This is a genomic window from Pseudomonas sp. ABa2, assembly GCF_056676075.1.
This window is the reverse complement of the sequence record NZ_CM155239.1, coordinates 1,003,321-1,057,500: the sequence shown is the minus strand read 5'-3', so window position 1 is coordinate 1,057,500 and position 54,180 is coordinate 1,003,321. Positions and strand designations below refer to the sequence as shown.

The 54,180-nt window shown below is 66.0% G+C and carries 47 protein-coding genes, 1 tRNA gene, 1 rRNA gene and 1 pseudogene (2 of these 50 cut by a window edge); 25 read left to right on the top strand and 25 right to left on the bottom strand.

The annotated features are described in order from the left end of the window. From AC1G9C_RS05065 to ilvC, 5 genes are all read right to left on the bottom strand, one after another. A 16S ribosomal RNA gene (locus AC1G9C_RS05065) occupies positions 1–745 on the bottom strand; it reaches 792 nt to the left of the window's first position. 537 nt (positions 746–1,282) lie between these two features. Beyond that, entirely contained in the window at positions 1,283–1,915 is a 633-nt protein-coding gene (msrQ, locus tag AC1G9C_RS05060) for a protein-methionine-sulfoxide reductase heme-binding subunit MsrQ (protein WP_457787875.1), read from the bottom strand. Further along, positions 1,915–2,922: a protein-methionine-sulfoxide reductase catalytic subunit MsrP gene (gene msrP, locus AC1G9C_RS05055; RefSeq protein WP_397497997.1), complete on the bottom strand. Its 1,008-nt coding sequence runs from the start codon at positions 2,920–2,922 to the stop codon at positions 1,915–1,917. The genes msrQ and msrP overlap by 1 nt, the downstream gene beginning before the upstream one ends. Positions 2,923–2,984: 62 nt before the next feature. After that, positions 2,985–3,803 carry a CDP-diacylglycerol--serine O-phosphatidyltransferase gene (gene pssA / locus AC1G9C_RS05050; protein WP_021445767.1) on the bottom strand — a complete coding sequence of 273 codons (819 nt, stop codon included), beginning with the start codon at positions 3,801–3,803 and terminating at the stop codon, positions 2,985–2,987. Positions 3,804–3,947: 144 nt separating this feature from the next. Then, positions 3,948–4,964 (bottom strand): ketol-acid reductoisomerase, encoded by a 1,017-nt coding sequence (gene ilvC / locus AC1G9C_RS05045; RefSeq protein ID WP_021445768.1) that lies wholly within the window; start codon positions 4,962–4,964, stop codon positions 3,948–3,950. Between the two features lie 125 nt (positions 4,965–5,089). Here ilvC and ilvY point away from each other — a divergent pair, with 125 nt between their 5' ends. Next, entirely contained in the window at positions 5,090–5,971 is an 882-nt protein-coding gene (gene ilvY, locus AC1G9C_RS05040; RefSeq protein ID WP_122110187.1) for an HTH-type transcriptional activator IlvY, read from the top strand. Between the two features lie 52 nt (positions 5,972–6,023). Here ilvY and ilvN read toward each other — a convergent pair whose 3' ends face one another. Beyond that, positions 6,024–6,515, bottom strand: a complete 492-nt coding sequence (ilvN, locus tag AC1G9C_RS05035; RefSeq protein WP_021445770.1) for an acetolactate synthase small subunit — start codon at positions 6,513–6,515, stop codon at positions 6,024–6,026. 1 nt (position 6,516) lies between these two features. Continuing rightward, entirely contained in the window at positions 6,517–8,241 is a 1,725-nt protein-coding gene (locus AC1G9C_RS05030) for an acetolactate synthase 3 large subunit (protein WP_480409601.1), read from the bottom strand. Between the two features lie 400 nt (positions 8,242–8,641). Between AC1G9C_RS05030 and AC1G9C_RS05025 the strand changes: the two genes are divergently transcribed. Continuing rightward, the gene (locus AC1G9C_RS05025; protein WP_480409600.1) at positions 8,642–9,076 is read left to right on the top strand and encodes a DUF4124 domain-containing protein; all 435 of its coding nucleotides are present in this window, start codon (positions 8,642–8,644) and stop codon (positions 9,074–9,076) included. 19 nt (positions 9,077–9,095) lie between these two features. On the opposite strand, the gene AC1G9C_RS05020 is transcribed toward AC1G9C_RS05025, so the two are convergent. The 3 genes from AC1G9C_RS05020 to mrcB form a co-directional block, all read right to left on the bottom strand. Further along, positions 9,096–9,425: a YqcC family protein gene (locus AC1G9C_RS05020; protein WP_021445773.1), complete on the bottom strand. Its 330-nt coding sequence runs from the start codon at positions 9,423–9,425 to the stop codon at positions 9,096–9,098. After that, positions 9,425–10,102, bottom strand: coding sequence for a tetratricopeptide repeat protein (locus tag AC1G9C_RS05015; protein WP_480410387.1), 678 nt, complete (start codon positions 10,100–10,102; stop codon positions 9,425–9,427). Before AC1G9C_RS05015 ends, AC1G9C_RS05020 begins: the two co-directional genes overlap by 1 nt. A 63-nt stretch (positions 10,103–10,165) precedes the next feature. Further along, positions 10,166–12,484, bottom strand: a complete 2,319-nt coding sequence (mrcB, locus tag AC1G9C_RS05010; protein WP_480409599.1) for a penicillin-binding protein 1B — start codon at positions 12,482–12,484, stop codon at positions 10,166–10,168. Positions 12,485–12,599: 115 nt separating this feature from the next. Between mrcB and AC1G9C_RS05005 the strand changes: the two genes are divergently transcribed. The 5 genes from AC1G9C_RS05005 to AC1G9C_RS04985 all read left to right on the top strand — a co-directional run bounded on the left by AC1G9C_RS05005 (position 12,600) and on the right by AC1G9C_RS04985 (position 16,553). Further along, complete coding sequence (locus AC1G9C_RS05005) at positions 12,600–14,162, top strand: bifunctional aminoglycoside phosphotransferase/ATP-binding protein (protein ID WP_480409598.1); 1,563 nt, start codon at positions 12,600–12,602, stop codon at positions 14,160–14,162. 88 nt (positions 14,163–14,250) lie between these two features. Then, positions 14,251–14,595 (top strand): pentapeptide repeat-containing protein, encoded by a 345-nt coding sequence (locus AC1G9C_RS05000; RefSeq protein ID WP_122110183.1) that lies wholly within the window; start codon positions 14,251–14,253, stop codon positions 14,593–14,595. 1 nt (position 14,596) lies between these two features. Next, positions 14,597–15,346, top strand: a complete 750-nt coding sequence (locus tag AC1G9C_RS04995; RefSeq protein ID WP_021445778.1) for a class I SAM-dependent methyltransferase — start codon at positions 14,597–14,599, stop codon at positions 15,344–15,346. Positions 15,347–15,377: 31 nt separating this feature from the next. After that, the gene (locus AC1G9C_RS04990; RefSeq protein WP_021445779.1) at positions 15,378–15,650 is read left to right on the top strand and encodes a TfoX/Sxy family protein; all 273 of its coding nucleotides are present in this window, start codon (positions 15,378–15,380) and stop codon (positions 15,648–15,650) included. 105 nt (positions 15,651–15,755) lie between these two features. Further along, complete coding sequence (locus AC1G9C_RS04985; protein ID WP_021445780.1) at positions 15,756–16,553, top strand: cyclic nucleotide-binding domain-containing protein; 798 nt, start codon at positions 15,756–15,758, stop codon at positions 16,551–16,553. A gap of 363 nt (positions 16,554–16,916) precedes the next feature. Here AC1G9C_RS04985 and AC1G9C_RS04980 read toward each other — a convergent pair whose 3' ends face one another. From AC1G9C_RS04980 to AC1G9C_RS04970, 3 genes are read right to left on the bottom strand one after another with little or no spacing between them, the layout of a single operon-like run. Next, a complete protein-coding gene (locus AC1G9C_RS04980; protein ID WP_480409597.1) occupies positions 16,917–17,801 on the bottom strand; it encodes a ChaN family lipoprotein in 885 nt (294 codons plus the stop codon). A gap of 16 nt (positions 17,802–17,817) precedes the next feature. Next, complete coding sequence (locus AC1G9C_RS04975) at positions 17,818–18,585, bottom strand: heme ABC transporter ATP-binding protein (protein ID WP_480409596.1); 768 nt, start codon at positions 18,583–18,585, stop codon at positions 17,818–17,820. Beyond that, positions 18,585–19,625 carry a FecCD family ABC transporter permease gene (locus AC1G9C_RS04970; protein ID WP_480409595.1) on the bottom strand — a complete coding sequence of 347 codons (1,041 nt, stop codon included), beginning with the start codon at positions 19,623–19,625 and terminating at the stop codon, positions 18,585–18,587. Before AC1G9C_RS04970 ends, AC1G9C_RS04975 begins: the two co-directional genes overlap by 1 nt. Positions 19,626–20,140: 515 nt before the next feature. Between AC1G9C_RS04970 and AC1G9C_RS04965 the strand changes: the two genes are divergently transcribed. After that, on the top strand, positions 20,141–20,458 hold the full coding sequence (locus tag AC1G9C_RS04965) for a Rieske (2Fe-2S) protein (protein ID WP_021445512.1): 318 nt from the start codon (positions 20,141–20,143) through the stop codon (positions 20,456–20,458). 70 nt (positions 20,459–20,528) lie between these two features. Here the strand turns inward: AC1G9C_RS04965 and sfsA are convergent, their stop codons facing one another. Continuing rightward, on the bottom strand, positions 20,529–21,236 hold the full coding sequence (gene sfsA, locus AC1G9C_RS04960; protein ID WP_122110178.1) for a DNA/RNA nuclease SfsA: 708 nt from the start codon (positions 21,234–21,236) through the stop codon (positions 20,529–20,531). Continuing rightward, positions 21,226–22,407: a pyridoxal phosphate-dependent aminotransferase gene (locus tag AC1G9C_RS04955; RefSeq protein WP_122110177.1), complete on the bottom strand. Its 1,182-nt coding sequence runs from the start codon at positions 22,405–22,407 to the stop codon at positions 21,226–21,228. The genes sfsA and AC1G9C_RS04955 overlap by 11 nt, the downstream gene beginning before the upstream one ends. A 226-nt stretch (positions 22,408–22,633) precedes the next feature. On the opposite strand from AC1G9C_RS04955, the gene dksA reads away from it, so the two are divergent. The 17 genes and pseudogenes from dksA (at position 22,634) to AC1G9C_RS04870 (ending at position 44,246) form a co-directional block, all read left to right on the top strand. Continuing rightward, on the top strand, positions 22,634–23,080 hold the full coding sequence (dksA, locus tag AC1G9C_RS04950; protein ID WP_021441858.1) for an RNA polymerase-binding protein DksA: 447 nt from the start codon (positions 22,634–22,636) through the stop codon (positions 23,078–23,080). 59 nt (positions 23,081–23,139) lie between these two features. Next, complete coding sequence (gene gluQRS, locus AC1G9C_RS04945; protein ID WP_480409594.1) at positions 23,140–24,024, top strand: tRNA glutamyl-Q(34) synthetase GluQRS; 885 nt, start codon at positions 23,140–23,142, stop codon at positions 24,022–24,024. Positions 24,025–24,173: 149 nt separating this feature from the next. Next, on the top strand, positions 24,174–24,350 hold the full coding sequence (locus tag AC1G9C_RS04940; RefSeq protein ID WP_003244646.1) for a hypothetical protein: 177 nt from the start codon (positions 24,174–24,176) through the stop codon (positions 24,348–24,350). 56 nt (positions 24,351–24,406) lie between these two features. Further along, positions 24,407–27,361, top strand: coding sequence for a sensor histidine kinase (locus tag AC1G9C_RS04935; protein WP_021441860.1), 2,955 nt, complete (start codon positions 24,407–24,409; stop codon positions 27,359–27,361). A 33-nt stretch (positions 27,362–27,394) separates the two neighbouring features. Further along, positions 27,395–28,825: a sigma-54-dependent transcriptional regulator gene (locus tag AC1G9C_RS04930; protein ID WP_480409593.1), complete on the top strand. Its 1,431-nt coding sequence runs from the start codon at positions 27,395–27,397 to the stop codon at positions 28,823–28,825. A 692-nt stretch (positions 28,826–29,517) separates the two neighbouring features. Next, on the top strand, positions 29,518–30,915 hold the full coding sequence (locus AC1G9C_RS04925; protein ID WP_457787884.1) for a polynucleotide adenylyltransferase PcnB: 1,398 nt from the start codon (positions 29,518–29,520) through the stop codon (positions 30,913–30,915). Beyond that, positions 30,912–31,400: a 2-amino-4-hydroxy-6-hydroxymethyldihydropteridine diphosphokinase gene (gene folK, locus AC1G9C_RS04920; protein WP_031302545.1), complete on the top strand. Its 489-nt coding sequence runs from the start codon at positions 30,912–30,914 to the stop codon at positions 31,398–31,400. Before AC1G9C_RS04925 ends, folK begins: the two co-directional genes overlap by 4 nt. A 306-nt stretch (positions 31,401–31,706) precedes the next feature. Beyond that, on the top strand, positions 31,707–32,507 hold the full coding sequence (gene panB, locus AC1G9C_RS04915; RefSeq protein ID WP_021441864.1) for a 3-methyl-2-oxobutanoate hydroxymethyltransferase: 801 nt from the start codon (positions 31,707–31,709) through the stop codon (positions 32,505–32,507). Beyond that, complete coding sequence (gene panC / locus AC1G9C_RS04910) at positions 32,504–33,361, top strand: pantoate--beta-alanine ligase (protein WP_480409592.1); 858 nt, start codon at positions 32,504–32,506, stop codon at positions 33,359–33,361. The genes panB and panC overlap by 4 nt, the downstream gene beginning before the upstream one ends. Positions 33,362–33,440: 79 nt before the next feature. Continuing rightward, positions 33,441–35,105 (top strand): glucose-6-phosphate isomerase, encoded by a 1,665-nt coding sequence (gene pgi, locus AC1G9C_RS04905; RefSeq protein ID WP_397497981.1) that lies wholly within the window; start codon positions 33,441–33,443, stop codon positions 35,103–35,105. Positions 35,106–35,268: 163 nt separating this feature from the next. Then, positions 35,269–37,206: an acetate--CoA ligase gene (gene acs / locus AC1G9C_RS04900; RefSeq protein ID WP_480409591.1), complete on the top strand. Its 1,938-nt coding sequence runs from the start codon at positions 35,269–35,271 to the stop codon at positions 37,204–37,206. Positions 37,207–37,284: 78 nt separating this feature from the next. After that, complete coding sequence (locus AC1G9C_RS04895) at positions 37,285–38,151, top strand: oxygenase MpaB family protein (protein ID WP_480409590.1); 867 nt, start codon at positions 37,285–37,287, stop codon at positions 38,149–38,151. 84 nt (positions 38,152–38,235) lie between these two features. After that, complete coding sequence (locus AC1G9C_RS04890; RefSeq protein ID WP_480409589.1) at positions 38,236–39,414, top strand: acetyl-CoA C-acetyltransferase; 1,179 nt, start codon at positions 38,236–38,238, stop codon at positions 39,412–39,414. A gap of 198 nt (positions 39,415–39,612) precedes the next feature. Then, positions 39,613–40,629: a class I SAM-dependent rRNA methyltransferase gene (locus AC1G9C_RS04885; protein ID WP_480409588.1), complete on the top strand. Its 1,017-nt coding sequence runs from the start codon at positions 39,613–39,615 to the stop codon at positions 40,627–40,629. A gap of 104 nt (positions 40,630–40,733) precedes the next feature. Then, positions 40,734–43,613, top strand: a pseudogene (locus AC1G9C_RS04880) (DUF748 domain-containing protein). A 4-nt stretch (positions 43,614–43,617) separates the two neighbouring features. Beyond that, complete coding sequence (locus AC1G9C_RS04875; protein ID WP_480409587.1) at positions 43,618–43,920, top strand: DUF2845 domain-containing protein; 303 nt, start codon at positions 43,618–43,620, stop codon at positions 43,918–43,920. Positions 43,921–43,943: 23 nt separating this feature from the next. Further along, entirely contained in the window at positions 43,944–44,246 is a 303-nt protein-coding gene (locus AC1G9C_RS04870; protein ID WP_031303269.1) for a DUF2845 domain-containing protein, read from the top strand. A 63-nt stretch (positions 44,247–44,309) separates the two neighbouring features. On the opposite strand, the gene AC1G9C_RS04865 is transcribed toward AC1G9C_RS04870, so the two are convergent. The 10 genes from AC1G9C_RS04865 to AC1G9C_RS04820 form a co-directional block, all read right to left on the bottom strand. Further along, complete coding sequence (locus tag AC1G9C_RS04865) at positions 44,310–44,507, bottom strand: CsbD family protein (protein WP_122109094.1); 198 nt, start codon at positions 44,505–44,507, stop codon at positions 44,310–44,312. Between the two features lie 57 nt (positions 44,508–44,564). Next, positions 44,565–44,933 carry a BON domain-containing protein gene (locus tag AC1G9C_RS04860; protein WP_021444597.1) on the bottom strand — a complete coding sequence of 123 codons (369 nt, stop codon included), beginning with the start codon at positions 44,931–44,933 and terminating at the stop codon, positions 44,565–44,567. 281 nt (positions 44,934–45,214) lie between these two features. Then, a complete protein-coding gene (pnp, locus tag AC1G9C_RS04855; RefSeq protein WP_122109093.1) occupies positions 45,215–47,320 on the bottom strand; it encodes a polyribonucleotide nucleotidyltransferase in 2,106 nt (701 codons plus the stop codon). 171 nt (positions 47,321–47,491) lie between these two features. Beyond that, positions 47,492–47,761 carry a 30S ribosomal protein S15 gene (rpsO, locus tag AC1G9C_RS04850; protein ID WP_004424394.1) on the bottom strand — a complete coding sequence of 90 codons (270 nt, stop codon included), beginning with the start codon at positions 47,759–47,761 and terminating at the stop codon, positions 47,492–47,494. 255 nt (positions 47,762–48,016) lie between these two features. Next, positions 48,017–48,937: a tRNA pseudouridine(55) synthase TruB gene (truB, locus tag AC1G9C_RS04845; protein WP_031303270.1), complete on the bottom strand. Its 921-nt coding sequence runs from the start codon at positions 48,935–48,937 to the stop codon at positions 48,017–48,019. Between the two features lie 2 nt (positions 48,938–48,939). Further along, positions 48,940–49,329, bottom strand: a complete 390-nt coding sequence (rbfA, locus tag AC1G9C_RS04840) for a 30S ribosome-binding factor RbfA (protein WP_021444600.1) — start codon at positions 49,327–49,329, stop codon at positions 48,940–48,942. A 110-nt stretch (positions 49,330–49,439) separates the two neighbouring features. Then, positions 49,440–51,926 carry a translation initiation factor IF-2 gene (gene infB / locus AC1G9C_RS04835; protein WP_021444601.1) on the bottom strand — a complete coding sequence of 829 codons (2,487 nt, stop codon included), beginning with the start codon at positions 51,924–51,926 and terminating at the stop codon, positions 49,440–49,442. 27 nt (positions 51,927–51,953) lie between these two features. Continuing rightward, a complete protein-coding gene (gene nusA / locus AC1G9C_RS04830; protein WP_031303271.1) occupies positions 51,954–53,435 on the bottom strand; it encodes a transcription termination factor NusA in 1,482 nt (493 codons plus the stop codon). Between the two features lie 112 nt (positions 53,436–53,547). Beyond that, positions 53,548–54,006, bottom strand: a complete 459-nt coding sequence (gene rimP, locus AC1G9C_RS04825) for a ribosome maturation factor RimP (RefSeq protein WP_122109091.1) — start codon at positions 54,004–54,006, stop codon at positions 53,548–53,550. Positions 54,007–54,135: 129 nt separating this feature from the next. Beyond that, a tRNA-Met gene (locus AC1G9C_RS04820) sits at positions 54,136–54,180 on the bottom strand (it continues 32 nt past the right edge of the window).

The window sequence follows — 54,180 nt, the reverse complement described above, 5'->3', positions numbered from 1 at the left end:
AGTATCAGTCCAGGTGGTCGCCTTCGCCACTGGTGTTCCTTCCTATATCTACGCATTTCACCGCTACACAGGAAATTCCACCACCCTCTACCGTACTCTAGCTCGCCAGTTTTGGATGCAGTTCCCAGGTTGAGCCCGGGGCTTTCACATCCAACTTAACGAACCACCTACGCGCGCTTTACGCCCAGTAATTCCGATTAACGCTTGCACCCTTCGTATTACCGCGGCTGCTGGCACGAAGTTAGCCGGTGCTTATTCTGTCGGTAACGTCAAAATACTCACGTATTAGGTGAATACCCTTCCTCCCAACTTAAAGTGCTTTACAATCCGAAGACCTTCTTCACACACGCGGCATGGCTGGATCAGGCTTTCGCCCATTGTCCAATATTCCCCACTGCTGCCTCCCGTAGGAGTCTGGACCGTGTCTCAGTTCCAGTGTGACTGATCATCCTCTCAGACCAGTTACGGATCGTCGCCTTGGTGAGCCGTTACCTCACCAACTAGCTAATCCGACCTAGGCTCATCTAATGGCGCGAGGTCCGAAGATCCCCCGCTTTCTCCCGTAGGACGTATGCGGTATTAGCGTTCCTTTCGGAACGTTATCCCCCACCACTAGGCAGATTCCTAGGCATTACTCACCCGTCCGCCGCTAAATCAAGGAGCAAGCTCCTCTCATCCGCTCGACTTGCATGTGTTAGGCCTGCCGCCAGCGTTCAATCTGAGCCATGATCAAACTCTTCAGTTCAATACTGCTTGGGTTTTGAGAAAACCCTAAACTTGGCTCAGCAATCGCAAAAAACTCTCGAATTCACGAGTGTTACTTGTGATGCTGATAATCAGTCGACTACCAGTCTTACCCCACAAGCACCCACACGAATTGCTTGATTCAGTTGTTAAAGAACAGTTGGTCAAGTCTTTCGTCTCAACCGAGGCGCGCATTCTACAGCACCCCATCTTTCCGTCAAGCTGTTTTTCGAATTTGTTTCCAGAGAAACTCTTTTCTACTCAACCGCTTGCGCCTTCGATCCGAACATCTTCTCGTCAGCGGGAGGCGCATTCTACAGCGTTCAAAACCGCTGTCAACCACCTCTTTTACCGCCTTCGATCCACTCGACCGAAGCACCGACAGGATCCAACCACCACCCCGTCGACCGGCGCACATTCTACACACCAGATCCAGCCTTGCAACTCCTCTTTTAAACTTAACTCATTGATTAACAAGAGGTTTTAGAAGAGCTTCAGCGCTGAAGTGGCGCGCATTCTACCGCCTGAGGAAAACGCGTCAAGCTTTTATTGGACTTCTGCGCAAAGTGCTACGCAGCCACTGCCCAAAGCCCTGCCAAGCCGCAGATACCGGCGGGAAACGCAGCAGCAAGAGGAAGGCGCCGATCACGGCATATAGCAGCCACTCGCCCAGATCGGCGCGCACGACCCAGAGCATATGCAGCAGCGCCAGCAACAGAATGGGATAAACCAGCCGGTGCAGCGCCTTCCAGCGCTTGCCGAGCCGGCGAATGCTGAACCTATTGGAGGTCAGAGCCAGCATCAGCAAACCGATAAAGGTCAGCATGCCGACAATGATATAGGGCCGTTTGCGCAGATCGACCAGCAACTGCTCGACATCCAGCCCCACCAGGAACACCGCATAGGCCGACAGATGCAGCACGGCATAGGTAAAGCACCAGAGGCCAAGCTGCCGGCGCACGGCGATCCAACCACCCCATCCGCTGAGACGCTGCAGCGGTGTCATCGACAGGGTGAGCAACAGCAGGACCAGGGCGCCCAGCCCCAGATAATCGACCAGCGTCTTGCCTGGGTCGGCGCCCAGGGCAAAGATCCAGGCCTGGTAAAGCCAGTAGAGCGGCACCGCCAAGGCCGCAATGAATACCGCGCTCCGCCACCCGACATAACGCATCAGTAGTACTTCCTAAGATCGAGGTCGCTATAGAGTCCGGCGACTTCGTCGTAGCCGTTGAACAGCCGGGTCTTCATCACATTGGGGCTGAACAGGCTGCTCGGCAGACGCCGCTCCTGCGCCTGCGACCAGCGCGGATGGTCCACCTGCGGGTTGACGTTGGCGTAGAAGCCATACTCATTGGGTGCCAGCGCCTGCCAGGTATTGACCGGCTCGTCCCGCACCAGGCTGATGCGCACGATGGACTTGATGCTCTTGAAACCGTATTTCCAGGGCACCACCAGGCGCAACGGCGCGCCGTTCTGCGCCGGCAGCGTGCGCCCATACATGCCCACCGCCATGAAGGCCAGCGGATGCATGGCCTCGTCCAGACGCAGGCCTTCGACGTAGGGCCAATCGATCAGGGAAAATCCGGAGCGTTGGCCGACCATGCGCTCGGCGTCGACCAGGGTCTCGAAACGCACGTACTTGGCCTGGCTGGTGGGTTCGGCCTGGCTGAGCAGATCCGCCAGGGGAAAACCCAGCCAGGGAATGACCATCGACCAAGCCTCGACGCAGCGCAGCCGATAGATGCGCTCCTCCAACTGCTGCGGTTCGGCCAGCGCCGCCATGTCGTAGCGCCCGGGCTTGCCGACCTCGCCATCGATGAGCACCGTCCAGGGCTCGACCTTGAACTGCGCGGCATGCCGCACCGGGTCGCCCTTATTGGGGCCGAACTCGTAGAAGTTGTTGTAGCGCGAAGCATCCTTGTACGGCGTGATGGCTTCGTCGCCGGCGGTAACCGCCTGCCAGCGCACGCTCTCAAGCTTGGCCTTGAACCAGGCCGGCTCGTCGACCGCCTCCACATCGGCGTAACGACCGCCGTCGGCGAAGGATAGCGCGGGCAAGGCGGCGAGCGAGGCCAGGCCGAGACTGCCGCCCATGAACCGGCGCCGGGAGAGGTAAACGGCTTCTGGGGTGACCTCGGACTCGGAAGCGGCAGAAGCGGGAGGAATTCGAATCAGCATGATGGCTCCGCGGCAAAGGCAGGTGACGGGCCAATAGACCGCGGAGCCGAGGTTTTATTACATCAGTCCACAGTCTTGCGGCGGCGCAGTTGCAACAAATATTGAATGGGGCCGGAGGCCGCATAGGCGAGGAAGATGATCAGCAGGATACGCGGCGGGTCGCTGAACACCACGGCGAACACCAGCACCACCGCGAGGATGGCGACGAAGGGAACGCGCCCCTTCAGATCGAGATCCTTGAAACTGTAGTACTTGATGTTGCTGACCATCAGCATGCCGGCCGCCGCCACCAGCACCGCCACGGCGAAGGCCATGTTCGAGCCCTTGATGCCGAAGTCGCTGAAGGCCCACACCGTACCGGCCACCACGCCGGCTGCGGCCGGGCTGGCCAGGCCGATGAAGTAGCGCTTGTCGACGCTGCCGATCTGCGTGTTGAAGCGCGCCAGGCGCAGCGCCGCGCCGGCGACATAGATGAAGGCGACCATCCAGCCGACCTTGCCCATGCTGCCCAGCGCCCACTCGAAGGCCAGCAGGGCCGGGGCGACGCCGAAGGCGACCATGTCGGACAGCGAATCGTACTCGGCGCCGAAGGCACTCTGCGTGTTGGTCAGGCGAGCGACGCGACCATCCAGGCTGTCGAGCACCATGGCGACGAACACCGCCGCCGCGGCGACGTAGAAGTTGCCGTTCATCGCATTGATGATGGCGTAGAAACCGGCGAACAGGTTGGCCGTGGTGAACAGGTTGGGCAGCAAGTAGATGCCGCGATGACGCACCTTGCGCCCCTCGGCATCCTGACCCTCCTCCACATGCTCATCGATCGGCAGCAGGCTTTCGACTTCGTCGGCGCCCCGCTTCGGCTCTTCGTGACCTTCACTCATGAACAACACCTTGCAACTGATTTGAATAATGGCGCACCGCGCGCCCTCACGGGCACCGCTCAACGCCCAGGCTTTATACCAGAAGCCTTGCCGCAGAATGAAAAAACGCGGCATCGAGCCGCGTTCTTTCGCACATCGCAGACCTTAGTTCTTGGTCTTGTCGACGATCTTGTTGGCGGAGATCCACGGCATCATCGCGCGCAGCTTCTCGCCGACCACTTCGATGCCGTGCGCGGCATTGTTGCGGCGGTAGGCGGTCATCGACGGGTAGTTGGTAGCGCCTTCGCTGATGAACATCTTGGCGTACTCGCCGTTCTGGATGCGCTTGAGCGCGTTGCGCATGGCTTCGCGCGACTGCTCGTTGATCACTTCCGGACCGGTGACGTACTCGCCGTACTCGGCGTTGTTGGAGATCGAGTAGTTCATGTTGGCGATGCCGCCTTCGAACATCAGGTCGACGATCAGCTTCAGCTCGTGCAGGCACTCGAAGTAGGCCATTTCCGGCGCGTAACCGGCTTCGACCAGGGTATCGAAACCGGCCTTGACCAGCTCGACGCAACCGCCACAGAGCACGGCCTGCTCGCCGAACAGATCGGTTTCGGTCTCGTCCTTGAAAGTGGTTTCGATGATGCCGGTGCGGCCGCCGCCGACGCCGCAGGCGTAGGACAGGGCGACGTTCTTGGCGTTGCCGGAGGCGTCCTGGTAGATGGCGATCAGGTCAGGAATACCGCCGCCCTTGACGAACTCGGAGCGCACGGTGTGGCCCGGGGCCTTCGGCGCGATCATGATCACGTCGAGGTCGGCACGCGGTACGACCTGGTTGTAGTGGATCGAGAAACCGTGGGAGAAGGCCAGGGTGGCGCCCTTCTTGATGTTCGGCTCGATCTCTTCCTTGTACAGGCGGCCCTGGAACTCGTCCGGGGTGAGGATCATCACCAGGTCGGCATTGGCAACGGCGGTGGCCACGTCGGTGACCTTCAGGCCATGGGCTTCGGCCTTGGCAACGGTAGCGGAGCCTTTGCGCAGACCGATGGTGACGTCGACACCGGAGTCCTTCAGGTTGCACGCCTGGGCGTGGCCCTGGGAACCGTAGCCGATAACGGCGACTTTCTTGCCCTGGATGATCGAGAGGTCGCAATCTTTGTCGTAATAAACTTTCATGGTCTTGGCTCTTTGAATCGAAAGGAATGGGGGTGCAAGCACCGCGACAGAGGCACCTTAAGTGATCCGCCCCATTGCGTAAAATGATATATTTGCAATACAACATGCCGATATATGAAACAGTTATGGATAGTCACGCACTCAGGCTCTTTCTTTCCCTGGCCGACAACCTGCACTTCGGCAAAACCAGCCGCGAGCAGCACGTCAGCCCTTCCGCGCTCAGTCGCAGCATCAAGCAACTCGAAGACGAACTCGGCGCAACGCTGTTCCTGCGCGACAACCGCTCGGTCCGCCTGACCCGCGAGGGGCAACAGTTTCGCGAGTATGCCAGCGAGGTCATCAACGGCTGGCAGGCCATACGCCAGAGGTTCAAGCAGGATCAGCTGATCCTGCACGGCGAACTGTCCCTGTACTGCTCGGTCACGGCCAGCTACAGCTTCCTCTACGACATCCTCAGCAGCTTCCGTCTGGACTACCCGCGCATCGAAATGAAGCTGCACACCGGCGACCCGGCAACCGCCGTCGAACGCGTGCAGCAGGGGCTGGAGGATCTCGCCATCGGCGCCCGCCCCGACCACCTGCCGGCCGGCATCGAGTTCCAGCCGATCACTCGCTCCGCGCTGCGCTTTATCGGCCCGCAGTCGCCCCAGCTATTGAACGAGGAACAGCTTAGGCAGCCTACCGCGGAGAGCTGGAAGGACGTGCCGATGATTCTCTCGGAGGAGGGCCTGGCCCGCACCCGCACCGACCGCTGGCTGAAAAGCCACAACATCAAACCGCGGATCTATGCCCAGGTGAGCGGCAACGAAGCCATCGTCAGCATGGTCAGCCTGGGCTTCGGTATCGGCGTGGTGCCGCAGATCGTGCTCGACAACAGCCCCCTGACCGCGCGCATCCGCATCTACGATATCCAGCCGCCGTTGACCGCCTACGACATTGGCCTGTTCGCCCTGGAAAAACGCCTCAAGGACCCGCTGATCGCGGCCTTCTGGAACCGCCAGCAATAAATCCAGGTAATAAAAAGCCCCGCACCAGGCGGGGCTTTTCTCAACGCAGCGGTCAGATACTCAGTACCTTGTCGCCGCGGGCGATACCGGTGACGCCACTGCGCACAGTCTCCAGGATCGACGCGGTGCCGATGGCCTGGATGAAGCTGTCGAGCTTGTCACTGGTGCCGGCCAGCTGCACGGTGTAGACGCTGCTGGTCACGTCGACGATCTGCCCACGGAAGATGTCGGTGGTGCGCTTGACCTCGGCGCGCTGGGCGCCGGTGGCCTTGATCTTGACCAGCATCAGCTCGCGCTCGATATGGGCGCTCTCCGACAGGTTGACCAGCTTGACCACCTCGACCAGCTTGTTGAGGTTCTTGGTGATCTGCTCGATCACCTCGTCATGACCGATGGTGGTCAGCGTCAGACGCGACAGGGTCGGGTCCTCGGTCGGCGCCACGGTCAGGCTTTCGATGTTGTAGTTGCGCTGGGAGAACAGACCGACCACGCGGGACAGTGCGCCCGGCTCGTTTTCCATCAGCAGGGAGATGATGTGTCGCATCTTAGGTCCGCTCCGTCTTGCTCAGCCACATGTCGCGCATGGCACCGTCTCTGATCTGCATCGGATAGACGTGCTCGCTGTCGTCCACCGCGATGTCGAGGAACACCAGGCGGTTCTTCAGGGCGAAGGCTTCTTCCAGCTTGGGCTTGAGGTCCTTGAGCTGGGTGATGCGCATGCCCACGTGGCCATAGGCCTCGGCCAGCTTGACGAAGTCCGGCAGCGACTCCATGTAGGAGTGCGAGTAGCGGCTGTTGTACTGCATGTCCTGCCACTGGCGGACCATGCCCAACGCACCGTTGTTGAGGTTGACGATCTTCACCGGCAGGTCGTACTGCAGGCAGGTCGACAGCTCCTGAATGTTCATCTGGATGCTGCCCTCGCCGGTGACGCAGGCCACGTCGGCGTCCGGGAAGTTCAGCTTGACGCCCATGGCGGCCGGGAAGCCGAAGCCCATGGTGCCCAGGCCGCCGGAGTTGATCCAGCGATTGGGCTTGTTGAAGCGGTAGTACTGCGCCGCGAACATCTGGTGCTGACCGACATCGGAGGTGACGAAGGCGTCGCCGCGGGTCACTTCGCACAGGGCTTCGATCACGGTCTGCGGCTTGATGATCGAGCCGTCGCCCTCGTTGTAGGGGAACAGGCGACCGCTGCCGCGCCACTCGTCGATCTGCTTCCACCAGCTGGCGACGGTGTCCTTGTTCGGGGTTTCGCCGATTTCCTTGAGGATGGCGACCATCTCGGTCAGCACGCTATCCACCGGACCGACGATCGGGATGTCGGCCTTGATGGTCTTGGAGATCGAGGCCGGATCGATGTCGATGTGGATGATCTTGGCGTTCGGGCAGAACTTGGCCGGACCGTTGATCACCCGGTCGTCGAAGCGCGCGCCGACGGCGAGAATCACGTCGGCATGGTGCATCGCCAGGTTGGCGGTGTAGCTGCCGTGCATGCCGAGCATGCCGAGGAACTGGCGGTCGGTGCCCGGATAGCCGCCCAGGCCCATCAGGGTGTTGGTCACCGGCAGGTTGAGCATCTGCGCCAGCTCGGTCAGCGGCGCCGCGGCGCCGCCCATGATCACCCCGCCACCGGAGTACATCACCGGACGCTTGGCGGCCAGGAGCATCTCGGCGGCCTTGCGGATCTGCCCGGAATGACCGCGCACCGCGGGGCTGTAGGAGCGCAGCTTGACCTTCTTCGGATAGACGTACTCGAACTTCTCGGCCGGGTTGGTCATGTCCTTGGGAATGTCCACCACCACCGGGCCGGGACGGCCGGATTCGGCGAGATAGAAGGCCTTCTTCATCACTTCGGGAATTTCCGAAGGGTGCTTGATCATGAAGCTGTGTTTCACGATGGGCCGGGAGATACCGATCATGTCGGTTTCCTGGAAGGCATCGGTGCCGACCATGGCGCTCGGCACCTGGCCGGAGATCACCACCATCGGGATGGAGTCCATGTAGGCGGTGGCGATGCCGGTGATGGCATTGGTCGCACCGGGACCGGAGGTCACCAGCACCACACCGGCCTTGCCGGTGGCGCGGGCATAGCCGTCGGCCATATGGGTCGCTGCCTGTTCGTGACGAACCAGGATGTGGGTCACATCCGGTTCTTTGAACAGGGCATCGTAGATATGCAGGAGAGCACCACCAGGGTACCCGTAGATGTGCTTAACGCCTTCGTCACGCAGGAAGCGGACGACCATTTCAGCGCCGGATAAAAGCTCCACGTTGTTCACCTCTTGAACGCCAGTATGCCACCCGACAACGGGTAGCCCTAAGTAGGTCTTACTGTCAGCGGACATGCACGACGGTGATCGTGGATTCGGAACATCAGCTTGACGAGTAACGGAGCAGCCCATGGTCTTGCGGGGCTGACCCTCCCAGCGCGAGGTAACGCGTTGCGGGTGTCACGGTTCGGCGCGGGTAGCGCCTCTTTGCCCCGAGCTGAAGGACGCTTGCGGCGGACTCCACTGCGGGGAAGGCTGGATTGTTCGGGTTCGGCGGGGGCAAGTCAAGCGATGTGTAACCGATTATTCGAGCCACCGCTGTGACGCAGCGCAGGATGAAGATTGTCGGCTTTTGGTTATAGTAACCGGCAGCACCGCAGCTTTTGAGAAAGGAAACCGCATGCGCCACATGATTCTAACTGGCAGTTTGATGCTTGCTCTGAGCGCAACCGCCATGGCCAGCCAGGTCTACAAGTGGGTGGATGCGCAGGGCGTGACCCACTTCAGCGCGCAGCCGCCGCAGGGCCAGCCCGCCACCGCGATCAACACCTCCGCTCCACCGCCGCGCCAGGCACCGGCCGAGCCCGCGACCAGCGTCGAGGAACTGCTCGACCCGGAACAGGCGGCTATCGACAAGAAGGTCAAGGAACAGGTGGCCGCCCAGGAGGCCGAGCGCAAGCAATACTGCGCAAGCGCCCGCACCAACCTGGCGCAACTGGAGAACAATCCGCGCCTGCGCATCGAGGACGAAGGCGAAGTGCGCCGCATCGACGAGAACGAGCGTCAGGAACGTATCACCGAGCTGAAGAAGTCCATCGCGGAAAACTGCAACTGACCCTTCCTGCGTGCGCCCGTCAGGGCGCAGCTGTCAGCAGGCGATCGAACTCGCCCAACAATTCCAGCAGCCGGCGCGCAACGCCCGGCTGTTCGCGATAGACCATCTCGGCCATGACCTGAATCCCCGACACCGACGGCAGCGCGGCGTCGGCCTCGAGCAGCTGCTTCATGCGCGGCAGGAAGATCCACTGCAGCCACTGCTCGAAAGTCAGGCTGTCGACGCAGAACGGCTCCTGGCTGGCCAGGGCTTCGGCGCTGGGCGCCTGCTCATCCCACCAGCCGAGCAGACGCAACTCGCGCTCGATCAGCAACAATTGCTCGGCCAACAACGCGACGCGGGCCTCCATCAGAGACTCACCCGCGCCCGTTCGCGCGCCTGCGCGGCGCCGGCCGGGTCGCCCTGACGCTCCCGCGCCTGGGCGATCAGGTTCCACAGGCTGGCCTGCAAGGCCGGACGACCACTGGCGTAGGTCAGGCCGCGGCGGGCGAACTGCTCGGCCTGCGCCGCATCGCCCTGGGCCAGACGCACCTCGGCCAGGCGATAGAGCACCTGTGGCTCGCGCGGGGCGATGCGCTGGGCACGCTCCAGACTGGAGGACGCGCCGTTGAGGTCGCCACTGCCCTGCTGCTGCTGGGCCGTGGTCAACAGCGCCAGCACCGGGCCGTCGAGCTGTTCGTCTGCAGCCAAGCCGCCGCCGCTGGGAATACCGCTGGGCATGCTCGGTGCGGGCGCGCTGAAACCGCCCTGGGCCGGCACCGCCGGCTGGCTGACCGGCGGCGGGTCGAAGGTCAGCCCGCCACTGGAGGTAATGGGCTGCGGGCTGGTCTGCAGCGGGGCCGAGACGACGCCCTGCGGGACCATGACCACCACCCCGGAATCCTCTTCGATACGCTGCGGCGCGGCCGCCGGGCCAGGGGATGCGCCGCCGACACTGCCGGACGACAGCGGAGCACCGGCGTCAATGACCGGAATCGAGCCCTGCGGCACCGTACTGCAACCGCCCAGCACCGTCGTTGCCAGCATCGCGGCAAGCCACTTGTTGTTCACATGCAATCCTCTTCAGAAAACGCCGGATCTGTCCGACCCTCAGTTCAGCCAGCCGCGCACCCAGTCCATCACCGACTCGACCGGCGCCTGGATGCCGCAGGCAGGCCCGGGGGGCGGCTCGCTGCCGCGAATATAAGGCATCTGCACCGCATTCGGGCAGCCCGAAGCCGAACCCTGGCCGCTGTAGCCGTCGACCCAGGCCTGGGTGACGTTGTCCGGCATCGGCATGTCCAGCGGCAGCGGGTCGGCCTTGCGCATGAAGCCGGCCCACACCTGCAGGGCGCCGGTGGCGCCGGTCAGCGGAGTCGGGCCGTTGTCGTCACGCCCCAGCCAGACCACCGCCAGCAGGTCCTGGCTGAAGCCGGCGAACCAGCTGTCGCGCGAATCGTTGCTGGTGCCGGTCTTGCCGGCCAGGGTCAGCGAGCGGGGCAGCTGGCTGTATACCGAACGCCCGGTGCCTTCGCTCATGGTGCGCTGCATGGCGTTCTGCACCAGGTAGATGGCGCCCGGATCGAAACGCTGCTGGATCTGGAAGGGGTAGCGGCCGAGCGGCTCGCCGTCGGCGGTGAGCACGCTGCGAATGCCGCGCAACGGCGTGTTGAAGCCGCCGTTGGCCAGGGTCTGGTACATGTTCGCCACTTCCATCGGGGTCAGCGCGCCGGCGCCCAACAGCATCGACGGATAGGCCGGCCACTGGCGCTCGACGCCCAGTCGCTCGAGGGTCTTGAGCACGTTGGGCACGCCGATTTCCAGGCCGAGCTTGGCCGTGGACAGGTTGTACGACTGCGCCAGCCCCTGGTACAGGTAGATGGTGCCGTGGGCCTTGCGGTCATAGTTCTGCGGCTTCCACACCTGGCCGTCCTGGCCCTTGATGGAGAACGGCTCGTCCCGCAGCCAGCTGGTCAGGGTGTACTGGCTGGGTCGCTCCAGCGCCGACAGATAGATCGCCGGCTTGATCAGCGAGCCGATCGGCCGCAGCGCATCGAGGGCGCGGTTGAAGCCGGCGAAGCGCGGCTGGCGGCTGCCGATCAGGGCCTGTACCTCGCCGGTTTCCGGGTTGGTCACCACCATGCCGGCCTGCACCTCGTCCACCCCCTTGCGCCCGGCCAGGCGCTTGAGGGTCTCGGCCAGCGCCTCCTCGGCCTTGAGCTGGAGGATGGGGTCGAAACTGGTGAAGATGCGCAGACCCTCTTCGGTCAGATCCTGCTCGCGGTAGTCCTCGCGCAGCTGGCGCTTGACCAGGTCGAGGAAGGCCGGGAAGGTGCTGTCGGCCATGCTGCCGCGCGCGGTCACGCCCAGGGGTTTCTGCTTGGCGGCGGCGGCTTCCTCGACGGTGATCGACCCTTGCTCGGCGAGCAGGTCGAGCACCAGGTTGCGTCGTTCCAGCGCGCGTTCGGGGTTGCGCCGCGGGTTGTAGAAGGTCGGTCCCTTGACCATGCCGACCAGCAGCGCGACCTGCTCCAGCTTCAGCTCGGCGACCGGCTGGCTGAAGAAGTACTGACTGGCCAGGCCGAAGCCGTGCACCGCGCGCTGGCCGTCCTGACCGAGGAACACCTCGTTCATGTAGGCTTCGAGGATCTCGCGCTTGTCGTAGTGCAGCTCCAGCAGCACCGCCATCATCGCTTCGGTGGCCTTGCGCACCAGGGTGCGTTCGTTGGTCAGGTAGAAGTTCTTCACCAACTGCTGGGTCAGGGTACTGCCGCCCTGCACCAGGCGCCCCGAGGTGGCGTTGATCCACATGGCGCGGGCGATGCCCTTGGGCGAGACACCGAAGTGATCGAAATAGTCGCGGTCCTCGACCGCCACCAGCGCATCGATCAGGTAGGCCGGCACCTGGTCCAGCTTGATCAGGATGCGGTCTTCCTGATGCGCCGGGTAAAGCCCGCCGATCAGCAGCGGCTCCAGCCGCGCCACCGCCAGGTTGCTGCCATCGGCCTGGGTCAGGCCCGCCACGTAGTCGCCGGAGAAGCGCACGCGCACCCGTTGCGAGGGTTCGACGCCCTCGTAGAACTGGAAGCCGCGGCTGTGCAGCTCGATGCTGTTGCCGGCCACCGACACCGCGCCCGGGCCGTTGGCCAAGCTCTCGCGGCGGTAACCCAGGGCGTCGAGCTCGCGCAGGAAGTCGTCCTTGCCCAGCTTCTGGCCGACGAACAGCTCCAGCGGCCGCGCGTAGACCTTGGCCGGCACCGTCCAACGCTTGCCGGAGAATTTCTCCTGCACCACGGCATCGAGGTAAACGGCGAAACCGGCGAGGATCACCAGGCCGACCAGACCGAGCTTGAGCCCCCAGGCGAGCCAGGGACGCAGACCGGTGGAACGGGATTTCTTGCTTGAGCGGGGGGAGCGTTTTCGAGTCATGGCGGGATTATACGCACTTTACATAGGGGCCAGCAGCGCCGCCCGGACGGTTTGCAGAGCAGCTCACAGCGGCCATAATGCCGACCTCGAACAGCGTCTATAACAAGGATCGAACGTGAGCCAAGCCCTGATTGCCGCATTGCAGAACCCGGCCCTGTATCCGCATCCTGTGGAGGGGTTTCAACTGATTGAGACCCACATTTCCTGGGTTTTGCTCACTGGTCCTTATGCCTACAAGATCAAAAAACCGGTCAACTTCGGTTTCCTCGATTTCACCGATCTCGCCGCGCGCAAGCACTTCTGCGAGGAGGAACTGCGCCTGAACCAACGCCTGACCGACGACCTGTACCTGGAGGTACTGGCCATCGGCGGCAGCGCCGAGGCGCCGGTGCTGGGCGGCGACACGCCGGCCATCGAATACGCGCTGAAGATGCGCCAGTTTCCCCAGGAGCAGCTGCTCAGCGCCGTGCAGGCGCGCGGCGAGCTGGGTGATGCGCATATCGACGCGCTCGCCGAGCAGATCGCCGCCTTCCACCTGAGCGCGCCGCGGGTGCCGCAGGACCACCCGCTGGGCACGGCCGAGGCGGTGATGGCCCCGGTGCAGCAGAACTTCGAGCAGATCCGTCCGCTGCTCGCCGACAAGGCCGATCTGCAGCAGCTCGATGCCCTCGAAGCCTGGGCGCAGTCCAGCTACGCGCGGCTGCAGCCGCTTCTGACCGAGCGCAAGGCGCAGGGTTTCATTCGCGAGTGTCACGGCGACATCCACCTGGGCAACGTCGCGCAGATCGACGGCCGCGTGGTGCTGTTCGACTGCATCGAGTTCAACGAGCCGTTCCGCCTGATCGACGTCACCGCAGACGCCGCCTTCCTCGCCATGGACCTGGAAGACCGCGGCCTCAAGTGCCTGTCGCGGCGCTTCGTCAGCGCCTGGCTGGAGCGCACCGGCGACTATGCCGCGCTGCAGTTGCTGAATTTCTACAAGGCCTACCGCGCCATGGTGCGCGGCAAGGTCGCGCTGTTCCGCCTCGGCCAGGAGCAGGACCCGGTGCAGCGCGCGGTGATCCTGCGCCAATACCGCGCCTACGCCGCCCTGGCGGAAAGCTACAGCGCCATTCCCTCGCCCTTTCTGGCCATCACCCACGGCGTCTCGGCCGTCGGCAAGAGTCACGTGGCGCTGCGCCTGGTCGAGGCCCTGGGCACCATCCGCCTGCGCTCCGACGTCGAGCGCAAGCGCCTGTTCGGCGAGCAGGACGCCGCCCACCAGGGCCAGCTGGCAGACGGCATCTACAACGCCGATGCCAGCGCCGCCACCTATGCGCGCCTGCACCAGCTGGCGCGCCAGGCGCTGCAGGCCGGCTTCCCGGTGGTGATCGACGCCACCTACCTCAAGGCCGAGCAGCGCCGGGCCGCCAGCGAGGTCGCCGAGCAGACCGGCGCGCCCTTCCTGATCCTCGACTGCCAGGCGCCCGAGGCGGTGATCGCCGGCTGGCTGGCGCAGCGCCAGAGCGAGGGCCGCGACCCCTCCGACGCCACCCTCGAGGTGATCCAGGCGCAGCAGGCCACGCGCGAGGCGCTCGACGACGACGAGCTGGCCCACAGCAAGCGCGTCGACACCCACGACAGCGCCAGCCTGGACAGCCTGGTGGAACGTATTCGCCAGCGTCTGCCGGGGCTCTGAGTCCCGCCCACCACAAGTTGGCACGCCGCGCCGGGCAAAGCGCGGCGCGGCTTCTATACTGCCGGTGAACTCGCCACCGGTAACCCCCATGAGCCAGCCACGCCAGCTCGACCACCCGCTCTATCGCCTGCTGCGCAACGACGACATCGCCGCCTTCAACGCCCAGAAACCCACAGACGTCGCCGTCGACCTGTCCGGCGGCGACTTTCGCGGGCTCGACCTGCGCAGCCTGGACGCCGCCGGGGTGATCTTCACCGACGCCTACTTCCGCGGCGCCGACCTGCGCGGCCTGGATTTGCGCCACGCCCAGCTGGAGGGCGCCAGCCTGGCCCACGCGCAGATTTCCGGCGCCTACTTTCCGGTCGAACTGAGCGCGGACGAAATTCTCATGTCGGTGAATTTCGGCACCCGCCTGCGCTATCGCAGCAAGTGACATGAGCGACGTCGCCCAACTGTTCGGCGCGCGCGCCGACGCCTACGCCAGCTTCCGCCCAGCCTACCCGGACGCCCTGTTCGACTGGCTGGCCGCACACAGCCCGGGCCGGCGCCTAGCGCTGGATATCGCCTGCGGCAACGGCCAGGCCAGCCTTCCCCTGCTGCGCCACTTCGAACGGGTGCTGGCCTGCGACGCCAGCGCCGCCCAGCTGGCGCAAACGCCCCCGGCCGCCGGCCTGCACCTGCTGGCAGCCGATGCGCGCAGGCAGCCGCTGGCCGACGCCAGTGTCGACCTGATCGTCGTCGCCCAGGCCCTGCACTGGTTCGCCGACGCCGCGTTCTTCGCCGAAGTCGCCCGTCTGCTGCGCCCTGGCGGGCTGTTCTGCGCCTGGTGTTACAGCCTGATGAGCATCGATGCGCGGCTCGATCCGCTGATCGAGCACTTCTACGCCAGCACCCTGGCCGGCTGCTGGCCGACGGGCCGCGGCAGCGTCGATGCCGGCTACCGCGATATCCAGGCGCCGCTGCAGCCCCTGCCAGTGCCGCCCTTCGCCCTCTCGGCGCACTGGGACCTAGCACAACTGCTCGGCTACCTGCGCACCTGGTCGGCGGTGCAACGCTGGGAACAGCGTCACGGCCGCGACCCGGTGGCCGAACTGACGCCGGCGCTGCGCGCCGCCTGGGGCGACGAAGGCGAGCGGCGCACTGTCAATTGGCCGCTACACTTCTTGGCAGGCACGCCTACGTGAACCTCTTCCTCACGCCATGCATGGAGGCCCGATGAACGACGAGCTGCAACACCTGAAAAACCTGGGCAAGACCTCGGCGCAATGGCTGCACGCCGTCGGCATCCACAGCGCCAACGACCTGCGTCGCTACGGCGCGGTCGGCGCCTATCGTGCGGTGCGCGCCCGCGGTTTTCGCGCCTCCAAGGTGCTGCTCTACGCCATCGAGGGCGCCCTGCTCGACGTGCACTGGAACGAGCTGCCGCCGGCGCACAAGGCCGAACTCAACGGCCGCCTCGACGAAGCCCAGAGCTACAACAAGAGCTAGCTCACAACCCCAGCGCGAGAGGATTTACGCGCAAGGCGCCGCAGCCTATTGTTTCAGGGACCTTCGTGTGGTCAGCCAGCCCAGCCAGTTCAAGGAATTACGGTTATGTATTTACTCGGGGAGCAACCGGCCTACGCCGATCAGCTGATCAACCGCCTGCAGAGCATCCCCACGCAGCTGCTGGAAGGGCTACAGGCCGTCGGTGCGCCGCTGCGTCTGGAACGGGTCGAGGACCTGGCCCAGGTGCTGCCGGGCAACCAGTTGTTCATCATCGAGAATGGCCTGCTCCACGCGGTAGTCGACGAACGGCCGCTGTTCTACCTGCAGGAAGGCGACCTGGTCGGCCTGCGCCAGGGCATCGACCTGCCGAGCTGCCGCTACAGCAGCGAGGAGCCGATCAGCCTGATTCCCTACTCGCGCAGCGAAGTGTTCCAGCACATCTACGCCAGCGAGCAGCGCCAGGAACAGTTCATCCACTACCTGATCGGCCACACCGCCCTGCTCTCCGACGCCCTGGCGCGCCTGAAGCAGCCGGAGATTCGCCCGGCCACCGGTTTCCAGCACTTCGCCGCCGGCGAGGAGCTGATCCACCAGGGCGACGAAGCCGATCACGTGTTCATCATCATCGAGGGCCACGCCGAGGCCTACGTCGACGGGCAGAAGGTCGGCGACGTGCAGAAGGACGAGATCTTCGGCGCCATGGCCGTGTTCACCCGCGAGAAGCGCAGCGCCACGGTGGTGGCCAGCGAGCCCTGCACGGTGATGGTGATTCCCAAGGAGCAATTCCTCAGCCTGATGCAGAGCAACCCGCGCATCGCCCACAGCCTGATCGAGAGCATGGCGCGGCGCATCGACCTGCTCAACAAGGAAGTCACCCAGCTGCGCCAGCCGGCTGCGTCCTGAGTCCTGAGTCCGCGCGCGGCACACCAACCCCGGCCAGGCGCCGGGGTTTTGCCTCTCTGGGCACAGGAAAAGGCGCTGAGAGAAATTCTCAAAAAGCCGTTGACTATGAAATGAGAATTGTTATTATTACCTCAACTGGTCGCGAGATCAGCCGATAAGCTAAAGAGACCATTCAGTCGGACTCTTCAGACTATCTCCTCATCAGGCTAATCACGGTTATTGACCCGGCTCTTGCCGGGTCTTTTTTTGCCTGCGCGAAAGCCTGTAGGGCGGGCTCGGGAACGCCGGCGAACAGTCCGTCATTGGCCGTCGGCGTACTGCCTGCGGCGAGTGCGTGCTGGCCAGGTGACTCGGCGACAGGTCCTAGGGTCGCAGCTTGGCGCAGTGATCCTGCTGCGGCTGCGCCGCGGTGAACCAGGCGTAGTCGGCCTGCGCGGCGCTGACCGGCTTGCCGACCTCGGCGAGGATCAGCACCGCCTGCCCCGCGCCGGCGCCGAGGTCGGCCAGGTGCAGCGGTACGCCCAGATCCTTGCGCACATGGAAGGCGCCGGCCAGCAGCAGGCTGGGCTGCGGCGCCGCCAGCAGCGCCTCGGCCATGCGTCGGTCGCGCTGCTGCTGCACGGCGAGCATGGCCGGCAGCTGACTGTCCGGCAGCAGTTGGCAATGCGACTCGCGGATATCCTCCAGCAGCCTGGCCTGCACCTGCGCCGCCGCGGAGCGCTCGCCCTGCAGGGCCGGCCGCTGCCGGTAGATCTGCAGAATCTCGGCGCGCTGCAGATTGGCCGCCAGCAACGGATAGGGCTGGCGCAGCTGGTGCAACACCAGCGGTCCGTACAACGACCAGTCCCAGCCCGGCTGCCAGCTCAGCGCGCCGAAGGGGTCGCCGGGCAGTCGACCGGCGCGGGCGGCGGCCTGGGCGGCGGCGACCTTGTCCTGCTGATCGGGCGTGAGCATTTCCAGCAGCACGCTGCCCTGCGGGCGCCGTTTTGCCAGCTCGCGTGACAGCCACAGCTGCAGCGCATGGTGATCGGGATTGTCATGCTGCTCGCCGACCAGCACCCGCTCGGCCCGTGCCAGCCGTTCGACCAGCTGCTGCGGGCTGATCGAGCGACCGCTGGCCAGCTCGAGGATACGGCCGAGGTCGGCGTGCTCGCGCCCCAGCGGCGCGATGGGCGCAGGCGGCGGCAGCACCTCGCGGGACTGACAGGCTGCGACCAGAACCAGACAGCAGAGCAGAAGGATGCGCATGGATGCCCCTGAGTCGTCAGCGCGCCACGATCAACGGATGACCGCGCTCGGGATGAGCCTGCACCAGCACCTCCAGACCGAACACCGCCTGCAGCGGCTCGGCGCGCAGCACTTCGGCCGGCGTGCCGAAGGCATGCGCCCTGCCCCGCTCCAGCAACAGCAGGCGGTCGCAATAACGGGCGGCCAGGTTGAGGTCGTGGAGGATCACCAGCACCGCGGCGCCGGCCTCGGCCAGACGCCGGGTGGCCTGCAGGCAGGTGTGCTGGTGCAGCGGGTCGAGCATCGAGGTCGGCTCGTCGAGCAGCAGTATCTGCCCCGCCCCGCCCGGCCACAGCTGCGCCAGCACCCGCGCCAGGTGCACGCGCTGGCGCTCGCCGCCGGACAGCGCCAGGTAGCTGCGTCCGCTCAGGTGCGCGGCATCCGCCGCACGCAGCGCTTCCTGGACGATCTGTGCATCGCGCGCGCGGCCGCTGGCATGGGGCAGACGGCCCATCGCGACGACCTCCTCGACGCGAAAGGCGAAATTCAGGCTCGAGCTCTGCGGCAGCACCGCCAGGCGCCTGGCGCGCTCCGCCCCCGGCCAGTCGCCGAGCGGACGCCGATCCAGGCTCACCCGCCCGGCGCTGGGCGGCAGCTCGCCGGCCAGGGCGGCGAGCAGGGTGCTCTTGCCGGCGCCGTTGGGGCCGAGCACGCCGAGCACCTCGCCCGCCTGCAGCTGCAGGTCGATGCCACTGAGCACGGCGCACTGGCCGCGGCGGACTTCCAGTTGTTCGGCCCGCAGCATCAGCTCCGCCCCCGCACCAGCAGATAAAGGAAGAACGGCGCGCCTATCAGCGCGGTGACGATGCCAATCGGCAGCTCGGCCGGCGCCAGCACCAGGCGCGCGGCGAGGTCGGCCAACAACAGTAGGCTGGCGCCGGCCAGCGCCGAGGCCGGCAGCAGCAGACGATGGTCGGGGCCGACCAGCAGGCGCATCAGGTGCGGCACCACCAAACCGATAAAGCCGATCAGGCCGGCCGCCGCCACCGCGGCGCCGACGCCCAGCGCGGTACAGAACACCAGTTCACGCTTGAGCCGCTCCACCTCGAAACCCAGGTGGCGCGCCTCGGATTCGCCCAGCAGCAGCGCGTTCAAGGCACGCGCGCGACGCGGCAACCACAGCGCCACCGCCGCGGTGGCCAGCAGCAGCGGCCAGAGCCGGGCGTAGCTGGCGCCGTTGAGGCTGCCCAGGTTCCAGAAGGTCAGGGTGCGCAGGGTGGCGTCGTCGGCGAGGTAGGTGAACAGGCCGATGGCCGCCCCCGCCAGGGCGGTGAGGGCGATGCCGGCCAGCAGCATGGTGGCGACGCTGGTCTGCCCGTCGCGCCGCCCCAGGCGGTAGACCAGGGCGGTGACCAGCAGGCCGCCGACGAAGGCGCAAGCGGACAGCAGATAGGGGGCGAAGGCCTCCGGCAGGCCGCCGAACGCGGCGCCGCCAACTATCGCGAGCGCCGCCCCCAGCGCCGCGCCGCTGGACACGCCGACCAGGCCGGGATCGGCCAGCGGGTTGCGGAACAGCCCCTGCATGGCCACCCCGCACAAGGCCAGGACCATGCCCACCGTCAGCCCGAGCAGGGTACGCGGCATGCGGATCTGCGCCAGGATCAGCTCGGCCTGCTCGACCGCCGCGTCGCCGGCCAGGGGCAGACCGAGCAGGCGCAAGGCCGCCCGCAGGGTATCGCCCAGCGCCAGGCTGACCGGCCCCAGGGCCAGCGACAGCCAGAGTGCGAGTACGAGCAACAGGCCCAGGGCGATGAACAATGGGCGTGGTTGAAGGGTGGGAGTCATGGCTGGCGCTGGGCTTCGGCGGTCTGAGGTTGGCTGGCAGGATAAAAGCCCGCGGCCAGCATCGCCAGCCCATCCGGCACGCGCGAGCCGAGGCCGCCGACCTGCAGGGTCGGGTCTAGCGCCAGCAGCGCCTCGCTGGACAGCGCCTGCTAGCCGCTGCAGCAGCTGCAGGGCGGCCACCGCCTGGGCCTGACCGCCGAGCGCTTGGAGCGCGAAGAGGACATCGACAGCCGCATCAACCAGGGCACGGCCACCTGCCCCGCTCACACGACGCCCGCGAAAGCAACGAGCGCCAGCGCCTGTCGTTCGACCATCGCTTCCAGGCCCGGGACGCCAGCGGCGCGCTCGACTGGGCGGAAAGCATCGTCTACTGGCAACCGGCGGCCACTACTACAGCAAGCCAGGGCGCAGCTTACGCGCCCCGGCGTCCTGGCAGTTCTGCGGTTCTGCTTGGCGCAGGGATGCGCCCCCTTTCTTCCTGCGGGATAATCGCGCCACCTGAAACGGAGACCGCGATGATCCGCCTATGCGCCCCGAGCGAGCTGGCCGAAGGCCAGAGCCGGGGCTTTCTGCTCGACCAGTTGAACCTGCTCGCCGTGCGCAAGGACGGCCGCGTGCATGCCTACCTCAATCGCTGCCCGCACCGCGGCGTGCCGCTGGAGTGGCAGGCGGACCGCTTTCTCGACGACAGCGGCAGCCTGATCCAGTGCGCCACCCACGGCGCGCTGTTTCTGATCGACTCCGGCGAATGCGTCGCCGGGCCCTGCGCCGGGCAGGCGCTGCAGGCCATCGAGTGCCGCGAGGACGCCGAAGGTATCTGGATAGAGGCCTAGGGTGGACATGCCGCAGGCTTGTCCACCGTCGCCACATTCCCGTGCCAGACAAGGCTGCACCATGTCCGGCCTACGCCAACACCTCCAGCCTGCGCATCAGGGCGATACCTGCGGGGCTGATCTCGGCGCCGTAGGCCAGCACTTCCACGCCGGCCGCCCTGGCCTCGCGCAGGCCGGCGGCGTAGGCCGGGTCGATCTCCTCGGCGGCGCGCACAGCGCGAATACCGGACAGGTTCACGCAGTAAAGCTGCACCGTGCGCACCCCGGCACGCGCCAGCGCGGCCAGCTCGCGCAGGTGCCTGGCGCCGCGCGCGGTCACCGCATCGGGAAAGGCCGCCACGTCCGTGTCGGGGAAACCCAGGGTCACGCTCTTGACCTCGACATAGGCCGGGCCGTCGGGGTAATCCAGGCGAAAATCGGCGCGGCTGTTCTCCACCCCGTAGGGCACCTCGCGCTTGAGCGCAACGAAACCGGCCAGCTCGGCGATCAGCCCGGCGCGCAGCGCCTCCTCCACCAGCGAATTGGCCCGCGCGGTATTGATGCAGGCCAGGCGCCCCTGTGGCGTTTCGCTCAGCTCCCAGCTACCCGGCAGCTTGCGTTTGGGGTCGTTGCTGCGGCTGAACCACACCCGGCAGCCCGCGCTCATGCAGTTGAGCATCGAGCCGGTGTTGGCGCAGTGGATGGTCAGCGCCTCGCCGCTGACGCTCTCGATATCGGCGAGAAAGCGCTTGTAGCGGCGCAGCAGCCGCCCCTCCTCCAGTGGCGGATCAAAGCGCATCGGGGTTCCAGCTGCTCAAGCCGCGGGCGATGCGCTCGACCGCCTGCTCCAGGCGCTCGAGGTTCTGCGTATAGGCGAAGCGCACATGATGGCCGGCCTGGTGGCGGCCGAAATCCAACCCCGGGGTGAAGGCCACGTACTCGGTCTCGATGAAGTGGCGACAGAAGGCGAAGGCGTCGCCGCCGAAGGCCGAGATGTCCGCGTATAGATAGAAGGCGCCTTCAGGCTCCACGGCGATACCGAAGCCCAGCTCGCGCAGCGCCGGCAGCAGGTAGTCGCGGCGGCGCTGGAACTCGTGGCGGCGCTCTTCGAGAATCGCCAGGGTGGCCGGCTGGAAACAGGCCAGCGCGGCATGCTGGGCCATGGACGGCGCACTGATGTAGAGGTTCTGCGCCAGTTTCTCCAGCTCGGGCACCGCGTTTTCCGGCGCCACCAGCCAGCCGAGGCGCCAGCCGGTCATGCCGAAATATTTGGAGAAACTGTTGAGCACGAAGGCCTCGTCGTCCACTTCCAGCACGCTGGCAGCGTCACAGCCGTAGGTCAGGCCGTGGTAGATCTCGTCCACCACCAGATGGCCGCCACGCTGCTTGAGGCAGGCGGCCAGCGCCGCCATCTCGTCCTTGTGCAGCAGGGTGCCGGTAGGGTTGGCCGGCGAGGCGACCAGCGCGCCGACGCTGTCCGAATCCCAATGCCGCTCCACCAGTTGCGGGGTCAGCTGGTAACGCACCTCGGGGCCGACCGGCACCAGTTGCGCGGCACCTTCCACCAGGCGCAGGAAATGGCGGTTGCAGGGGTAACCGGGGTCGGCCAGCAGCCAGTGCTTGCCCGGGTCGACCAGCAGGCTCGCGGCCAGCAACAGCGCGCCGGAGCCACCGGGGGTAATGAGGATGCGTTCAGGGTCTATGCTTAGCCGATGTCGCGCACCGTAGAAGTCGGCGATGGCCTGGCGCAGGGCCGGCACACCGCGCGCCGCGGTGTAGCGAGTGTGGCCGGCGGCCAGCGCCGCCTGGCCGGCCTCGACTATGGGCGCGGCAGTGGTGAAATCCGGCTCGCCGATTTCCAGGTGGATGACATCGTGGCCGGCGGCCTGCAGTTCGTTGGCCCGCGCCAGCAAGGCCATGACGTGAAAGGGTTCGATGGCGCGACTGCGCGCACTGTAGAGCTGAGCCATGGGCCTGCCTTGCGAGGTTTCGAGGCGCGGATTCTAGCAGGGCTCGACAAAACCACGGATGGGCTTCGAGCTTTTGTGTACGAGGGCGGCAAACCATGGACAACCGGGAGTAGCGCACCCCGATTCGATCTGGTAAGTTCGCCCGCTTGCAGCCGCAGGGCCGAGTTCGGATCGGCAATGGACATAACCTGCGCAGTGGATTCGAGAGAGTGAGAGGCGGTCATCCATGCCCACCAAAGAAAAAGCAAAGAGCACTAGCCAGCTGGTTCGCGGTTTCCAGCCCTACGAAGAGAAGAAGGGCGAGGAATACATGAGCGAGCCGATGCGCGCTCACTTCACCGGCATCCTCAACAAGTGGAAGCTGGAGCTGATGCAGGAAGTCGACCGTACCGTGCACCATATGCAGGACGAAGCGGCCAACTTCCCCGATCCGGCCGACCGCGCCAGCCAGGAAGAAGAGTTCAGCCTGGAACTGCGCGCCCGCGACCGCGAGCGCAAGCTGATCAAGAAGATCGACGAGACCCTGCAGCTGATCGAAGACAACGACTACGGCTGGTGCGACTCCTGCGGCGTGGAAATCGGCATCCGCCGCCTCGAAGCCCGCCCCACCGCCACCCTGTGCATCGACTGCAAGACCCTGGCGGAAATCAAGGAAAAGCAGATCGGTTCCTGAACCGACGACGGGGCGCCTAGGCGCCCCGCTCTGTTTCTGCCCTTCACGCTGCGCCAGCGATGAACGACTCCTATATCGGGCGCTTCGCCCCCACCCCCAGCGGCTACCTGCACTTCGGCTCGCTGGTCGCCGCCCTCGCTTCCTACCTCGACGCCCGCGCCGCCGGCGGTCGCTGGCTGCTGCGCATGGAAGACCTCGACCCGCCGCGGGAAGTGCCCGGCGCCCAGGACGCCATCCTGCGCACCCTGGAAACCTACGGTTTCGCCTGGGACGGCGAGCTGGTGTACCAGCGCGATCGACATGCCGAGTACGCCGCGGTGATCGAGCGGCTGCTGGCTCAGGGCCTGGCCTATGCCTGCACCTGCTCGCGCAAGCAGTTGGCCGGGTACGGCGGTATCTACCCCGGCACCTGCCGCGATGCCGGCCACGCCGAGCATGGCGCCGCCATCCGCCTGCGCGTGCCGCAGCTGGAATACCGCTTCGTCGACCGCGTGCAGGGCGAGTTCGGCCAGCAGCTGGGACGCGAGGTGGGCGATTTCGTCATCCGCCGCCGCGACGGCCTGTTCGCCTACCAGCTCGCCGTGGTGCTGGACGACGCCTGGCAGGGGGTGACCGACGTGGTACGCGGCGCCGACCTGCTCGACTCCACGCCGCGCCAGCTCTACCTGCAGGAACTGCTCGGGCTGCCGCAGCCGCGCTACCTGCACGTGCCGCTGATCATCCAGCCCGACGGCCACAAGCTGGGCAAGAGCTACCGCTCGCCGCCGCTGCCTGCCGAACAGGCCAGTCCCCTGCTGCTGCGCGCCTTGCGCGCCCTGGGCCAGCAAGCGCCCGCCGAGTTGCAGGGCGCCGCGCCCGCCGAGCTGCTGGCCTGGGGCATCGCCCACTGGGACGCCAGCCGCATTCCGCGCAGCCGCACCCTGGCCGAGGCGCAGCTGCGCTGACAACCGCGTAGGCTGCGCTACGCGCACCGAGGCCGTATGCCCGGTCTTCATAGAAGGTGCGCGCGGCGCAGCCTACATACGGCCTCAAGTTTGTGGCTTGCACCGCGCGCCTTCCTTTACCATCGCCGCATCCCCCGACGAGATGCCGCATGTATATCTACCGATTGGTTCTGATCCTGGTGGTGGGGATCTACCTGTTCTCCCCGGCCATCATGGACTGGTGGATCGACCCCAATGGCGCCTGGTACCGGCCCTACCTGCTGTGGCTGATCCTGATCGTCGTCACCTTCATCTTGCAGAGCCAACGCGATGCCGATGAACTCTGACTCGAACCGGAGCCCCTCGAGCGCTCCCCCTTATTCCCATTCGCAGAGCCAACGCGATGCTGACGAGCTTTAGCCTGAGCGAGCTGATCCTGATCAGCGCCGGCTACCTGTTGATCCTGTTCGGCGTCGCCTGGGTCAGCGAACACGGCCTGATTCCGCGCTGGATCATCCGCCATCCGCTGACCTACACCCTGTCGCTGGGCGTCTACGCCAGCGCCTGGGCCTTCTACGGCACGGTGGGCCTGGCCTACCAGTACGGTTATGGCTTCCTCGCCAGCTACCTGGGGGTGTCCGGCGCCTTTCTGCTGGCGCCGGTGCTGCTCTACCCGATCCTGCGCATCACCCGCACCTACCAGCTGTCGTCGCTGGCCGACCTGTTCGCCTTCCGCTTTCGCAGCACCTGGGCCGGGGTGCTGACCACCCTGTTCATGCTGATCGGCGTGCTGCCGCTGCTGGCCCTGCAGATCCAGGCGGTGGCCGACTCCATCGGCATCCTCAGCCGCGAGCCGCTGCAGGAGAAGGTCGCGCTGAGCTACTGCGGGCTGATCATCCTGTTCACCATCCTGTTCGGCGCCCGCCATATCGCCACCCGCGAGAAGCACGAAGGCCTGGTCTTCGCCATCGCCTTCGAGTCGCTGGTCAAGCTGGTGGCGCTAGGCGTGATCGGCTGGTACGCGCTGTACCAGGTGTTCGGCGGCCCGCGCGAGCTGGAGATGTGGCTGGTGCAGAACCAGGCCGCACTGGCGACCCTGCACACGCCGCTGCAGGAAGGCCCCTGGCGCACCCTGCTGCTGGTGTTCTTCGCCTCGGCCATCGTCATGCCGCACATGTACCACATGACCTTCACCGAAAACCTCAACCCGCGCGCCATGGTCAGCGCCAGCTGGGGCCTGCCGCTGTTTTTGCTGCTGATGAGCCTGGCGGTGCCGCTGATCCTCTGGGCCGGACTCAAGCTCGGCGCCACCACCAACCCGGAGTACTTCACCCTGGGGCTGGGCATTGCGGTGAACAGCGAGGCGCTGGCGCTGCTGGCCTACGTCGGCGGCCTGTCGGCCTCCAGCGGGCTGATCATCGTCAGCACCCTGGCGCTGTCGGGCATGGCGCTCAACCACCTGGTGCTGCCGCTGTACCAGCCGCCGGCCGAGGGCAATATCTACCGCTGGCTGAAATGGACGCGGCGCGCGCTGATCGCCTTCATCATCATGGCCGGCTACGGCTTCTACCTGCTGCTCGGCGCCCAGCAGGACCTGGCCAACCTGGGCATAGTCGCATTCGTCGCCACCCTGCAGTTCCTCCCCGGCGTGCTCTCGGTGCTGTACTGGCCGACCGCCAACCGCCGCGGCTTTCTTGCCGGACTGCTGGCCGGCATCGGCGTCTGGGCGCTGACCATGCTGCTGCCGCTGCTGGGCAACCTGGAAGGCTTCTACCTGCCGCTGTTCAACGTCATCTACGTGCTCGACGATGCCAGCTGGCACCTGGCGGCCATCGCCTCGCTGGCGGCCAACGTGCTGGTGTTCACCCTGGTGTCGCTGTTCACCGAGGCCAGCCCCGAGGAAAAGAGCGCCGCCGAGGCCTGCGCGGTGGACAACGTGCGCCGCCCGCAACGCCGCGAGCTGGTGGCGGTGTCGCCGCAGGAGTTCGCCGCCCAGCTGGCCAAGCCGCTCGGCGCCAAGACCGCCCAGCGCGAGGTGGAACAGGCCCTGCGCGACCTGCACCTGCCGTTCGACGAGAGCCGCCCCTATGCCCTGCGCCGCCTGCGCGACCGCATCGAGGCCAACCTCTCCGGGCTGATGGGCCCCAGCGTGGCGCAGGACATAGTCGAGACCTTCCTGCCCTACAAGTCCGGCAGCGAGGGCTACGTCACCGAGGATATCCACTTCATCGAGAGCCGCCTGGAGGACTACCAGTCGCGCCTCACCGGCCTGGCCGCCGAGCTCGACGCGCTGCGCCGCTACCACCGCCAGACCCTGCAGGAACTGCCGATGGGCGTCTGCTCGCTGGCCAAGGATCAGGAGATCCTGATGTGGAACCGGGCCATGGAGGAACTCACCGAGATTCCCGCGCAGCGCATCGTCGGCTCGCGCCTGTCGGCGCTGGCCGAGCCCTGGCAGGGCCTGCTGCAGACCTTCATCGAACTGCCCGACCAGCACCTGCACAAGCAGCACCTGGCCGTCGACGGACAGATCCGCTGGCTCAACCTGCACAAGGCCGCCATCGACGAGCCGCTGGCGCCGGGCAACAGCGGCCTGGTGCTGCTGGTCGAGGACCTCACCGAAACCCAGCTGCTGGAAGACAAGCTGGTGCACTCCGAGCGCCTGGCCAGCATCGGCCGCCTGGCCGCCGGGGTGGCCCACGAGATCGGCAACCCGATCACCGGCATCGCCTGCCTGGCGCAGAACCTGCGCGAGGAGCGCGAAAGCGACCCCGAGCTGATCGAGATCAGCGGGCAGATTCTCGAGCAGACCAAGCGCGTGTCGCGCATCGTCCAGTCGCTGATGAGCTTCGCCCACTCCGGCAGCCACCAGCGCAGCGAGGAGCCGGTGTGCCTGGCCGACGTGGCGCAGGACGCCATCGGCCTGCTGTCGCTGAACAAGCGCAACTTCGACATCCAGTTCTACAACCTCTGCGACCCGCAGCACTGGGCCGAGGGCGATCCGCAGCGCCTGGCCCAGGTGCTGATCAACCTGCTGTCCAATGCCCGCGACGCCTCGCCGCCCGGCGGCGCCATTCGCGTGCGCAGCGAGGCCAGCGAACACACCGTCGACCTGATCGTCGAGGACGAAGGCAGCGGCATTCCCAAGGCGATCATCGACCGCCTGTTCGAGCCGTTCTTCACCACCAAGGACCCCGGCGAGGGCACCGGGCTGGGCCTCGCGCTGGTCTATTCGATCGTGGAAGAGCATTATGGGCAGATAACAATCGACAGCCCGGCCGACCCCGAGCGCCAACTCGGCACTCGTATTCGGGTCACCCTGCCAAGGCATGTCGAGGCGACGTCCGTAGCGATGTAACTAGCGACCAGAGACCGTCGAGAGACCGAATTGATGCCACATATTCTTATCGTCGAAGACGAAACCATTATCCGCTCTGCCTTGCGCCGCCTGCTCGAGCGCAACCAGTACCAGGTCAGCGAAGCCGGCTCGGTACAGGAAGCCCAGGAACGCTACGGCATTCCCGGCTTCGACCTGATCGTCAGCGACCTGCGCCTGCCCGGCGCGCCCGGCACCGAGTTGATCAAACTGGCCGAGGGCACCCCGGTGCTGATCATGACCAGCTACGCCAGCCTGCGCTCGGCGGTGGACTCGATGAAGATGGGCGCGGTCGACTATATCGCCAAGCCCTTCGACCACGACGAGATGCTCCAGGCCGTGGCGCGTATCCTGCGCGATCGCCAGGAAGCCAAGAGCGCGCCCGCCGCGGTCAGCGCCAGCAGCCCACGTAACGGTGGCAGCGAAAAGGTCGTGGACAACGCCAACGGCGAAATCGGCATCATCGGTTCCTGCGCCGCCATGCAGGAGCTCTACGGCAAGATCCGCAAGGTCGCTCCCACCGACTCCAACGTGCTGGTGCAGGGCGAGTCCGGCACCGGCAAGGAGCTGGTCGCCCGCGCCCTGCACAACCTGTCCAAGCGCGCCAAGGCGCCGCTGATCTCGGTCAACTGCGCGGCGATTCCGGAAACCCTGATCGAATCCGAGCTGTTCGGCCACGAGAAGGGCGCCTTCACCGGTGCCAGCGCCGGTCGCGCTGGCCTGGTTGAGGCGGCCGATGGCGGCACGCTGTTCCTCGACGAGATCGGCGAACTGCCGCTGGAGGCCCAGGCGCGCCTGCTGCGCGTGCTGCAGGAAGGCGAGATTCGCCGGGTCGGCTCGGTGCAGTCGCAGAAGGTAGACGTGCGCCTGATCGCCGCCACCCACCGCGACCTCAAGACCCTGGCCAAGACCGGCCAGTTCCGCGAAGACCTCTACTACCGCCTGCACGTCATCGCCCTCAAGCTGCCCGCCCTGCGCGAGCGCGGCAGCGACGTCAGCGAAATCGCCCAGGCCTTCCTCGCACGCCAGTGCACGCGCATGGGCCGCGAGCCGCTGCGCTTCGCCCAGGATGCCGAGCAGGCCATCCGTCACTACCCCTGGCCGGGCAACGTGCGCGAGCTGGAGAACGCCATCGAGCGTGCGGTGATCCTCTGCGAGGGCGCGGAAATCTCCGCCGACCTGCTGGGCATCGATATCGAGCTGGACGACCTGGACGACGACTTCGGCCTGCCAGCGGCTGCCGGGCAGAGCAGCAGCAACAGCCACGAGCCCACCGAAGACCTGTCGCTGGAGGACTATTTCCAGCACTTCGTGCTCGAGCACCAGGACCACATGACCGAGACCGAACTGGCGCGCAAGCTCGGCATCAGCCGCAAGTGCCTGTGGGAACGCCGCCAGCGCCTGGGCATCCCCCGGCGCAAATCCGGCGTGACCAGCGGCCCTTGACCGCGCGCGCCGGGTGACAATCGACCTGCGCGCAGGTTCCGCGGGTTGTTACCGAATCAATATCTCGTAACAAAAGCCGGGTCTAATGGTAACGAAAACCCGGCTTTTTTCTCCCCTCCGATCGCCCCCCACCTGCCGCAAACCCTTGATTTATAAGGAATCGCAAAAACTGGCACGGCATCTGCTTTATCTCTGGCACAACAACAATAACAAGCAAAGCCCCACACAATAAGAACAAGACGTAACGACTCCAAAACAACAAGAACAACAAGATGGAGGCGCAGCTAACTGATTCTTTTGGAGAGGAGTTGCCCTTGGGGTTCGCCCCACGACCAGGCCGAGAACAATAAAACTGCCCCGAGGCAGCACCCGTACTGGTTGGATCACGCAAGTGTCATGGCAGCATCAGCGTCCAAAGAAATCCGTTTGCTATTGGCTCCCGCTTTCAGGGAGCACCCAACCGACCACGGTCGTTTGGGAAGGGCGAAACAACAAAAACAACGCGCCCTCAATAACAATAAAAACGAAGCACGCACCAACTTGGGGGGGAGCTTAGGCTCCCCCAGTAGCTTCCGCTCCCCGGATCCCCGCCTGCCGCTCTACACACCTTCTCCCGACACGATGCTAGAATCCGCAGCAATCATGCGGTCATCGTTTCGTCTGGCCGGTCATTTCTCCACACAGTGCATCCCATGCTGAAGAAGCTGTTCAAGTCTTTCCGCTCGCCCCTGCGCCGCGCGCAGCGCCCGCGCAGCACCCCCGAGGTGCTGAGCAGCCGGCAACACCCGATCAACCGCAACGAGATCAGCCGCCATGCCATCAGCGTGGTCGAACGCCTGCAGAAGGCCGGCTACCAGGCCTACCTGGTCGGCGGTTGCGTGCGCGATCTGCTGCTGGATATCGAGCCCAAGGATTTCGACGTGGCCACCAGCGCCACCCCCGAGCAGGTACGCGCGGAGTTCCGCAACGCCCGGGTGATCGGCCGCCGTTTCAAGCTGGTCCACGTGCATTTCGGCCGCGAGATCATCGAAGTCGCCACCTTCCGCGCCAACCACCCGCAGGGCGACGACGAAGAAAACAGCAACCTGGCGGCGCGCCACGAGAGCGGGCGCATCCTGCGCGACAACGTCTACGGCAGCCTGGAGGACGACGCCCAGCGCCGCGACTTCACCATCAACGCGTTGTACTACGACCCGTCCCAGGAACACATTCTCGACTACGCGCGCGGCATGCACGATGTGCGCAACCACCAGGTGCGGCTGATCGGCGACCCCGAGCAGCGCTACCTGGAAGACCCGGTGCGCATGCTCCGCGCGGTGCGCTTCGCCGCCAAGCTGGACTTCGACATCGAGAAGCATAGCGCCGCGCCGATCCGCCGCCTGGCGCCGATGCTGCGCGACATCCCCGCAGCGCGCCTGTTCGACGAGGTGCTCAAGCTGCTGCTCGCCGGCTACGCCGAGTACACCTTCGACCTGCTGCTCGAGCACGACCTGTTCGCCCAGCTGTTCCCGGCCAGCGGCGAGGCGCTCAAGCGCAACCCCGAGTACACCGAGCGGCTGATCCGCCAGGCGCTGATCAACACCGACGAGCGCATCGCCCAGGGCAAGTCGGTGACCCCGGCCTTCCTCTTCGCCGCGCTGCTCTGGCCGGCCCTGCCGGCCCGCGTGCTGCAACTGCAGGACAAGGGCATGCCGCCGATTCCGGCGATGCAGGAAGCCGCCCACGAGCTGATCGCCGAGCAGTGCCAGCGCATCGCCGTGCCCAAACGCTTCACCATCCCGATCCGCGAGATCTGGGACATGCAGGAACGCCTGCCACGGCGCAGCGGCAAGCGCGCCGACCTGCTGCTGGACAACCCGCGCTTTCGTGCCGGCTACGACTTCCTGCTGCTGCGCGAGCATGCCGGCGAGGACACTGGCGGCCTCGGCGACTGGTGGACCGACTACCAGGACGCCAGCGACAGCCAGCGCCGGCAGATGATCCGCGACCTCGCCGGCAAGCCCGAAGCGGCCGGCAGCGCGCCACGCAAACGCCGGCGCAGCAGCGGCCGGCGCAAGCGCGACGACGCGGGCAGCGTCGGCGAGGAATGATGGAGCGAGTCTATATCGGCCTCGGCAGCAACCTGGCCGAGCCGCTGCAGCAGCTGCGCGACGCCCTCGCCGCGCTCGCCCAGCTGCCGGATACCAGGCTGCTCGCCCACTCCTCCTTCTATGCCAGCGACCCGCTCGGTCCGCCCGACCAGCCGCGCTACGTCAACGCCGTGGCGGCGCTGGACACGGCGCTGCAACCCTGGACGCTGCTCGACGCCCTGCAGCGTATCGAGCAGGAACAGGGCCGCGTGCGCAAGGCCGAACGCTGGGGGCCGCGCACCCTGGACCTGGATATCCTGCTGTTCGGCGAACGCTCGATCGCCGACGAACGCCTGACGGTGCCGCACTACCATATGCACGCGCGGCCCTTCGTGCTCTACCCCCTGGCCGAACTCGCCGCCGAGCTGCAGCTGCCCGACGGCCGCCGTCTGAGCGAACTGCTGGCCGCCTGCCCCTTCACCGGCCTGGAACGCCTGGCCGAGTAGCGCGGATGAAATCCGGGGATTTCCCCGATTGCATCCGCGGCGACTCTGCAGCCATGCGCCACGGATTTCCTCCAGGCACTCCCCCTGACCATGGGCGCAAGCCCGCGCCCGCTCTAGCGTCCGCCTCGCTCGCGCGCATTGGCGGTAACGCCAGTAACAGCCGGGTAACACCTGCAATTGACTTCGCCTGCCCCCATCGGGACTATAGGCGTCCCGTCGCCCGCCGCCGGGCGCACCTTTATGCCAATCCAGGCCGGATTGCCGCCGCTTAGAAGCCGCGACCGAGCCTGAGCGAGGACCCTTGAAATGCCTGACGTTACCCTGACCACCCTGCAGAGCCTCAAGCACAGCGGTGCCAAGATCGCCATGCTGACCTGCTACGACGCCACCTTCGCCCAGGCCGCCTGCCAGGCCGGGGTCGACGTGCTGCTGGTCGGCGATTCCCTGGGCATGGTGCTGCAGGGCCACGACAGCACCCTGCCGGTCAGCGTCGAGGAGATGGCCTACCACACCGCCTGCGTCAAACGCGGCAACCAGGGCGCGCTGATCATCACCGACCTGCCCTTTATGGCCTACGCCACCACCGAGCAGGCGCTGGCCAACAGCGCCCGGCTGATGCAGGCCGGCGCCCATATGGTCAAGCTGGAGGGCGCCGGCTGGCTGGCGGAGCCGATCCGCCTGCTGGCCGAGCGCGGTGTGCCGGTGTGCGCGCACCTGGGCCTGACCCCGCAGGCGGTGAACATCCTCGGCGGCTACAAGGTGCAGGGCCGCCAGGAGGCCCAGGCGCGGCAGATGCGCGCCGACGCCATGGCCCTGGAACAGGCCGGCGCCGCCATGCTGCTGCTCGAATGCGTGCCCAGCGAACTGGCCGCGGAAATCAGCCAGGCGGTGAAGATTCCGGTGATCGGCATTGGCGCGGGGCCCGCCACCGACGGCCAGGTGCTGGTGCAGCACGACATGCTCGGCCTGTCGCTGTCCGGCCGCGCGCCGAAGTTCGTGCGCAACTTCATGGACGGCCAGAGCAGCATCCAGGGCGCCCTCGCCGCCTATGTCCAGGCGGTCAAGGACGGCAGCTTCCCCGCCGCCGAACACGGGTTCTCGGCATGAACACGGTCAAGACCCTGCGCGAACTGCGCGCCGCCGTCGCCCAGGCCCGCGCCGAGGGCAAGCAGATCGGTTTCGTGCCGACCATGGGCAACCTGCACGCCGGCCACGTCTCCCTGGTGGAAACCGCCGCCCAGCGCGCCGACTTCGTGGTCGCCAGCATCTTCGTCAACCCGCTGCAGTTCGGCGCCGGCGAGGACCTGGCCAGCTACCCGCGGACCCTCGCCGCCGACCAAGAAAAACTCCTGGCCGCCGGCTGCCACCTGCTGTTCCACCCGGATGTGGCGGAAATCTACCCGCACGGCATGGCCGACCAGACCCGGGTGATAGTACCCGGCGTCTCCGAAGGCCTGTGCGGCGCCAGCCGCCCCGGCCACTTCGAGGGCGTGGCCACGGTGGTGACCAAGCTGTTCAATATGGTGCAGCCGGATCTGGCCGTGTTCGGCGAGAAGGACTACCAGCAACTGGCGGTGATCCGCGCCCTGGTGCACGACCTCAACATGCCGATCCAGATCATCGGCGCGCCGACCCAGCGCGCCGAGGACGGCCTGGCGCTGTCCTCGCGCAACGGCTACCTCGACGCCGCGCAGCGCGCCGCCGCCCCGGCGCTGTACCGCAGCCTGCAGGGCATCGCCAGCGAGCTGCAACGCGGCGCCCGCGACTATCCGCGACTGATCGAGACGGCCCAGCGCCAGCAGCGCAACGCCGGCTTCGCCCCGGACTACCTGGAAATACGCAACGCCCTCAGCCTGCGTCCGGCCCAGCTCGACGACCGCCAGCTGGTGGTGCTCACCGCCGCCCACCTGGGCAGCACCCGGCTGATCGACAATCTGCTGGTGGAACTGCCCGCCCAGTAGCTGCGCCGCGAGACCGCCGGTTACACTCGCCAGGCCCGGATAACTCCGGGCCTTTCGCTTTTCCGGATCAGGAGCCCCGATGGCCTACTACCAGCAGCCGCACGACGTCACCCGCCTGCCCGCCTGGCACGCCCTGCAGCAACACCGAGCCGAGATGGCCGGGTTCAGCATGCGCGAGGCCTTCGCCACGGACGCCCGACGCTTCCAGCGCTTCTCGCTGAACAGCTGCGGCCTGCTGCTGGACTACTCGAAGAACCTGATCGACGAACGCAGCCTCGAGCTGCTGATCCAGCTGGCCGAGCAGGCCGACCTGCAAGGCGCCATCGACGCCCTGTACAGCGGCGAGCAGGTCAACGCCTCGGAAGGCCGCGCGGCCCTGCACACCGCCCTGCGCAGCCCGATCGGCCGGCGCCTGGTGGTGGACGGCGCGGACATCATCCCGCAGGTGCACCGCGTGCTGAACCAGATGACCGAGCTGGTCAGCCGCATCCACAGCGGCCTGTGGCGCGGCTACAGCGAAAAGCCGATCACCGAGGTGGTCAATATCGGCATCGGCGGCTCCTTCCTCGGCCCGCAGCTGGTCTCCGAGGCGCTGCGCCCCTTCACCCAGCGCGGCGTTCGCTGCCACTACCTGGCCAATATCGACGGCAGCGAGTTCCGCGAGCTGACCGCCCGGCTCAACCCGGAAACCACCCTGTTCATCGTCTCCAGCAAGTCCTTCGGCACCCTGGAGACGCTGAAGAACACCCTAGCCGCGCGCGACTGGTACCTGGCCATGGGCGGCCCGGAACAAGAGCTGCACCGCCATTTCATCGCCGTGACCAGCAACCGCAAGGCGGCCATCGAGTTCGGCATCGGCGAGCAGAACATCTTCCCCATGTGGGACTGGGTCGGCGGCCGCTACTCGCTGTGGTCGGCCATCGGCCTGCCCATCGCCCTGGCCATCGGCGTGTCCAACTTCAAGGAACTGCTGGCCGGCGCCTACGCCATGGACCAGCACTTCACCCAGGCCCCCCTGGCGGAGAACATGCCGGTGCTGATGGCCCTGCTGGGCATCTGGTACACCAACTTCTGGGGCGCGCAGAGCCACGCCATCCTGCCCTACGACCACTACCTGCGTAACTTCACCAAGCACCTGCAGCAGCTGGACATGGAATCCAACGGCAAGAGCGTGCGCCAGGACGGCAGCGCCCTGGACATCGCCACCGGCCCGGTGATCTGGGGCGGCGTCGGCTGCAACGGCCAGCACGCCTACCACCAGTTGCTGCACCAGGGCCGCCTGCTGGTGCCGGCGGATTTCATCGTCCCGGTCAACAGCTACAACCCGCTGTCCGACCACCACCAGTGGCTGTTCGCCAACTGCCTGTCGCAGGCCCAGGCGCTGATGCAGGGCAAGAGCCGCGCCGAGGCCGAGGCCGAGCTGCGCGCCAAGGGCCTGAGCGAGGACGAGGTGCAGCGCCTGGCGCCGCACAAGGAGATTCCCGGCAACCGGCCGAGCAATATCCTGGTGATGAACCGCATCGCGCCGTTCAACCTCGGCGCCCTGGTGGCGCTGTACGAGCACAAGGTGTTCGTGCAGAGCGCCATCTGGGGCATCAACGCCTTCGACCAGTGGGGCGTGGAGCTGGGCAAGGAGATGGGCAAGGAGGTCTACCAGCGCCTGGTCGGCCAGGTCGACAGCGCCGCCGCCGACGCCTCGACCCAGGGCCTGATCGAGCACTTCCGCGAGCACCATCGCGGCTGAATCGCACAATCTGCTGGCCTGGGTTGAGCGCAGCGATACCCAGGCCCCCGGACGCGGGCATGACCGGTCTCGCGGCGCTCAGGCAATCGACGCACTTGAACCGAGCGCCTGCTTGGGTGCACCCTTGGGAACGTTGCGGACAGACAACAACAAGGACCCCGCCATGTTCGAGATCACCCGCCACCCCGTGGCCGACGCGGTGCGCCAGCGCGCACATCTGGACAACGACGCCTACCTGCGCCTGTACCGGCAATCCGTCGAGCAGCCCGAGACCTTCTGGGCCGAGCAGGCCAAGGCCTTCCTCGACTGGTTCCAGCCCTGGGACCGGGTGCACGCCAGCGACCTGAAACAGGGCCACGCCGAATGGTTCAAGGGCGGCCAGCTCAACGTCGCCTACAACTGCATCGACCGCCACCTGCAACAGCGCGGCGAACAGATCGCCATCATCTGGGAAGGCGACAACCCGGCCGAGTCGGCGCATATCACCTACAACAAGCTGCACCACAACGTCAGCCGCCTGGCCAACGTGCTGAAAAGCCGTGGCGTGCACAAAGGCGACCGGGTGTGCATCTACATGCCGATGATCCCCGAGGCGGCCTACGCCATGCTCGCCTGCGCGCGCATCGGCGCCGTGCATTCGGTGGTGTTCGGCGGCTTCTCTCCGGATGCCCTGCGCGACCGCATCCTCGACGCCGACTGCCGCACCGTGATCACCGCCGACGAAGGCGTGCGCGGCGGCAAGTACATCCCGTTGAAGAACAACGTCGACCAGGCCCTGCAGAGCTGCCCGAACGTCAGCACCGTGGTGGTGGTCGAGCGCACCCAGGGCGACGTGGCCTGGGTGGAAGGCCGCGACCTCTGGTACCACCAGGCGCTCAAGGAGGTCGATACCGACTGCCCGGCCGAGCCGATGGACGCCGAGGATCCGCTGTTTATCCTCTATACCTCGGGCTCCACGGGTAAGCCGAAAGGCGTGCTGCATACCACCGGTGGCTACCTGCTCGGCGCGGCCATGACCCACAAGTACGTGTTCGACTACCACGAGGGCGACATCTACTGGTGCACCGCCGATGTCGGCTGGGTCACCGGGCACAGCTACATCGTCTACGGCCCGCTGGCCAACGCCGCCACCACCCTGATGTTCGAGGGCGTGCCCAACTACCCGGACGCCTCGCGCTTCTGGCAGGTGATCGACAAGCACCGGGTGAACATCTTCTACACCGCCCCCACCGCCCTGCGCGCACTGATGCGCGAGGGCGAAGGACCGGTCAAGGCCACCTCGCGTTCGAGCCTGCGCCTGCTCGGCTCGGTGGGCGAGCCGATCAACCCCGAGGCCTGGGAGTGGTACTACCACGTGGTCGGCGACACGCGCTGCCCCATAGTCGATACCTGGTGGCAGACCGAGACCGGCTCGATCCTGATCACCCCGCTGCCCGGCGCCACCGAGCTCAAGCCCGGCTCGGCCACCCGCCCCTTCTTCGGCGTGCAGCCGGTGCTGCTCGACGAGCAGGGCAAGGAGATCGAGGGCCCGGGCGCCGGCGTGCTAGCGATCAAGGCCAGTTGGCCGAGCCAGATCCGCAGCGTCTACGGCGACCACCAGCGCATGATCGACACCTACTTCAAGCCCTACCCCGGCTACTACTTCACCGGCGACGGCGCGCGCCGCGACGAGGACGGTTACTACTGGATCACCGGCCGCGTCGACGACGTGATCAACGTCTCCGGCCACCGCATCGGCACCGCCGAGGTGGAAAGCGCCCTGGTGCTGCACGATGCGGTGGCCGAGGCGGCGGTGGTCGGCTACCCGCACGACGTCAAGGGCCAGGGCATCTACGCCTACGTCACCCTGATGAAGGGCAGCGAGCCCAGCGACGCGCTGAAGAAGGAGTTGCTGAGCCTGGTCGGCAAGGAAATCGGCAGCTTCGCCAAGCCGGAGCTGATCCAGTGGGCGCCGGGCCTGCCCAAGACCCGCTCGGGCAAGATCATGCGGCGCATCCTGCGCAAGATCGCCTGCAACGAGCTGGACAACATGGGCGACACCTCGACCCTGGCCGACCCCAGCGTGGTCGACAGCCTGATCGGCCAGCGCCTCAACCGCTGATCCAGCAGGCCCTTGTCCCGCGCATGCGGGACAAGGGCCGCCTTGTCTTGCAGCGACCAAGCGCCGAAACTGCGCGCCATGGAAAGCCTACGTCGTCAGATCGAAAAACAGGTGCACAGCCTCACCGGCGCCTCGCTCGGTGTGCTCGACCTCGACCAGCCGCGCGGTGATGCCGGCCTGTTCGGCCCCGAGTCGATGGTGTGGAAAGTGCACGCCGACTTCACCGCGATGATGGTCGGCGGCATTTCCGCCCTGCTCCTGCAGATGCTCCACCCGCTGGCGCTGGCCGGCGTGTGGGATCACTCCAGCTTTCGCCAGGACATGCTCGGTCGCCTGCGCCGTACCAGCCTGTTCATCGCCGGCACCACCTACGGCGGCCTGCACGATGCCGAGCAGCTGATCGACAAGGTGCGCACTATTCATCTGCAGGTGGTCGGCAGCGCGCCGGACGGTCGCCCTTACAGCGCCAGCGATCCCGAGCTGCTGACCTGGGTGCACGTCTCCGAGGTCAGCCAGTTTCTCGCCGGCTACCTGCGTTACGTCGACCCGCGGCTGCCGGTGGCCGAGCAGGATCGCTACTACCGCGAAGTGGCGCTGATCGCCGAGCGCCTCGGTGCGCAGGACGTGCCCAAATCGCAGCGGGCCATCGCCGACTATCTGCAGCGCCTGCGCCCGCACCTGCTCTGCTATGAGCGCACCCGCGAAGTGGTGCGACTGCTCTACGCTGCGCCGATGCCCAGCATCCTGGCCAAACCTTTCGGCAGCCTGATGCTGCAGGCCGGTGTCGACCTGCTGCCGGACTGGGCCAGCGACCTGCTCGGCGAACGCCAGGCGGCCTGGCGCCGCCCCTTGATCCGCGCCAGCGTGCAGCGCACCGCCAACGTGCTGCGCTGGGCCGTGCGCAACAGCGCCGCACAGCGCGCCCGCCGTCGCCTGGCGCCTTAGCAGGCGTGGCTGGCCGGTCACAGCCAGCCATGCGACCATCAGCGTCTTTCCGGTCATTGTCTGAACCGAATCGAGGACCAGCACATGCAAGACGTCGTCATAGTCGCAGCCACCCGCACCGCCATCGGCAGCTTCCAGGGCAGCCTGGCCGAGATTCCCGCGCCCGAGCTCGGCGCCATCGTGATCAAGCGCCTGCTGGAGCAGACCGGCCTCGACGCCGCCCAGGTGGATGAAGTCATCCTCGGCCAGGTGCTCACCGCAGGCTCCGGCCAGAACCCCGCACGCCAGGCCGCCATCCGCGCCGGCCTGCCCCATGCCGTACCGGCCATGACCCTGAACAAGGTCTGCGGCTCGGGCCTGAAAGCCCTGCACCTGGCCACCCAGGCGATTCGCTGCGGCGACGCCGAAGTGATCATCGCCGGCGGCATGGAGAACATGAGCCTGGCCCCCTACGTGCTGCCGAAAGCCCGTACCGGCCTGCGCATGGGCCACGCCCAGCTGCAGGACAGCATGATCCTCGATGGCCTGTGGGATGCCTTCAATGACTACCATATGGGCATCACCGCGGAGAACCTGGTGGAGAAATACGGGATTTCCCGCGACGCCCAGGACGCCTTCGCCGCCGCCTCGCAGCAGAAGGCCTGCACGGCCATCGAGACCGGTCGCTTCGATGCCGAGATCGTTCCGGTGCTGATCCCGCAGCGCAAGGGCGATCCCGTCGCCTTCGCTCGTGACGAACAGCCGCGCGCCGGCACCACCGCCGAAGCCCTGGGCAAGCTCAAGCCGGCCTTCAAGAAGGACGGCAGCGTCACCGCCGGCAACGCCTCCAGCCTTAACGACGGCGCGGCCGCGGTGCTGCTGATGAGCGCCGAAAAAGCTCAGACCCTCGGCCTGCCGGTGCTGGCCAGGATCAAGGCCTATGCCAATGCCGGCGTCGACCCGGCGATCATGGGCATCGCCCCGGTCTCGGCCACCCGCCGCTGCCTGGACAAGGCCGGCTGGAACCTCGCCGAGCTGGACCTGATCGAAGCCAACGAAGCCTTCGCCGCCCAGGCCCTGGCGGTCGGCCAGGAGCTGGGCTGGGACGCGGAGAAGGTCAACGTCAACGGCGGCGCCATCGCCCTCGGCCATCCCATCGGCGCCTCGGGCTGCCGTGTGCTGGTCAGCCTGCTGCACGAGATGATCCGCCGCGACGCGAAGAAGGGCCTGGCCACCCTGTGCATCGGCGGCGGCCAGGGCGTGGCGCTGGCCATCGAGCGCTAAGCCAAAGCCGTAGTTTGGGTCGAGGGGCGCAGCCCCGAAGCCCAACAGGGGCGCTACCCGGCGCGCCCGGCGGACCGCCGTTGGGTTTCGCTGCGCTCAACCCAACCTACGCCGGCCGCAATCGCCACAACGCGCCGACCGAGGGTCGGCGTTTTTCTTGCTAAACTGCCGGCCTTTCCTTTCTCCGAGATGCCGCGCATGCCCGCTCTTGATCTGGCGCTGCGCGCCGCCCTCGATGCCCGCCAGCCGCTGCTGGGTGAACTGCACGCCCAGGGCACCGATTGCTACCGCCTGTTCCATGGCAGCCAGGAAGGTGCCCCCGGCCTTACCCTCGATCGCTACGGCCCGCAGCTGCTGGTGCAAAGCTTTCACCAACCGCTGCAGCGCGAGGCGCTGCTCGGGCTGCACAGGGCCATCAACGAGCGTCTCGGCCTCGACCTGCACCTGGTCTATAACGACCGTTCCGGCGGCAACTCGCGCGTCGACCGCCGCGACGCGGTGTACCAGGCCACCCCCGAGGCGCTGGACGATATGCTCGGCCAGGAGTGGGGCCTGAACTATCGGGTGCGTGGCCGCCATCCCGGGCAGGACCCGCTGCTGTTTCTCGACCTGCGCAACGCCCGCGGCTGGATCAAGGCCAACAGCGCCGGCCAGTCCGTGCTCAACCTGTTCGCCTACACCTGCGGCGTCGGCCTCTGCGCCGCGGCCGGCGGCGCGCGCGAGGTGGTCAACCTGGACTTCGCCGAAGGCAACCTGGCGGTGGGCCGCGAGAACGGCGCGCTGAACCCCGCCCTGCCGGCCATGCAGTTCATCCAGTCCGACTACTTCCCGGCGATCCGCCAGTTGGCCGACCTGCCCGTCGCCAGCCGCCGCGGACAGAAACTGCCGGCCTATCCGCGTCTGGCGCCGCGCCAGTTCGACCTGGTGTTCCTCGACCCGCCAGCCTGGGCCAGGAGCGCCTTCGGCACCGTCGACCTGCTGCGCGACTACCAGAGCCTGCTCAAGCCGGCGATCCTGGCCACCGCCGAGGGCGGCACGCTGGTGTGCTGCAACAACCTGGCGAAGGTGGAGCTGGCCGACTGGCGCGAGCAGGTGCTGCGTTGCGCCGCCAAGCTCGGCCGCCCGCTGCGCGACTGCCAGGTGCTGCCGCCGGCCGCCGACTTCCCCTCGCAGGATGCCAAGCCGCCGCTGAAGACCCTGATCCTGAGGCTCTGAGCGACCCGCGGCAGAGAAAAATGCGCGGTGCGGCGCACGCCCGGAACCGAACCGGCGTGCCATACTCCAAGGCATCTCTTCGTCTGGATAGATGACGCCTCGCCATGCCCAAAGGACTGAAGCGCGCGCTGAGCGCCCTGTTGATCGCCCTCTTCCTCTACAGCCTGATCGGCTTCCTGATTCTGCCGGGCATCGCCCTGCGCATCGCCAACCAGCAGCTGGCGCAGTACGCCAGCGTGCCGGCCAGCCTGCAGCGCCTGCAGCTCAACCCCTTCAGCCTGGAGCTGCGCCTGTGGGGCCTGGCCATCGGCGAGCCGCAGCGGCCACAGCTCGGCTTGGCGCAGCTGTACGCCAACCTGCAACTGGACAGCCTGTGGAGCGGCGCCCTGCACCTGGCCGAGGTCGAGCTGGACGGCGCGCACGGCGAGGTGCTGTTCGCCAAGGACGGCACGCTCAACCTCACGCAGCTGTTCAAACTGCCGGAGAGCCCGGCGGACGCCGCCGACGCGCCGCCAAGCGAGCCCTTCCCGCTGCGCATCGACAAGGTCGGGCTGCGCGAAAACTCCCTGCACTTCCAGGACCTGCGCCCCAGCGAGCCGGTGGAGTTCGCCTACGACTCGCTCAACCTGGAACTGCACAACCTCAGCACCCTGGCCGGCGACAACGCCGAAATGACCCTGACCGCCACCGGCCCCCATGGCGGTCGCATCGACTGGCAGGGCCGCATAGGCCTGGTGCCGCTGACCTCCAGCGGCAACCTCAAGCTCAGCGACGGCCGCCTGCGCGCCATCTGGCCCTACGTGCGCGATGCCCTGCCGCTGGCCTTGCAGGAAGGCCAGGTCGATCTGAGCAGCGACTACCACCTCGATCTGTCCAGCGGCACCGAGCTGCAGCTGAGCAAGCTCGCCATCCAGCTGGCCCCCCTCGCCATCGACAGCCCCGAAGGCAAGCCGCTGCTGCGCCTGCAGCGCCTCGACGTCGCCGACGCCAGCCTGGACCTGGCCAAGCAGCAGGTGCTCATCGGCCAGGTGCGCAGCCAGGGCCTGGAAGCCTGGGCCGCGCGCGAGGCCGACGGCGAGCTGGACTGGCAGAAGCTGTTTGCCGGCAAACCGACGGCAGCCAGCGAGCCGGCGCCGCCCGAGGAGGCGAGCAAACCCTGGCAGGTGCTGCTGCGCGACGTGCAGCTGCGCGACTACCAGGCCCACCTGGTCGACCGCATGCCGCAACAGGCAGTGGCGCTGGACGTCGGCCCGCTGAACCTGGAGCTGAGCGACTTCGACAGCCTCGGCGACAAGCCCTTCGGCCTCAAGCTGGATACCGGTCTGGGCAAACAGGGCAAGCTGCAGGCAGCCGGCCAGGTGCAGCTGCAGCCCACCAGCGCCCAGCTCAAGGTCGCCACCCAGGACATCGACCTGCGCCTGGCCCAGGCCTATCTCAGCCCCTTTATCCGCCTGGAACTGCGCAGCGGCCTGCTCGGCAGCGACCTCGAGGTGCAACTCAGGAGCACCGCGCCGCTGGCGCTCCAGGTGAGCGGCAGCGCCAGGATCGACCAGCTGCACACCCTCGACACCCTGCGCGAGCGCGACTTCCTGCGCTGGCAGCAGGTGCGGGTGAACGGCCTCGACTATCGCCACGGCGAAAGCCTGGCCATCGAGCAGGTCGAGCTGGAGCAGCCCTATGCGCGCTTCGTGATCAACGAGAACCTGACCACCAACGTCAGCGAGCTGATCGTGCCGCAGCCTGCCGCGCCGGCTGAGGCTCAGGCGGATGCGGGCAAGCCGTTGGCCGTGCGCATCGGCGGCGTGACCATCAACGACGGTTCGGCCAACTTCGCCGACTTCAGCCTGACCCCCAGCTTCGCCACCGCCATCCAGCAGATGAACGGCCGCATCGGCACCCTCGACAACCAGAGCCCGCAGGCCGCCAGCGTCGACATCCGGGGCAAGGTGGACAAGTACGCGCCGGTCAGCGTCAAGGGCAAGCTCACCCCCTTCGACCCGCTCAACAGCCTGGACATCGCCACCAGCTTCAAGAACGTCGAGCTGACCACCATCACCCCCTACTCCGGCAAGTTCGCCGGCTACCGCATCCGCAAGGGCCGGCTCAACCTCGACCTGCACTACCGCATCGAGAAGGGCCAGCTCAACGCCGAGAACAAGGTGCTGGTGGAAAACCTGCAGCTGGGCGAGAAGGTCGACAGCCCGGACGCCGTCGACCTGCCGATCCGCCTGGCGGTGGCCCTGCTCAAGGACACCGAGGGCAAGATCGCCATCGAGCTGCCGGTCAAGGGCGACCTCAACAACCCCGAGTTCAGCGTCATGCCCATCGTCTGGCAGACCCTGCGCAACCTGGTGCTGCGCGCGGCGCAGGCGCCGTTCAAGTTCGTCGCCGGCCTGGTCGCCGGCGGCAGCGACGTCGACCTCAGCACCGTGCCGTTCGACGCCGGCTCGGACGCCCTGAGCGACGACGCACGCCAGGCCCTCGACACCCTGGCCAAGGCCCTGCAGGAGCGTCCGGCGCTGCGCCTGGAAGTGGAAGGCCAGAGCGCCCAGCGCGCCGACGGCCCGCTGCTGGCCGAGCAGCGCCTGCAACGCGAATTCCGCGAGACCTGGTACAAGATGCTGCAGCGCCGCGGCGACAAGGTGCCGGCCAGCGCCGACGAGCTGGTGGTGGACGAGGACGACCAGGCGATCCTGCTCGAAGGCATCTATCGCGCCCGCCTCAAACAGCAGCCGCCGGCCGAATGGGCCGAATTCGACAACTAGCAGCGTCATCAGCTTATGCGCCAGGCCGTGCTCGACTCCTGGGCGCAGAGCAAGCTGCTGCTGCGCCAGCTGGCTCAGCAGCGCGCGGCGGCGATCAAGGACTACCTGGTCGCCCAAGGCGGCCTGGCCGACGAACGCCTGTACCTGATCGATGTCAATCTAGGAGAGCCCGAGGCCGATGGCCGCGTGCTCACCCCGCTCCACCTGGACAGCGAGTAGCGCCATGCGTCGTCGCCCCTTCATCGCCCTCTGCGCCCTGCTGGCCGCCCTGGCCAGCGCGCCGCTGCAGGCCGATACCCTGCGCTGCGGCAGCCAGCTGGTCAGCCTCGGCGACCGTCCCTTCGAGGTCGAACGCAAGTGCGGCGAGCCGCAGCACCGCGATCCCATCGGTTACACCCTGGGCTCCTACGACCGCCGCGAATACCTGGTCGAGGAATGGGTCTACGGGCCGAGCAACGGCATGCTCAGCATCCTGCGCTTCGAGGGCAACCGCCTGGTCGCCATCGAGCGCCGTCGTCAGCACTGAAACCACACCAGGAACCGCCAGTGATCCGCCTCCACCACGCCCCACTGCTGTTACTGCTGGCCCTACCGCTGGCCGAAGCCTCCTCCACCTATCGCTGCGGCAGCGCCCTGGTCAGCACCAGCGCGCCGACCAGCGAAGTCCAGGGCAAATGCGGCGAACCGCTGAGCCGCGACTTTCTCGGCTACAAGGAAGTGCTCGACCAGTACGGCTTTCGCAACGAGGTCGCCGTGGAGGAGTGGATCTACGGGCCACGCGGCGGCATGTACCACTTCCTGCGCTTCGAGGGCGGACGCCTGGTGGAGATTCGCAGCAAGCGCGGCATCTGATGCCCACACCTACGCCAAGGCCCCGCCGACGATGCCGGCGGGGCCTCGGTCTGTAACGCGGCGTCAGAGCTTGTCGCTGAAGTCGCGCAACTCCTGCTGGGCCTTCTCCTTGGTCCAGCCATAGCGTTCCTGCAGCTTGCCGACGAGGTACTCGCTGTGGCCCTCGGCGACGTCCAGGTCGTCGTCGGTGAGGTTGCCCCAACGCTCCTTGATGCGCCCGCTGAGCTGCTTCCACTTACCCTTGATGATGTCGCTGTTCATGGTCATGGCTCCCTGTGATTGGCAAAGCGGCGGGCCGCAACCCGCCACGCTCACTTATCAGTCGGCGGCTTTCAGGCCGTCGGCCGACACGTCACGCACGCCCTCGATTTCCTTGGCCTTGGCGATGGCCAGTTCGCGCTCGGCCTCGCTGGCCACCACGCCGGACAGCGCGACCACGCCCTGATTGGTCTCGACCTTGATGTCCAGGCCGCTCAGGCTCTGGTCGGCGATAAAGCTGGATTTGACCTTGCTGGTGATCCAGGTGTCGGACACCGCCTGCTCGGCCTTGTCCACGCTGGTATTGGCAGCCAGCAGGGTCGGCTGCACGGCGTCGGCCGGCTGGGCGAACGCCGTGGACGCCAGCGACAGGCCCAGGGCAGTGGTGGTCAGGGTGGCGAGAGCAATACGCTTGATTGGCTGTTTCATGGTTCGACTCCTGTACGTTCCAGACAATCTGCAGGCCAGCTCCTGGCTGCAGGCTCAACAGGACTGTCGCAAGGCCTGTGCCAGCTTTTAAGAACTTACAATACTGTTATTTTTCAATAGCTTATGAATACACCCAGATAGGCGAAACCTTGCATTTCGCCGAACCCCGCGCAAAAGCCTCGGGCAAATTGCACGACGCGGATCTCCCCGCGGCCAGGGTTTTGCCGCGCGCAAAGAAAAGCCCCGCAGAGGCGGGGCTTGTCCTTGCAGCGAGCCAGTCGTCAGACGCCGGAGGCCTCGGCGGCGGCGACGTCCTTGATCGACAGCTTGATACGGCCGCGGTTGTCCACGTCCAGTACCAGTACCTTCACTTCCTGACCTTCCTGCAGCACGTCGGTGACCTTCTCCACGCGCTGATCGCTGAGCATGGAGATATGCACCAGACCGTCCTTGCCCGGCAGGATGTTGACGAAGGCGCCGAAGTCGACGATGCGCTCGACCTTGCCGACGTAGATCTTGCCGATCTCGGCTTCGGCAGTGATGGCCAGCACGCGCTGCTTGGCCGCCTCGGCCGCTTCCTTGGTTTCGCCGAAGATCTTGATCGAGCCGTCGTCTTCGATATCGATCGAAGCCTTGGTCTCTTCGCAGATGGCGCGGATGGTGGCGCCACCCTTGCCGATGACGTCGCGGATCTTGTCCTGGTCGATCTTCATCGCCAGCATGGTCGGCGCGTTGGCCGACAGCTCGCTGCGCGACTGGGCGATGACCTGGTTCATCTGGCCGAGGATGTTCAGGCGCGCTTCCAGCGCCTGCTCCAGCGCCTGCTCCATGATCTCTTCGGTGATGCCCTGGATCTTGATGTCCATCTGCAGCGCGGTGACGCCCTTGGCGGTACCGGCTACCTTGAAGTCCATGTCGCCCAGGTGGTCTTCGTCGCCGAGGATGTCGGTCAGTACGGCGAATTTCTCACCTTCCAGCACCAGGCCCATGGCGATACCGGCCACCGGCGCCTTCATCGGCACACCGGCGTCCATCAGCGCCAGGGAAGCGCCGCACACCGACGCCATGGAGGAAGAACCGTTGGACTCGGTGATCTCCGACACCACGCGGATGGTGTAGGGGAACTCGTCGGCGCTCGGCAGCATGGCGGCAACGCCACGGCGGGCCAGACGGCCGTGGCCGATTTCGCGACGGCCAGTGGCGCCCATGCGACCACACTCACCGACCGAGTAGGGCGGGAAGTTGTAGTGCAGCATGAAGGGGTCTTTCTTCTCGCCTTCGAGGGTGTCGAGCAGCTGTGCGTCGCGGGCGGTACCGAGGGTAGCCACGACCAGCGCCTGGGTTTCGCCACGGGTGAACAGCGCCGAGCCGTGGGTCTTGTCCAGTACACCGACTTCGATGTTCAGGCCACGCACGGTGCGGGTGTCACGACCATCGATACGCGGTTTGCCGTTGACGATGTTCTCGCGCACGGTGCGGTATTCGATCTCGCCGAAGGCGTCCTTGACTTCACCGGCAGTAGGCTGACCTTCTTCGCCGGAGAACTTGGCGACGACCTGATCGCGCAGCTCGCCCAGGCGCGCGTAGCGGTCCTGCTTGATGGTGATGGTGTAGGCCTGGGAAATCGCCTCGCCGAATTCGCCACGGATGGCGTTCAGCAGCGCGGTGTTTTCCGGCTTCGGCTGCCAGTCCCAGGTCGGCTTGCCGGCTTCGGCAGCCAGCTCGGCGACAGCCTGGATGACCACCTGGAACTCCTCATGGGCGAACAGCACGGCGCCCAGCATCTGGTCTTCGGTCAGCTCTTTGGCTTCCGATTCGACCATCAGCACGGCGTCCTTGGTACCGGCCACGACCATGTCCAGGCTCGAGGCCTTGAGCTGCTCGTAATTCGGGTTCAGCAGGTAGCCGGTTTCCGGGTGGAAGGCGACGCGCGCGGCACCGATCGGGCCGTTGAACGGGATGCCGGAGATGGCCAGGGCAGCCGAGGTACCGATCATCGCCGCGATGTCCGGATCGGTCTTCTTGCTGGTGGAAACCACGGTGCAGATGACCTGCACTTCGTTCTGGAAGCCTTCCGGGAACAGCGGACGGATCGGACGGTCGATCAGACGCGAGGTCAGGGTTTCCTTCTCGGAGGGACGCGCCTCACGCTTGAAGAAACCGCCCGGGATCTTGCCGGCAGCGTAGGTCTTTTCCTGGTAGTGCACGGACAGCGGGAAGAAGCCCTTGCTGGGGTCGGCAGTCTTGGCGCCGGTTACGGCGACCAGCACGCTGACGTCGTCGTCAACGGTGACCAGCACGGCGCCGGAGGCTTGACGGGCGATACGGCCAGTCTCGAGGGTAACGGTCGACTGACCGAACTGGAATTTCTTGATTACCGGGTTCACGGTGTTTTCCTTCTCTTTGTTGCCTTGGGGGAAATTGGAAAGAAGCGCGGGAGTCGGACCCGGTGCATCCCTCGAAAAGCCAAAAGCTGGAAGCCCAGCGCCACGAGGTGAGGATCACTCCCCACTCGCGACGCCGAACTCCCAGCTTCCAACTTGTGCAGCTCGCGTCTATTAACGACGCAGGCCCAGGCGACCGATCAGGGCGCTGTAACGACTGGTGTCCTTGCCCTTCAGGTAGTCCAGCAGCTTACGACGCTGGTTAACCATACGGATCAGACCACGACGGCTGTGGTGATCCTTACCGTTGGCCTTGAAGTGACCTTGCAGCTTGTTGATGTTGGCGGTCAGCAGGGCTACCTGCACTTCCGGGCTACCGGTGTCGCCTTCAGCTTGCTTGTAGTCGTTAACGATCTGGGCTTTTTCTTCAACGCTGAGTGCCATGTTGGCTTCCTCTCATCTGGAAACTGCCGAAGCAGTCTCAATAGGCCGGGAATCGCTTCCCGTGTTTTAAAAAGAGGTATGACCGTGCCTACTAACAGCCACCCTCGCAGTCCTGCCGCTGGTATCGCCAGCTTCAGGCTTCAGCCCTCGGGGCCGAACCATTCGGCGTTACCGGCAACCACCGACAACACCTGCCGACGCCATGCGCCGGTATCAATTCAATCCGGGCCCTAAGACCCGTGTCTGCACCCGGTGCTAGGCACCGGTGTAAATCAATCGACGCGGGGCGATACGCCCATCGTCGCTCACTTCGCCGATGCCGATGAAGCGACCGGTGTGATCCTGCACCCGCACCATGCCGAACTTCGGTGCTTCCGGCGCGCGTACCGGCTGCCCTTGCAACCAGTAGAACGCGCTGTGTTCGGAGAACTGCAGCAGCGGCCAGTCCTGCAAGCCGCTGTCGACCGGCTGCAGGAAGCGATCGAGCGCTTCGTTGCCACCTTCGGCATGCGCCGCTTCCAGCTCTTCCAGGGTCACGGTACGGCTCAGGTCGAACGGCCCAGCCTTGGTCCGGCGCAGCTCGGCGACGTGCGCGCCGCAACCGAGCAGTTGGCCGAGATCCTCGACCAGGGTCCGAATATAGGTGCCCTTGCTGCAATCCACCGCCAGGCGGGCCTGCTCGCCCTCGCAGGCCAGCAAATCCAGGCGCGCAATAGTAACAGAACGCGCCTCGCGCTCCACTACCTCGCCGGCACGGGCCAGCTTGTAAAGTGGCTGGCCGTCCTTCTTCAGGGCCGAGTACATCGGCGGTATCTGCTTGATTTCGCCGCGAAAACGCGGCAACAGCGCCTCGATCTCGGCACGACCAACGGTCACCGGACGCCGCTCCAGCACCTCGCCCTCGGCATCGCCGGTGGTGGTGGTGACACCGAGCTGGGCCAGAGTCTCGTAGCCCTTGTCGGCATCGAGCAGGTACTGGGAGAACTTGGTCGCCTCGCCGAAGCACAGCGGCAGCACGCCGGTGGCCAGCGGATCGAGGCTGCCGGTGTGGCCGGCCTTCTCCGCGTTGAGCAGCCAGCGCACCTTCTGCAGCGCGGCGTTGGAGGTGAAGCCGCGCGGCTTGTCCAGCAGGATGATGCCGTCGACCTTGCGCCGTATACGTTTGACCTGCGCCACGCTTAACCCTCGCTGCCGTCCTGGTGCTTGCGATCTTCCGCCACCGCACGCTCGATCAGCGCCGACAGCTCGGCGCCGCGGCGGATGCTGGCGTCGTACTGGAAGTGCAGCTGCGGGATGGTGCGCACCTTCATCGACTTGCCCAACAGCATGCGCAGATAACCGGCTGCCTCGCCGAGGATCTCCAGGTTGAGCTTGATCTGCTCGGCATCGTCGTCCTTGCCCATCACGGTGATGAACACCTTGGCATGGGACAGGTCGCGGCTGACGTCCACTGCGGTGATGGTCACCAGGCCCAGGCGCGGGTCCTTGATCTCGCGCTGGATCATCAGGGCCAGCTCGCGCTGCATCTGATCGCCAATACGCTGGGTACGGCTGTAGTCTTTGGCCATTTCTACTTACCTTTCCTTCGCCCGCCGCCTGTTCGGCGTCGGGCTCAAAAGCGGCAAACGCCCGGCCGCGCTTGAGCGGGGCCGGGCGTTGCGTTATCGCGCCGGGTTGCTTACAGGCTGCGCGCCACCTGGACCTTCTCGAACACTTCGATCTTGTCGCCGACCTTGACGTCGTTGTAGCTCTTCACGCCGATACCGCATTCCATGCCGGCCCGCACTTCGGACATGTCGTCCTTGAAGCGGCGCAGGGACTCCAGTTCGCCTTCGAAGATCACCACGTCCTCGCGCAGTACGCGGATCGGACGGTTGCGGTACACGGTACCCTCGATGACCATACAGCCGGCCACGGCGCCGAACTTCGGCGAACGGAACACGTCACGCACCTCGGCGATGCCCAGGATGTTCTCCCGCACGTCGCTGCCGAGCATACCGGTGAGCGCCTTCTTGACGTCCTCGATGATGTCGTAAATGACGTTGTAGTAGCGCATGTCCAGGCCTTCGGCCTCGACGATCTTGCGCGCACCGGCATCGGCACGGACGTTGAAGCCGAACAGCACGGCGTTGGAGGCCAGCGCCAGGTTGGCATCGGACTCGGTGATACCACCGACGCCGCCACCGACCACGCGCACCTGCACTTCGTCGTTGCCCAGGGTGCTGAGCGAGCCTTGCAGGGCTTCCAGAGAGCCACGCACATCGGCCTTGAGCACGATGTTGAGGGTCTTCTTCTCTTCCTGGCCCATGTTCTCGAAGATGTTTTCCAGCTTGCCGGCATGCGCACGAGCCAGCTTGACCTCGCGGAACTTGCCCTGACGGAACAGCGCAACTTCGCGGGCCTTCTTCTCGTCGGCCACCACCATCATCTCGTCACCGGCATCCGGCGTGCCGTCCAGGCCGAGAATCTCGACCGGAATCGACGGACCGGCTTCCTTGATCGACTTGCCGTTCTCGTCGAGCATGGCACGCACGCGGCCGTAGTTGACGCCGACCAGAACCATGTCGCCCTGACGCAGGGTACCGTCCTGAACCAGCACGGTGGCCACCGGGCCGCGGCCCTTGTCCAGGCGCGATTCGACCACCACACCACGGCCCGGGGCCGACGGCGTGGCTTTCAGCTCGAGCACTTCAGCCTGCAGCAATACGGCTTCGAGCAGTTCGTCGATACCGGTACCCATCTTGGCCGAAACATGTACGAACGGCGCGTCGCCGCCCCACTCTTCCGGGATGACGTCGAGAGCGGCCAGGCCGTTCTTGATGTTGTCCGGGTTGGCATCGGGCTTGTCGATCTTGTTCACCGCGACCACGATCGGCACGCCAGCCGCTTTCGCGTGCTGCACCGCTTCCTGGGTCTGCGGCATCACGCCGTCGTCCGCCGCCACCACCAGGATGACGATGTCGGTGGCCTTGGCACCACGGGCACGCATCTGGGTAAACGCAGCGTGGCCCGGGGTGTCGAGGAAGGTCACCATGCCGCGGTCGGTTTCCACGTGGTAGGCGCCGATGTGCTGGGTGATGCCACCCGCCTCACCGGAGGCCACCTTGGCGCGACGGATATAGTCGAGCAGGGAGGTCTTGCCGTGGTCGACGTGACCCATGACGGTCACCACCGGCGCGCGCTGGAAGGCCTCGCCCTCGAACTTCAGCGACTCGGCCAGCTGCTCTTCCAGGGCGTTGTCGCTGACCAGCTTGACCTTGTGGCCGAATTCCTCGGCGATCAACTGGGCGGTTTCCTGATCCAGCACCTGGTTGATGGTCACCGGAGTGCCCATCTTGAACATGAACTTGACGATTTCCGCGCCTTTGATGGCCATCTGCTGGGCCAGGTCGGAAACGGTAATGGTCTCGCCAATCGATACGTCGCGCACAATAGGACCTGTCGGGCTCTGGAAGCCATGCTGGTTGCGCTTCTTCATCTTGGCCTTGCCACGGCCACCGCGACGGAAGCCGTCGCTCTCCTCGTCGACGCTGCGCGGAGCGACGCGCGGAGCCGGCGCCTTCTCCTTGACGGTCGGGCGATGCTGGGTGTGCTTGCGATCGCGGCGCTCGTCGTCGTCGCTGCGCGTCTTCTCGGGACGGCGCACCTCATCCTTCTTGCGCTCGGCCTCGACCACGGGAGCAGCCACTACCGGCTCGCTGATCGGTGCGGCAACCGCGGCAACGCCATCAACCGCCGCCGGAGCGGCAGCCGTCTGGCGCTTGGCCTCTTCCTCGGCCTTGCGCTTGGCTGCTTCTTCGGCCTTCAGGCGCTCGGCCTCGGCTTCGGCGCGCTGGGCTTCCAGCTCGCGCTGCTTCTCGGCCTCCAGCTCTTCCGGGCTGCGCTTGACGAAGGTCTTCTTCTTGCGCACTTCCACACTGATGGTCTTGCTGCCAGCCACCCGCAGGGTGCTGGTGGTCTTGCGCTGCAAGGTGATCTTGCGCGGCTCTTCGACCTTGTCGCCGTGACTGCTCTTGAGATGGGCCAACAGGGCCTGCTTCTCGCTATCGGTCACTACTTGTTCGGCGCTGTCGTGGGACAGCCCGGCTTCACGCATCTGCTGCAGCAGGCGCTCCACCGGTGTGTCGACCACTTGGGCCAGTTCTTTCACCGTGACTTGCGTCATGCATCTTTCTCCTCAGGCCGCAACCGCTTATTCGAACCAGTGGGCTCGAGCGGCCATGATCAGCTTGCCGGCACGTTCTTCGTCGATGCCGTCGATGTCGAGCAGGTCGTCGATCGACTGCTCGGCCAGGTCTTCACGGGTAATCACGCCGCGCAGCGCCAGCTCCAGAGCCAGCGCCTTGTCCATGCCTTCCAGTTCCAGCAGATCATCCGCCGGATGGGCATCGGCCAACTTCTCCTCGTTGGCGATCGCCTTGGTCAGCAGACGATCCTTGGCCCGTGCACGCAGCTCATTGACGATGTCCTCGTCAAAGCCATCGATGCTGAGCATTTCTTCCATGGGTACGTAGGCAATCTCTTCGAGACTGGTGAAACCCTCTTCGACCAGGACTTGGGCCAGCTCTTCGTCGACTTCCAGCTCGTCGATGAAGGACTGCATGATGTCGCCGGTTTCCGCCTGCTGCTTGGCCTGGATGTCCGCCTCGGTCATCACGTTCAGCGTCCAGCCGGTCAGCTGGCTGGCCAGGCGCACGTTCTGGCCGCCGCGGCCGATGGCCTGAGCCAGGTTGTCCTCGGCGACGGCGATGTCCATGGCATGGGCATCTTCATCGACGATGATCGCCGCCACTTCGGCCGGCGACATGGCGTTGATCACGAACTGCGCCGGGTTGTCGTCCCACAGCACGATGTCCACGCGCTCGCCGCCCAGCTCGCCGGAAACCGCCTGCACGCGCGAACCGCGCATGCCGATGCAGGCACCCTGCGGGTCGATGCGCTTGTCCTTGGAGCGCACGGCGATCTTGGCGCGCGAACCCGGGTCACGGGAAGCGGCCTTGACGTCGATCAGCCCTTCGGCGATTTCCGGTACTTCGATGCGGAACAGCTCGATCAGCATTTCCGGCGCGGTACGCGACAGGATCAGTTGCGGACCGCGGTTCTCGGTGCGGATTTCCTTGAGCAGGGCGCGCAGACGCACGCCGACGCGGAAGGTCTCGCGCGGGATGATGTCTTCGCGGGCCAGCAGCGCCTCGGCATTGTTGCCCAGGTCGACGATGACGTTGTCGCGGGTGACCTTCTTCACGGTGCCGGAGATGATCTCGCCCAGGCGCTCGCGGTAGGCGTCGACCACCTGCGCACGCTCGGCCTCGCGCACCTTCTGCACGATGACCTGCTTGGCGGTCTGCGCGGCGATGCGGCCGAACTCGATGGACTCGACCTTCTCCTCCAGCACGTCGCCGATCTTGGCGCCGGCTTCCATGGCCTGCGGCATGTCTTCGGTCAGCTGGTAGGCCGGGTCTTCGAATTCGGACTCGTCGACCACGGTCCAGCGCCGGAAAGTCTCGTAGCTGCCGTTCTGCCGGTTGATCGTCACACGCAGATCGACTTCGTCTTCAAAACGTTTCTTGGTTGCGGTCGCCAGAGCCAACTCCAGCGCCTCGAAAATTACGCTAGCCGGCACACCCTTTTCGTTGGATACCGACTCAACAACTAGCAGTACTTCTTTGCTCATCGTACGCCTCGCCTTTCGCAATCCATTGGATCTGCACCATCCGCGCTACTTGCGCCATGTGCGCTACTTGCGCCATTCGCGCTAGCCGCAGAGCTCTCGCGGGATCCGCGTCTCAATCAAACCGGGGGATAATGTTGGCCTTGTCGATCAGGTCGACCGGCAACAGGTACTCGTGGTCATCCACCTGCACTACCACGTCCTGTTCCTCCACACCGCGGAGGAGGCCTTGAAAGTTGCGCCGCCCGTCGAAAGGCGAACGCAGCTTGATCTTCACTTGCTCGCCAGCGTGAGCGGCGAACTGCTCCAGGGTGAACAACGGCCGGTCCATGCCGGGCGAAGACACTTCCAGGGTGTACTCCGAGGTAATGGGATCCTCGACGTCCAGCACACCGCTGAGCTGACGGCTGACGATCTCGCAATCGTCGATCAGGATGCCGCCTTCCTTATCGATATAGACACGCAGCAGCGAATGACGCCCCTGCGACAGGAACTCGATGCCCCAACACTGGTAACCGAGTGCTTCGATTACCGGGGCCAACAAGGCCTGCAACTGTTCTAGCTTGCTCGACACTTAACGGCCCTCGCGCATGCTGTGCAAATAAAAAATGGGCGAAACGCCCATCCCTTCGAACCGCCTGAAATGCCGGCGGACACTGTCTTTCAGCTAACAAAAAGCCCCTGAAAAGGGGCCTGCTGAAACTGGTTGCGGGGGCTGGATTTGAACCAACGACCTTCGGGTTATGAG

Bases quoted from the DNA above. Each gene is read 5' to 3' on its own strand.
- gluQRS (WP_480409594.1), top strand. From the start codon at position 23,140: ATGAACGACTCCTATATCGGGCGCTTCGCCCCCACCCCCAGCGGCTAC.
- ilvY (WP_122110187.1), top strand. From the start codon at position 5,090: ATGGATAGTCACGCACTCAGGCTCTTTCTTTCCCTGGCCGACAACCTG.
- msrP (WP_397497997.1), bottom strand. From the start codon at position 2,922: ATGCTGATTCGAATTCCTCCCGCTTCTGCCGCTTCCGAGTCCGAGGTC.
- AC1G9C_RS04865 (WP_122109094.1), bottom strand. From the start codon at position 44,507: ATGAACAGCGACATCATCAAGGGTAAGTGGAAGCAGCTCAGCGGGCGC.
- dksA (WP_021441858.1), top strand. From the start codon at position 22,634: ATGCCCACCAAAGAAAAAGCAAAGAGCACTAGCCAGCTGGTTCGCGGT.
- AC1G9C_RS04975 (WP_480409596.1), bottom strand. From the start codon at position 18,585: ATGCTGCGGGCCGAACAACTGGAAGTCCGCCGCGGCCAGTGCGCCGTG.
- AC1G9C_RS04970 (WP_480409595.1), bottom strand. From the start codon at position 19,625: ATGACTCCCACCCTTCAACCACGCCCATTGTTCATCGCCCTGGGCCTG.
- msrQ (WP_457787875.1), bottom strand. From the start codon at position 1,915: ATGCGTTATGTCGGGTGGCGGAGCGCGGTATTCATTGCGGCCTTGGCG.
- panB (WP_021441864.1), top strand. From the start codon at position 31,707: ATGCCTGACGTTACCCTGACCACCCTGCAGAGCCTCAAGCACAGCGGT.
- AC1G9C_RS04930 (WP_480409593.1), top strand. From the start codon at position 27,395: ATGCCACATATTCTTATCGTCGAAGACGAAACCATTATCCGCTCTGCC.
- acs (WP_480409591.1), top strand. From the start codon at position 35,269: ATGTTCGAGATCACCCGCCACCCCGTGGCCGACGCGGTGCGCCAGCGC.
- pssA (WP_021445767.1), bottom strand. From the start codon at position 3,803: ATGAGTGAAGGTCACGAAGAGCCGAAGCGGGGCGCCGACGAAGTCGAA.
- AC1G9C_RS04935 (WP_021441860.1), top strand. From the start codon at position 24,407: ATGCTGACGAGCTTTAGCCTGAGCGAGCTGATCCTGATCAGCGCCGGC.
- AC1G9C_RS04875 (WP_480409587.1), top strand. From the start codon at position 43,618: ATGCGTCGTCGCCCCTTCATCGCCCTCTGCGCCCTGCTGGCCGCCCTG.
- pgi (WP_397497981.1), top strand. From the start codon at position 33,441: ATGGCCTACTACCAGCAGCCGCACGACGTCACCCGCCTGCCCGCCTGG.
- AC1G9C_RS04890 (WP_480409589.1), top strand. From the start codon at position 38,236: ATGCAAGACGTCGTCATAGTCGCAGCCACCCGCACCGCCATCGGCAGC.
- AC1G9C_RS04860 (WP_021444597.1), bottom strand. From the start codon at position 44,933: ATGAAACAGCCAATCAAGCGTATTGCTCTCGCCACCCTGACCACCACT.
- AC1G9C_RS04995 (WP_021445778.1), top strand. From the start codon at position 14,597: ATGAGCGACGTCGCCCAACTGTTCGGCGCGCGCGCCGACGCCTACGCC.
- mrcB (WP_480409599.1), bottom strand. From the start codon at position 12,484: ATGACTCGAAAACGCTCCCCCCGCTCAAGCAAGAAATCCCGTTCCACC.
- AC1G9C_RS04985 (WP_021445780.1), top strand. From the start codon at position 15,756: ATGTATTTACTCGGGGAGCAACCGGCCTACGCCGATCAGCTGATCAAC.
- sfsA (WP_122110178.1), bottom strand. From the start codon at position 21,236: ATGCGCTTTGATCCGCCACTGGAGGAGGGGCGGCTGCTGCGCCGCTAC.
- AC1G9C_RS04895 (WP_480409590.1), top strand. From the start codon at position 37,285: ATGGAAAGCCTACGTCGTCAGATCGAAAAACAGGTGCACAGCCTCACC.
- AC1G9C_RS04925 (WP_457787884.1), top strand. From the start codon at position 29,518: ATGCTGAAGAAGCTGTTCAAGTCTTTCCGCTCGCCCCTGCGCCGCGCG.
- AC1G9C_RS05000 (WP_122110183.1), top strand. From the start codon at position 14,251: ATGAGCCAGCCACGCCAGCTCGACCACCCGCTCTATCGCCTGCTGCGC.
- AC1G9C_RS04955 (WP_122110177.1), bottom strand. From the start codon at position 22,407: ATGGCTCAGCTCTACAGTGCGCGCAGTCGCGCCATCGAACCCTTTCAC.
- AC1G9C_RS04885 (WP_480409588.1), top strand. From the start codon at position 39,613: ATGCCCGCTCTTGATCTGGCGCTGCGCGCCGCCCTCGATGCCCGCCAG.
- panC (WP_480409592.1), top strand. From the start codon at position 32,504: ATGAACACGGTCAAGACCCTGCGCGAACTGCGCGCCGCCGTCGCCCAG.
- AC1G9C_RS05015 (WP_480410387.1), bottom strand. From the start codon at position 10,102: ATGCTGGCAACGACGGTGCTGGGCGGTTGCAGTACGGTGCCGCAGGGC.
- AC1G9C_RS04965 (WP_021445512.1), top strand. From the start codon at position 20,141: ATGATCCGCCTATGCGCCCCGAGCGAGCTGGCCGAAGGCCAGAGCCGG.
- AC1G9C_RS05025 (WP_480409600.1), top strand. From the start codon at position 8,642: ATGCGCCACATGATTCTAACTGGCAGTTTGATGCTTGCTCTGAGCGCA.
- AC1G9C_RS05020 (WP_021445773.1), bottom strand. From the start codon at position 9,425: ATGGAGGCCCGCGTCGCGTTGTTGGCCGAGCAATTGTTGCTGATCGAG.
- AC1G9C_RS04990 (WP_021445779.1), top strand. From the start codon at position 15,378: ATGAACGACGAGCTGCAACACCTGAAAAACCTGGGCAAGACCTCGGCG.
- ilvN (WP_021445770.1), bottom strand. From the start codon at position 6,515: ATGCGACACATCATCTCCCTGCTGATGGAAAACGAGCCGGGCGCACTG.
- nusA (WP_031303271.1), bottom strand. From the start codon at position 53,435: ATGAGCAAAGAAGTACTGCTAGTTGTTGAGTCGGTATCCAACGAAAAG.
- rpsO (WP_004424394.1), bottom strand. From the start codon at position 47,761: ATGGCACTCAGCGTTGAAGAAAAAGCCCAGATCGTTAACGACTACAAG.
- rbfA (WP_021444600.1), bottom strand. From the start codon at position 49,329: ATGGCCAAAGACTACAGCCGTACCCAGCGTATTGGCGATCAGATGCAG.
- AC1G9C_RS04940 (WP_003244646.1), top strand. From the start codon at position 24,174: ATGTATATCTACCGATTGGTTCTGATCCTGGTGGTGGGGATCTACCTG.
- infB (WP_021444601.1), bottom strand. From the start codon at position 51,926: ATGACGCAAGTCACGGTGAAAGAACTGGCCCAAGTGGTCGACACACCG.
- folK (WP_031302545.1), top strand. From the start codon at position 30,912: ATGATGGAGCGAGTCTATATCGGCCTCGGCAGCAACCTGGCCGAGCCG.
- AC1G9C_RS04980 (WP_480409597.1), bottom strand. From the start codon at position 17,801: ATGCGCATCCTTCTGCTCTGCTGTCTGGTTCTGGTCGCAGCCTGTCAG.
- ilvC (WP_021445768.1), bottom strand. From the start codon at position 4,964: ATGAAAGTTTATTACGACAAAGATTGCGACCTCTCGATCATCCAGGGC.